Here is a 57,348-nt window from a genome sequence, read left to right as displayed (position 1 = left end):
TCGGATCCGCTGTCGCCCCAGCCCGCATTGTCGAAGCCGCCGCCGTCGGATGCGCCGCCGTCGGACGCCCCGGCATCACCGGATTCAGCACCAGTGTCCTCCGAACCACCGTCACCCGCAGCGTCGGTACCGCCATCGAACGAACCGGGGTCCGGCAGGAACGCGCTCATGATCGCCGAACCGATGACGTAGCCGGCCACGGTCCCGAGGATCGAGGCACCGATCATGCTGCCGAACGACGGACCGCCGCGCTGGCCACCGAAGCGTCCGCCGCCACCGCCGACGCCGCCGAGCGAGCGCTCCATGAAGCCCGGCTGGCGGATCTCGGAGCGGGTCGCCGACTGGGCGAGCGAGCGCGGGTCGTCACCACGGGGCGCCTCACCGGGAGGCGCGGTCCGGGTGAACTCGTCGTAGACCATGCGCCGCTGCTCGTCGGTAAGCTTGGCGAAGGCCTCGGCGTGGACCTCTTCGATGCGCTCCGGCGGTGCGGTGCGGAGCAGGTAGCGGTAGCGCTCGACCGCACGCTCGTCGTCGGTCGTCGCGCCCTGCTGCTGCGTCGGTGCACCGCCCCACTGCGGGACGCCGTACTGGTCGCCTGCGCCCTGCGGTGCGGACGGCGCCGGCTGCTGGTAGGACTGCTGGCCGTACCGGTAGCCCTGCTGCTGCTGCTGCGGCGGCTGCCCCCACTGGTTCTGCTGTGCGTCAGCGGATCGGTCACGCTCCGGACGTCCGAGCAGGCGGTCGAGGAATCCCATGGTCGATGCTCCTTCGGGTGCACGGTGGGCCCGGTCGGACCCGTCGTGGACTGCAACACTACGAACCCCCGGCGTCGGCTGACTGAGCGCCCGCTCAGAGTCGGCCGGGAGGCGCGTGCCGGGCTGGCACCGCGCCCCCGGTCCGCACCGTGCGCACCTGCGCACCCCGTGCGCGGTTCCCAGCCCCGTGCACGCTTTCAGCGCCGCACCCGGCAGCCAACCCCGCACCGTGCGCACCACCCACCGGCCGGGAGGCGCGTGCCGGGCTGGCACCGCGCCTCCAGTCCGCACCGTGCGAATCTGCACACCCCGTGCGCGGTTCGCAGCCCCGTGCGCGCTTGCAGCACCGCACCCGGCAGCCAACCCCGCACCGCATCGCCGACCCCGCACCGTGCCCACAACCCACCGGCCGGGAGGCGCGAGCCGGGCTGGCACCGCGCCTCCAGCCCGCACCGTGCGCACCTGCACACCCCGTGCCCGCTTGCAGCGCCGCACCCGGCAGCCAACCCCGCACCCAGCAGCCAACCCCGCACCGGATCGCCGACCCCGCACCGTGCCTCCGGTCTGCGCCGCGTGGCTCACCCCGCGACGAGCGCCGCCGTCCACACCGCGTGCAGCTCGTCCGCGGCACCCGGGTGCGCCACGAGGAACGGCTCCCCCACGGGCGGGAAGCCCTCGACGGGGCCGGACCGCGTCAGCACGACGCCCCCGGCCTCGTGCACGAGCAGCACCGCGGCGCCGTGGTCGACCGGGTTGAACGCCGAGACGCAGCCGCCGATCCCCCGCCCGGCCGCGACCTGGGCGATCGTCAGCGTGCCTGATCCCTGCACCCGGAGCGTGCACGACCGGTCGGCCAGGGCGTCGAGGAACGCCCCGAACCCCGGCCACGGGCGGTGTCCGTCGAGCTCGGTGCCGACGACGGCACCGGCGAGCGGCCGGGGTGTGTCGTCGAGTCGGAGCTGGCGGTCGCGCAGGGTGGCGCCGCGGCCGCGTCGGGCCTCGAGCACCTCGCCGCGCCAGGGGTCAGCGACGACGCCGACGAGCGGACGGCCGCCACGGGTCAGGCAGAGCGACATCGAGGTCCAGGGCACGCCGTTGGCCAGGTTGGTGGTGCCGTCGACGGGGTCGAGGAACCAGCGGTGCCGGTCGCCGGGGGCCTCGCCGTACTCCTCACCGGTGAACCCGTGCGTCGGGAACACCATCCGCACGCGGGAGCGGACGTGCTGCTCCACCAGGCGGTCGACGTCGGTGACCAGGTCGGCGGGGTTCGCCTTGGTGTGGACCTCGCTGACCGGGTGTTCACGCGTGTAGGCGATGACCTCGTGGGCGATGCGGTGGGCCAGGGCCTGGGCGCGCGAGGCGACCTCGGTCTCGGTGGGCTCGCGGTCGCGCTCGGGCCAGCCGTCGCGCTCGGCCGCCGACAGGGCCGCTCCGATGGAGCCGACGTCGTTGGTGGTGATCGAGTCGACACCGAGCCGGGCTGCCCAGATCGCCGGCTCGACGTCGTCGATGGTCCAGACGGCGACGCGCAGGCCCAGGGCGTGCGCGACCTCGACCGTGCGCGGGGTGAGGAACGCGACGTCGAGGTTGAGCGTCGACGGCTCGAGCGCCTCGAGGTCCGCCGACACGGGCGGGTCGAGCGACTCCCACGCCAGCCAGACGTCGGCGTCGGGCAGCACGGAGCGGACGGCCGCCATCGCGGCCGGTGCTCCGCACCAGGCCACCGCGGTGGAGCCGGTGAAGCCCGCGACGGTGCGGGCCGCGACCAGGGCGTCCTCGGCGTCGGTCAGGTCGACGAGCAGGGTCGACCGGCAGCCGTCGAGGCGTTCGAGCGCGCCGTCGAGCCGCGGGATCCGGTCGAGGCCGTTGCCGAGCCGGGCGACGTCGCACCAGTCGACGTCGGACACCCGGCGGGCGTCGCCCCACATCCGGCCGAGGGTCTCGTCGTGCAGCAGGACGGCGACGCCGTCGGCGGTGCGGCGGACGTCGACCTCGATCACCTCGGCGCCGAGCGCCTCGGCGACCGCGATGGCGGGCAGGGTGTTCTCACGCCGGACGCGCGGCGCACCGCGGTGGGCGACGAGGCGTGGCGGACGCACGCCGGGCCTCCCGTCCGGGCTGGTGGCGACCACACGGTCGACCGCAGCCGCAGCGGAGACCGTCGACGTCGGGACCCCCGCGCTCATCGGGCGACCTCGAGCAGCACGCCGTCGCGGTGGACGAGCACTTCACCCAGGCGCACCCCGGTCTCGGTGCCGACCGCGGGCGGTGGCCCGGTGACGTAGGCGCGGAGCTCCGCGCCGTCGGTGCTGAGCACGACCTCGGCGAAGTGCCCCCGCATGAGCACCCGCGCGACCGTCGCGCGGATGGGCGAGTCGTCGGTGAGCACGACCTGCTCCGGGCGGACCAGCACCGTGTCGGCCGCCGTCGGGCTGACCGAGGTGCCGGCGAGGAACCGTCCGGTGACGACGCTCGTCGACCCGATGAACGACGCCACGAAGCTCGTGGCGGGGCGGGCGTAGAGCTCGGTCGGGGTCGCGATCTGCTCGATGCGGCCGTCGTGCATCACGGCGATCCGGTCGGAGATGCTGAGCGCTTCGTCCTGATCGTGCGTCACGATCACGGTCGTGATGCCGAGGCGCTGCTGGATGCGGCGGATCTCGTCGCGGACGCTCACGCGGAGCTTCGCGTCGAGGTTCGACAACGGTTCGTCGAGGAGCAGGACGTCCGGCTCCTGCACGATGGCGCGGGCCAGGGCCACGCGCTGCTGCTCACCGCCCGAGATCGCGGTCGGCTTCGAGCCGGCGTGGTGGCTCAGGCCGACGAGCTCGAGCGCGTCGCGCACCCGCTCGGCGACCCGCTGCTTCGGCACCCGCCGGGTCCGCAGCGGGAACGCGACGTTCTGCGTCACCGTCATGTGCGGCCAGAGCGCGTAGTTCTGGAACACCATCGCGCTCGGCCGGCGCTCCGGACCGAGCGACGTGACGTCGCGGTCCCCCATGGTCACGACGCCGCCGTCGGCGGGCAGGAACCCCGCCACCATCCGGAGCGTCGTGGTCTTGCCGCAGCCGGACGGCCCCAGGAGCGAGACGAGCTCGCCCTTCGCGACGTCGAGGTCGATGCCGGCGACGACGTCGCGCCCGCCGAGCGTCTTGCGCAGTCCGCGGATGGTGAGGCCGCCGGATCGGGTCCGGTCCGTCGTGCTGCCGTCGGCCTGGAGGCCCGGTGCGCGTTCCGCGACGAGCGTTGCGTCCGTCATCTGGTCGCCTTTCGTGCTGGTGTGGGTCATCGGTGTCGGTCCGGGTGTCTGTCCGGGTGTCGGCCCGGTCGGTCGCGGCCGGGTCATCGGATCTGGAAGCCGTCCGCCAGTCGGCCGCCCATGATGTGCTTCCGGGCGAGCAGCAGCAGGACCACGGACGGGATGCTCAGCGCGATCGCGAACACCGCCGAGACCTGGCGCGGGGAGTTCAGGACGAGCGAGTACATCGCCGTCGGCATCGTCATGTACGTCGGGGCGCCGACCAGGTACGTGCCCTGCGCCTCGTCGAAGGACGCCAGGAACGACATCACCATCGCGACGAGGATCCCGGGCCAGGCGATCGGGAACGTCACCTTCCAGAAGGTGCGCCAGCGGCTGGCCCCGGCGTCGCGGGCGGCTTCCTCGAGGGACCGCGGCACGGCCGAGAAGGCAGCGGCGGGCAGCCACGTCATGAAGACGACGCAGCCCAGGACGTGGACGATCAGGATGCCGGTGACCGTGTTCATGAGGTTCAGCGCGGTGAACATCGCCGACATCGTGACGAAGAGGCCCATCTTCGGGAACGCGTTCGTGGCGAACAGTCCGACGAGCACGAGCCGCCGCCCCGGGAACTCGATGCGGCTGATCGCCCACGCCGCGGGCAGGCAGACCACCGCGGCGATGAGGACCGTGAGCGGGGCGAGGACGAGCGAGTTCTGCACCGCGACGGCCAGGCTGCGGTCCTCGAACACGGTGCCCCACCACTGCAGGGTCCAGCCGTCGGGCAGCAGGTTCGGGTAGGTCCACGTCGTCGCGAAGGCCCGGGCGGCCAGCCAGACGAGCGGCCCGAGGATGAACACGGCCAGCACGATCGCGGTCGCCCAGACGAGGGCGTTGCCGGTCAGACGCTTGATCACTGCTGCTCCTGACGCTTCTTGTCGAGCTCGCCCGCGTTCGAGCGGACCGTCGAGCGGAGGTAGAAGACACTCGCGGCCGCGGCGAACGCGAACACGATGAACGCCATCGCCGTCGACTGCTGCGGACGGTTGTAGGCCTGGAAGTACTTCGAGATGTCGACGCCGAGCATCGTCGGCGCGTTCGGACCGGTGAAGTACGGCACGGTGAACGAACCGAGCACCCCGATCACGGTGAACGTCGTCGCGATGACGAGCGGGGTCGCGGCCATCGGCAGGAGCACCTGCCAGACGACGCGCCAGGTGCTCGCCCCGGCGTCCTTCGCGGCCTCGACCAGGGCGTCCGGAGTGCCCTGCAGCGCCCCGGCGATCATCAGCACCGCGAACGGCAGGCTGGTCCAGACGCTGCCGAACACCACGGCGACGAGGGTGTAGCCCCACACCGGGACGTCGAGGCCGAACTGCGCACCGAGGCTCCGGAGGAACCCCTGCGCGTCGGTGAAGGTCAGGATCGACCAGCTCGCGATGACCACCGGCACGAAGATCGGCACCACGGCCAGGACGCTGAGGGTCTTGCCGAGGAAGCCGCCGCGGAGCCGCAGGATCACCGCGACGACGACGGCGAGCCCCACGGTCAGGCCGGTCGACAGTGCGGTGACCCCGAGCGTCGCGACCAGGTCACGCAGGAACGTGGCGTTGCCGAGCAGGGTCGCGTAGACCGCGAACGAGAAGCCGCGCACGGTGTCGCCGCCGATGTCGGCGAGCGCCTGGTTCAGGCCGCCGGTGAACCCGAGGCTGAACAGCGCGGCGTTCACCACCGGGACGCCGACGAACAGGACGACGACCAGCACCGGGGCGGCGACGAGGACGAGGCCCTGCCAGCGCCGGCGGCGGGCCAGCCGCTCCTGCGCCGTGCGCCCGCTGGCGGGGTGCGCCGGGCCCTGGGCGTGGGGCGGGACGGGCGGGAGGCCCGTGGCGGAGTCGCCACGGGCCTCCCGGCCGGTTGCCGGGCCGTCCTGGACGGTCTGGGTCACTGCGGGACCTTCGCGTCCCACGCCGCGTTCATGTCGGCGGCGAAGTCGCTCTGGAACCCGAGGCGGAGCTGCGAGGGGTTCGCGTCGGCGAACTGCTCGGCGACCGACTTGGGCAGGCTGTCGAGCGGGATCACCGGGTAGCCGGAGACGGCGCTCGCGACGAGCTGCTGCCCCTTCGCGCTGAGCACGAAGTCGGCGAGCTTCTCGGCTGCCGCCTTCTTGGCCTTCGGCTCGGTCTTGGGGATGCCGAGGAAGCTCGCGCTGCCGGTGAACGACGGGTCCTCGATCTGCACGGCCTTGGTGGTCTTCGGGATGATGCCGGTCTTCTGCGAGGTGATGAACTGGTCGCTCCAGACCGGGGCCATCGCGATCTGGCCACTGCCGAGCAGCTGCACGACCTGGTCGTTGCCGTTCGGGTAGACGCCCTTCTGGTACGTCGACGGGCCGAGGTCCTTCAGGGCCGCGAAGCCCTTGTCCCACTTCGACTCGAGCGACTTGTCGTACTTCGTCTGCATCGTCTCCTGCTCGGCGGGCGTCAGGTACTTCGCGAGCACCGTGGCCACGAACGAACCACCCGAACCGCCGGACGACGGGGAGTTGTAGGCGAACTCGCCCGGGTTGGCCTTGATCCACGCGAGCAGGTCGTCGAGGGTCTTCGGCGGGTCCGTGACCTTCCTCGCGTCGTACGCCAGCAGCACGCTCGAGGCGCGGTACGGGATGGCGCTGTCGCCGCCCTGCTGCTTCGTGGCGTCCGGGACGTCCTTCAGGTTCGGGATCGTGCTGTCGCTGACCGGCGCCATCAGCCCGGCCTTGCCGGCGGTGGTGACGAAGCCGGCGTCGACGAGGTCGTACGCGACGGACTTGCCGGCCTTGACCGCGGTGGCGAGGTTCGCCTGGGTCTGGGCGTCGTGCTCGCCGTGCAGGTCGATGCTCGTGCTGACGTGGATCTTCGGGTTCGCCTTCTCGAAGGCGGGGATGAGCGACTTGTCCCAGAGGTCCTTGACGTTGGTGTCGCCGCTGATGAACACGGTGAGGTCGGTGGTGCCGTCGGTGTCGGAGGCGTTCGAGGCGTTGGCGCTCTGGACGCAGCCGGAGAGTGCGACGGTCGCGGCTGCCGCGATGGCGAGGCCGGCGAGGACTCGGGTCTTCACGTGGGTTCTCCCTGTTCCGTGGTGCGTGGGGTGTGCGGGGGTGGGGGCGTGCGGGCGTGCGGGGTTCGTGCGGGCGGGACGTGTGGGAACGTTCCCGCGCCGGGGTCGAGTGTGGCGCTGCCGGGTGAACTCCGGGTGCCTCCGGCGTCGCCGCCGGGTGAACTCCGGGTGCGGTGGGGTGCGGTGCAGGGGCGGCGGGGGCGGGCGCGGTGCTGCGGTGCTGCGCGTCGGATGCGGTGACGGCGCACGGTGCGAGTTCCGCCGACCCGTGCGAGGTTGACGGCTTCGTGCCCGGCTACAACCCTGCACGGAGCGGGCTGCTCGCCCCCGACCGGCGAAGGATGCACCGTGCGCGGCCCCGTTCGCTGCCGACGACCCCGCACCGAGCAGCCAAGTCGACGGTGGGCGACGAACCGCGCACCGTGCGCACCGGCAAGAGGCCGAACAAACTCGCACGGTGCGTGGCTGAAGCCCCTCAGCGCGACATGCGGACTCCGGCCCGGCGGAGCTTCGCGCGGAGGACCCACTCGTTGCGCAGGTCCGACCAGGTGAGCCGCACCACGGTTCGTACCTCGGGGAACGCGCGGAGTCGGTCTTCTCGGATCTTCTCGTCGAACAGCGCTTCCTCCGGCGTCCGTCCCCGCAGGTACGCACTGCTCCGGTACTTCACGGCTCCGTCGAACTCGACCACGACCCCGGCATCCGGGAACCAGAAGTCCACGACGATGTCCGGCTCGCCGGGCGCTCGGAAGCGGTGCTGGAGGACCGGCGGCGGTGTCCCGAACTGGTCGAACCGCGCTCGTGCGTACGACTCCCCCGGTGAGTCCGATGCGGGATCGGCGAACCCGATCGCCCGGAGCGCCCGACGTCGTCCCTTCTGCCCGCGCCGCTCGATCGCCGACCGGACGACTTCGCGCTCGACCTCGCGACGGAGGAGCGCATCGAGGGACACGACTGCGTCGGTGAACGGCAGTGTGAGTGCGAGGTCGGTCGCCAGCCGATCGAGTCCACACAACACCAACCCGTCGGGCGTGGCGACCGGACGCTCGTTCCGTTCGGCGTCGAGGTCGGCGTGCACCACGAAGGTCGCGTTCGTGGTGCGCCGGTCGGCACCGCGTGAGGTCACGTGGATCCGTGTCGGTGGTGGGGTGAGCAGGGGCACACCGAAGACGACGGCGGCCGAGACGTGTGAGATCAGGTCTCCGGGGCGGATCCGGTCGGCGAACGAGCGCAGCCGAACGTGGTGCTGCTCGCTGGGGCGGAGTGCGGCCCATCCCGCAGACTCCGCGTACAGTCCGCGTGCTACCCGTGTGAGCTCCCCCGCAGCGGCCCGACGTCTGATGACATCGGACTCGTCGGGGCGCTGGGCGGACGTTCGGAAGGTGAGGACTTCGGGGACCGGTGCGAGCTTGAGGTTCATCGACATACTCGTGATGCTCCGGATCCTCCGCCTTCGGAGCAGCACCGCATGGGAGTGCTGTGGAGGACCAGCCCCGTCGACCACCTTGTGGAGGAATGAGCGGGCAGCCCGGGGCCTGCGAGAATGAGCGGGTGAACGCACGCACCTGGGGTTGGCTCGCAGCCGTCATCGACGTCGTCCTCATCGTCGTCTTCGCGCTCATCGGGCGCTCGTCGCACGGTGAGGCCAACACGGCGCTGGCGCTCTGGACCACCGCCTACCCGTTCCTGGCCGGTTGGGCGATCGGGTACGTGACGAGCGGTGCCTGGGCTCGACCGCTGCGCTTCTGGCCGACCGGTGTCGTGGTCTGGGTCCTCACGGTCTTCGTCGGTCTGGCCATCCGCGTCGCCACCGGGCAGGGGGACGTCGACGGCAACCCGCTGCCGATCTCGTTCGTCATCGTCGCGACCATCGTGCTCGGGGTGTTCCTGCTCGGCTGGCGCGCGATCGCCCGCGGTGTGCTCCGGTTCACCGCGTCGCGGTCGCGACGGGACGCCGCAGCGTCCGACGCGTGAACGGCAGCCGCGGTTCCCAACCGACGATCCTCGACGTCGCCGCACGTGCGGGGGTCTCGAAGTCGGCGGTGAGCCGCGTACTCTCCGGGACCGGACGGTTCTCGGACGAGACCCGCGAGCGCGTCGAACGAGCGGCAGCCGAGCTCGGGTACGTCGCGAACGCGATGGCTCGCGGGCTGGTCAGCGGGCGGACGAACACGATCGGGATGCTCGTCCGGGATGCATCGTCGATGGTCTACACCGCACTGCACGCCGTGATGGAGCGCCGCGCATCGGAGCTCGGCTACCGCGTCGTCACCACGACGGGCGTCGGTCGGGTCGAGGACGAGAAGTCCGCCCTCGCCGCACTCGTGTCCATGCGCGTCGACGGGCTCGTCGTGTGCAGCGGCCTGATGCCGTCCGCCGACATCGCCGAGTTCGCGCCCCGCATCGCCACCGTCGTCGCGGGTCGGCCCGAGCTGCACCCGGCGCTCTCGAGCGTCTACTGCGACGAGGTCGACGGTGGGGCTTCCATCGCGGACGCCGTCGCCGATGCCGGCCACACCACGGCCGCGGTGTTCACCGTCCCGCTCGACAACGCGATCACGCAGCACGCACGATCGTCGGCGATGCTCGAGCGGCTCCGAGCACGAGGCCTCCGGGTGATCGACATCGACGCGAGCTTCGTGCGGCCACCCGACGACCTCGCCGCCGACCTGGTGGACGCCGTGCAGGAGTCGGGCGTGACCGCGGTGATGTGCCCGACCGACCGGCTCATGCTCGACGTGTGCGAGGCGCTCGCCCGCCGCGGTGTCGAGGTCCCGCGCGACCTCTCCGTCACCGGGTTCGACGGCGTCTACCCGCTGGCGAGCGACTGGATCGGCTTCACGACACTCGAGCAACCAATCGAGCGCATCGGCCGCGAGGCCATCGACCTCGTCATCGGCCGCATCGACGACCCCACGCGCCCGGTCGAGCACCGCTCACTGCGCGGCACCGTGATCCCCGGCCGCACCCTGCTCCCCCGCTGACGCCGATCCCCCGACCCGCCGACCTCGCACGGTGCGCGTCGACTCGACCCGTGCAGGCTCCGGGCCTGGCGCACGGTGCGAGGTCGCTCAAACCGCGCACGGTTCGTGTTGCGGTGCGAGGCTCGAGAAGCACGCACGGTGCGAGGTTCGTCAAGTGGCGCCACCGTGGTGGCTCGGTGCGGCGCTACAAGCGTGCACCGAGCGGACAACCTCGCACGGGCCGACACAGACAGCACCGTGCGGCTTCGACCCACGGCCGCAGCCGCGCCCGCGCACCGCGCACCCGCGCCTAGAACAGCCCGCTGCGCGGCCCGTCCTCGGGCCCGTCGAACCCGCGGAACATGTCCGACACCAGCGCCTCGATCTGCGGCTCCACCAGGCGTTCCACGGCCTCGGCGATCCGCGGCCGGTGGTCGATGAGCGCCAGGCACACCGCGGTGCCGGTCGACCGCGCACACTCGTCGGACAGCGCGATCTCGTGCCGGAGCGCAGCCTTCGCCTCGTCGGACAACGGCTCGCGCGGCGTCTGCTCCCCCGCACCGGTGCCGGCCAGCTCGCCGAGGGTGAACAGGAACGGCGACCCCGGCGACGGCTCGGGGTCCACGTCGAGGCCCTGGAACTCCGGCGACAACCCCTCGGCCGGCTGGTACCCCGCGTGCCGCTTCCGGGCCGCCGCCCGCTCGAGTTCCCGCTGCAGCAGCGGCAGGTTCTTCGCCGTGTAGTCGTCGACGGCGTCCTCGACGATCGTCGAGATCCGGCCGATCAGCGCGTGCTGGACGGCGTGCGGCACGTCGGGTCCGAACCCCGCGGCCGCGGCGATCGGGGACCCGGTGCACTTCCGGCAGATGCGCGTGCGCGGGCGGGCGGTCCCGATCTGCCAGCGCGGCAGCCAGCGCAGCCACAGGTCGACCGCGCCCCGCACGCGACCGTCGATGCCGTCCATCCCTCAACAGTAGGCCTGGAGGCGCGGATCACCCCCGGCACACCGGGCCGGTCGGGCAATCCGCCGGTTCTCAGGCCTGTGGTTCCGTCACGAAGTCGATCAGCTCCTCGACACGGCCGAGCAGCTCCGGCTCGAGGTCGGCGAAGGTGCGCACCTGCCCGAGGATCCGCTGCCATGCCCGAGCGATGTCGGCCTGCTCGGCGTGCGGCCAGCCGAGTGCCTGGCAGATGCCCGCCTTCCACTCGATCGAGCGCGGGATCGTCGGCCACGCCCGCAGCCCGACCCGTGCCGGCTTGACCGACTGCCAGACGTCGACGAACGGGTGCCCGACGACGAGCACGTGCGCGCCCCACTTGCCACGCATCACGGCGTCGGCGAAGCGGGACTCCTTCGATCCGGGCACCAGGTGGTCGACCAGGACCCCGACCCGGCGCTCCCGCGTCGGCTGGAACTCGTCGAGCACGGCGGCCAGGTTGTCGACGCCGGAGAGCTCCTCGACCACGACACCCTCGACGCGCAGGTCGGCACCCCAGACCTTCTCGACGAGTTCCGCGTCGTGCTTGCCCTCGACCATGATGCGGCTCGGCAGCGCAACCCGAGCACGCTGCGACTCCACGGCGAACGATCCGGACGCGGTACGGAGGCGACCACCGTCGGACGCCTGCCGCACGGCGGGCGCGCCCCCGGGCCTCCAGTCCGAATGAACGGAACCCAGCGAACCCGGCGAGCCGGCAGCGGCTGCGGCCGACCGCCCGACCGGCGCCGACGGCCGCCCCAGCGTCACCAGCTCACCCTCGAGCAGGAACTGCCCGGTGAAGGGGAAGGAACGCGTGCGGCCTTTCCAGTCCTCGAGCGCGATGTTGCCGGCCTCGAGTCCCACCACGGCACCGGCCCACCCGGAGTCCGGGTCCTCGAGCACCATGTCCCGTTCGAGCGGCACCTGCCGCACCTTCTTCACCCCGCGCGAGCGCCAGTCCCCCGAGAGCACATCGCCGCCGTACCGGTCGTCGTCCACCCGCACGAGGGTACTGTCGACGACGGCCCGGACGACGTCGACCGCGCCGGTTCCCCATCATCTCGACGGAAGGCCCGCCCGTGCGCGCAGCGATCATCCACGCCCCGAACGACATCCGCGTCGAGGAGCGCGACCGACCCGGGCTCCTGTCCGGCAAGGACGTCGTCGTCAAGGTCCTCGCGGCCTGTGTCTGCGGATCGGACCTCTGGCCCTACCGCGGCGTCACCGAGACGAAGCAGCCCCGACCGATCGGCCACGAGCTCGTCGGCGAGGTCGTCGCCGTCGGTGACGACGTCACCGGCCTGCACGAGGGCGACTTCGTCATCTCCCCCTTCACCATGAACGACGGCACCTGCCAGGCCTGCCGCAACGGCATGACCACCGGCTGCGACCACCTGTCCGGGTTCGGCAGCACGGACGCGTACGGCGACCCCGTCGGTGGCGCACAGGCCGAGTACGTGCGGATCCCGGACGCCGACGCCACGCTCGTCGTGGTTCCCGGCCCGGTCGACCCGGCCCTGGTGCCGTCGCTGCTCACCCTGTCCGACGTCTTCTCGACGGGGCACCACGCCGCCGTGTCGGCAGCGGTCGGCCCCGGCAAGACCGTCGTCGTGGTCGGCGACGGCGCGGTCGGTCTGTCCGCCGTGCTCGCCTCGAAGCGGCTCGGTGCGGACCGCATCATCGCGATGAGCCGGCACGCGGACCGCCAGGCGCTCGCCCGCGAGTTCGGCGCGACCGACATCGTGGCCGCCCGTGGTGCCGAGGGCGTCGACGCCGTCCGGGAGCTCCTGGGCGGCGACCTGGCCGACTGCGCGGTGGAGGCCGTCGGCACCGAGGAGAGCATGGACCAGGCGCTGCACTCCGTCCGCCCCGGCGGCAACGTCGGCTTCGTCGGGGTCCCGCACGGGGTGCCGACCATCGGCACGCGCTACCTGTTCGACACGAACATCGCCATCGCGGGCGGCATGGCCCCGGCCCGGAAGTACATCCCCGAGCTGCTGCCCGACGTGCTGTCCGGCGCGATCGACCCCGGTCGCGTCTTCGACCTCGAGCTGCCGCTCGACGAGGCCGCCGAGGCCTACCGCGCGATGGACGAGCGCCGGGCCATCAAGGTGCTGCTGCGCCCGTAGCGGCGCGCGTCGTGGACGCACCGACGGACGGACGGGAGGCCCGTGGCGGCGTCGCCACGGGCCTCCCGTCCGTCGTCAGGTCGCGTCGGACAACCGGCGGCCCGCCCGCTCACGCGTCGCGGATCGCCAGCACCCGGTGCGGCGCAGCCGCCTCGGCCCGCCATCCGCCGGGCAGCACGTCGCGGAGTTCGGGCACGGTGAAGCTCCGGCGGATCGACCGCAGGCCGTCGACGCGGATGAACGTCCCCGCCGCCACGAGCGGTGACGCCAGCGCGTACGCCCGGTAGGCCGCCGGCGACCGACGGATGTCCGAGTGCAGGCTGCGCCCGCTCGCGAGCAGTTCGGAGTCGGCCAGGAACCCCCGCCGTTCCTCGTCGCCCAGGTGGTGCAGCACGTGGTTCGACACGACGACGTCGAACCGCTCACCCGCCGCGACCAGGTCACCGCTCGACTGCTGCCGGAACGTCACACCGGTCGGGGACGACCGCCGTGCCGCGGCGATGGCACGTTCGTCCGGGTCGACCCCGACGACCTCGAGGTCGAATCCGTCGCTCGCCGCCCACCGCACCAGCGAGCGGGCCAGGTCGCCGCCGCCACAGCCCAGGTCGAGCACCCGGCCGCGGCCGCTGGCGGGCAGGGCCGGCACGACGTGGGACCGCCAGGCCGCGCGCCAGCCGCTCACGAGCGCGTTCACGACGGCGAAGCGCCGGAAGGTGCGCGCGAGCGCACGCGGGTCGCAGTCCGGGTCGTCCATCAGTTCGGTCAGGTCGAGCGCGCGGGTACGCAGGTCGACGGCCGGGAGGCCCGTGGTGCCGCCGCCCTGACGGCTCACGCCGCGCCCGTGGTCGCGACGGGCACGCGGGCGGGTGCGACAGCGGGTTCCGCCGCGGGTTCCGCCACGGGCTCTGCCGCGGGTTCTGCCGCGGGCGACGCCTCGGTCCGCACCGCGGTGAGCCGTGCGCTCTCGACGGTGAGGCCGGGGCCGAAGGCGAGCGCGACGACGGCGCTGCCGTCCTCGAGGCCGGCGTCGACGGCGTCCCGCAGCACGAAGAGCACGGTGGCGCTCGACATGTTGCCGTGTTCCCGCAGCACCCGCCGGCTCGACTCCATGGCGCTGTCGGGCAGGCCGAGCGACTCCTGCGTGCGGTCGAGGATGGCCCGGCCGCCCGGGTGCACCGCCCACACCGGCACGTCCGACGCCGGCCCGCCGTCGAGCAGCGGTTGCACGGCGCTCGGGACGTGCAGGCCGACGAGCTTCGGCACGGCGGTGGACAGGACCATCTCGAAGCCCTCGTCCCCGATGTTCCAGGCCATCTCAAACGCCCCTTCGGGCACCACGGCCGTCGTGAACTCGTCGAAGCGCAGACCGGCTCCGTCCCGGGCGACGACCGCGGCGGCCGCACCGTCGCCGAAGACGCTGTTCGCGACGATCTGGTCGGGGTCGTTCGAGGCGCGGACGTGCAGGGTGCAGAGTTCACCGCAGACGACGAGCACGACGGCGTCCGGGTCCTGGTCGACGAACGCCGCGGCGATCCGGAGCGCGGGGAACGCGGCGCAGCACCCCATGAAGCCGATGTGGTGCCGGAAGACCCCACCGGGGAGCCCGAGCTGCTCGACGACGTCGATGTCGGGCCCGGGCTGCGTGAACCCGGTGCAGGACACGGTCACCAGGTGCGTGACGGACTCCGGCGCGATGCCGGCGCGTGCGACGGCGTCGCGGGCGGCGGCGACGAACAGCGGCGGGGCGAGTTCGCGGTACCGGTCGTTCCGCGAGCCGGTGGACGGCGAGCGCAGGGTGCCGTCGTCGTCACGGAAGGCCCCACCGGCACGCGCGGAGTCGAGTTCCTCGAGGACGGTGTGCCGCTGGTCGACCGCCGACCCGTCGAAGGCGGCGGGGACGAGCCGTTTGCCGAGCCGCCCGAGGTCGGGTTGGGCGGAGAACAGGTCACGCACCCGGGGCTGGTCGAGGGTCGTCTCGGGGACGGCGGTTCCGATGGCGCGGATCGTTGCGGACACGACTCATCCTGTCACCGGATCGCTGACGCGTCCCCAGGATGCACACGGTGACCGGGACGCACGGAGGGCACGGCACCGACCGGTACCGTGCCCTCCGAGGTGGGACTGCCTAGGACTGCTGCGCGCGCTCCAGCACGAGTTCCCGCACGCGTGCGGCGTCGGCCTGGCCCTTCATGGCCTTCATGACCGCGCCGATGATCGCGCCGGCCGCCTGGACCTTGCCGTCCTGGATCTTCGCCAGCACGTCGGGCTGCGCCGCGAGTGCTTCGTCGACCGCGGCCGTCAGGGCGGAGTCGTCCGAGACGACCTTGAGCCCGCGGGCCTCGACGACCTGCGCCGGCGAGCCCTCGCCCGCGATGACGCCCTCGAGCACCTGGCGCGCGAGGCGGTCGGTCAGGTCGCCGGACTCGACGAGCGCGATGACCTCGGCGACGTGCTTCGGCGACACCAGGTCACCGGGGGCGGCGTCCTGCGCGTTGGCGACGCGGCTGATCTCACCGGTCCACCACTTGCGGGCGGCCTGTGGTGCGGCGCCGGCGGCGACGGTGCCCTCGACCTCGTCGAGCAGCCCGCCGTTCACGACGTCCTGGAACTCCAGGTCGGCGAAGCCCCAGTCACCCTTCAGGCGACGGCGACGTGCGACCGGTGCCTCGGGCAGCGAAGCACGGAGCTCCGCGATGACGGCCGGGTCCGGCACGACGGGCAGCAGGTCGGGCTCCGGGAAGTACCGGTAGTCGTCGGCGTCCGACTTCGGACGACCGGCCGAGGTGCGACCGGTGTCCTCGTGCCAGTGGCGGGTCTCCTGCGTGATCGTGCCGCCGGCGGCGAGGATCGCGGCCTGGCGCTGGATCTCGTAGCGGATCGCACGCTCGACGGCGCGGAACGAGTTGACGTTCTTGGTCTCGGTGCGGGTGCCGAGCTTCTCCTGCCCGCGAGGGCGCAGCGAGATGTTCGCGTCGCACCGCAGGTTGCCGCGCTCCATGCGGGCTTCGGAGACACCGAGCGCCCGGACGAGGTCGCGGATGACCTGCACGTAGGCGGCTCCGAGCTCGGGGGCACGGTGCTCAGCGCCGAAGATCGGCTTCGTGACGATCTCGACCAGGGGCACACCGGCGCGGTTGTAGTCGACGAGCGAGTACTCGGCGCCCTGGATGCGGCCGGTGGCACCACCGACGTGCGTCAGCTTGCCGGCGTCCTCTTCCATGTGGGCGCGCTCGATCGGGATGTTGTAGATCGTCCCGTCGGCGAGCTCGACCTCGACCTCGCCCTCGTAGGCGATGGGCTCGTCGTACTGCGAGACCTGGTAGTTCTTCGGGTTGTCCGGGTAGAAGTAGTTCTTCCGGGCGAACCGCGAGGACTCGGCGATCGAGCAGCCGAGCGCGAGCCCGAGCTGGATCGAGTACCGCACGGCCTGTGCGTTCACGACCGGCAGCGACCCGGGCAGCCCGAGGTCGACCGGGGTGACGTTCGTGTTGGGTTCGCCGCCGAAGAAGTTCGGGGCGTCCGAGAACATCTTGGTCTTCGTCGCGAGTTCGACGTGGACCTCGAAGCCGAGCACCGGCTCGTAGCGCTTGAGCGCCTCGTCGAAGTCCATCAGCGCGTCCTTCTGCGCCATCAGATCACACCTTCCTGCGCAGCGGACTGCTGACTCTGGTCGAGGTCCGGGACGGACGCGATGAGCGGCGCGCCCCACTGCTGTTCGAGCAGACGCTCGAGGGCGGCACCGTAGCGGTACAGCCGGGCGTCCTCACGCTGGGGCGCCATCAGCTGCACACCGACGGGCAGGCCGTCCTCGGGCGCGAGGCCGTTCGGGATGCTCATGCCGGGAACGCCGGCGAGGTTCGCCGGGATCGTGGTGAGGTCGTTGAGGTACATCGCCAGCGGGTCGTCGATGCGCTCACCGATCGGGAACGCGGTCGTCGGGGCCGACGGGCTGACGAGCAGGTCGACCTGCTCGAAGGCGGCCTGGAAGTCCCGCTGCACGAGCGTGCGGACCTTCTGCGCCGAGCCGTAGTAGGCGTCGTAGTAGCCGGCGCTCAGGGCGTAGGTGCCGAGGATGATGCGCCGCTTGACCTCGGGCCCGAAGCCGGCTTCGCGCGTGGCGGCCATGACGTCCTCGACGGTGGCACCGTTCTCGGGCGTGACCCGGAGGCCGAAGCGCACCGAGTCGAACTTGGCGAGGTTCGACGACGCCTCGGCCGGGAGGATCAGGTAGTACGCGCTGATCGCGTACGCGAACGACGGGGCGTCGATCTCGACGACGACCGCACCGGCCGACTCGAGCAGCGCGACCGTCTCCTGGAAGCGCTGGGTGACACCGGCCTGGAACCCGTCGCCCCCGGCCAGTTCCTTCACCACGCCGACGCGCAGGCCGCGGAGCGTGTCCGCCTGCAGCCCTTCGCGTGCGGCCGCGGCCATCGAGGGCCAGGCGTCCGGGATGGACGTGGAGTCCTTCGGATCGTGCCCGCCGATGACGTCGTGCAGGAGCGCGGCGTCGAGGACGGTGCGGGACACCGGGCCGATCTGGTCGAGGCTGGACGCCAGGGCGATGGCGCCGTAGCGGCTCACCCCGCCGTAGGTCGGCTTCACACCGACCGTGCCCGTCACGGCACCCGGCTGGCGGATGGAGCCACCCGTGTCCGAACCGAGGGCGAACGGGGCTTCGTGCGCGGCGACCGCAGCGGCCGAGCCACCGCCGGACCCGCCGGGGATCCGGTCGAGGTCCCACGGGTTGCGGGTCGGACCGTAGGCCGAGAACTCGGTGGTCGAGCCCATCGCGAACTCGTCCATGTTGGTCTTGCCGAGCGGCACGAGGCCGGCGGCGCGGAGTTTCGCGACGGGGGTGGCGTCGTACGGCGGCACCCAGCCCTCGAGGATCTTGGACCCGGCGGTCGTGGGCATGTCCTGCGTGCACAGGACGTCCTTGACGGCGATCGGCACACCGGCGAGCGGCCCGAGGTCGTCGCCCGCGGCACGGCGGGAGTCGATCGACTTCGCCACTGCCAGGGCGTTCTGGTTGACGTGCAGGAACGCGTGCACGTCGCCGTCGACGGCGGCGATCCGGTCGAGGTGGGCCTGGGTGGCCTCGACGCTCGAGACGTCGCGCGCCACGAGGGCGTCGGCGAGCGCCGCGGCGCTCAGCTTCGTGATGTCGTCAGTCACTGTTCTTCGCCCTACTGTTCTTCGCCGAGGATGGCGGTCACGCGGAACCGTTCGCCGTCGGAGTCGGGCGCGCCGGAGAGCGCCTGCTCCTGCGTCAGCGTCGTGCCGACCACGTCGGGTCGGGTGACGTTGCCGAGCGGCACGGGGTGGCTCGTCGCCGGGACGTCGTCGGTCGCGACCTCGGCGACCTTGGCGACGCTCTCGACGATGTGCGACAGCTCCCCGGTCAGCTTCTCGATCTCGTCGGGCGTGAGTGCGATACGTGCGAGGTTCGCCAGGTGTGCGACCTGCTCGCTCGTGATGTCAGGCATGGTGCTCCGTCGATCGGTTCGTGGAATGCCCCACAGTCTATTGGCTGCGTCGGGCGCGCAGGCGCGGCTGTGGACAACCCCCTGGAGGCCCGGTGCCGGTCCGCCGGACCGGCACCGGGCCTCCAGGGGGTCGAGGGTCACTTCCCGTTCTGGCCCCTCGCAGCCGGTGCCGCCGGGGCCACCGTCGCGGCGGGCGCCGGCGCAGCCGGGGCAGCGGGTGCGGCCGGAGCGGCAGGCGCAGCCGGAGCAGCCGTCGGCGTCGTCTGGTCGTCCTGCGCCGTCCCCTGCCCCGGCGAGGACCCTGACGAGGACGAAGACGACGACGACGATGACGACGACTTGCTCGCCTGCCCGATCATCGCCTGGCTCGGCGCGGGCAGCGCTCCCCCGCCGACGGTCTGGTCGAGGTACGCCATCATCGACTTCCCGACCCCGAACTTCGCGCTGTACCCGGTGGTGCCCTGCAGGAACGGCCAGTTCGCCAGGCTCACACTCCCCTGCACGTTGCCGACCCAGGTGGCGTTCGTGTACTTCGTCGACGACGCGACCAGCCAGTTCTGCACGTCGCCGTCGGTGGTGCCGGTCTTCGCGAACTTCGCCACGCTGTCCCCGGGGTTCGCGCTCGCGGCCGTCCCCGACCCGGACAGCACGCCCTGCAGCGCGTAGTCGACCGTGCCGGCGACGTCCGCGGAGACGCCCTGCGTGCAGGACGACGGCGTCGGGGTGATCTTCGTGCCGTCCGCCTCGGTCACCGAGTCGATCGCGGTGGGCGTGCACACGATGCCGCCGTTGGCGAAGCCCGCGTAGGCCTCGGCCAGGTCGATCGGCGACAGCTCGTTCACGCCGAGGATCGAGGACGGCGTCTGCGTCAGGTCCCCGCCGTCGGCGCGGTGGATGCCCATCGACTGCGCGAGCTGGGCGATCTTGCACAGGTCGAGCTGCTTGCCCATCTGGGCGTACGCCGTGTTGATCGACTCGACCGTCGCCGCCTCGACCGACATCGACGACGGCACGCTCTCGGCGTTGGCGACGTTCCAGGTGCCACCCGCGACGTTCTGGCAGCTGTTGGTGAACTCGGCGTTCGCGAACTGGTGCTCCGAGGTGGTGACCGAGTCGGACAGGGTGTGCCCGCTGGCGAGCCACTCAGCCAGGGTGAACACCTTGTAGGTCGAGCCGGTCTGGAACCCGCCCGAGTTGCCGTACCCGGAGTCGGCGCTGTAGTTCACCGCCGTGGCCCCGGCGGCGGCGTTGTCCCCCTGCGTGTACGTGGTGTTCTGGACCATCGACATGATCCGGCCGGTGCCGGGCTCCACGGTGACGTTCGAGCCGCCGACGTCGACGCCGGCCATCGTGGCCGGCACGTAGGTGGACAGGGCGGACTGTGCCTGGCCCTGCAGGTCGAGATCGAGCGAGGTGTGGATCTGCAGGCCCTTGGTGTCGAGTGTGGCGATGCGTGCCGCCGCGGTCTTGCCGAACGCGGGGTCCTGCAGCACCTGGTCGCGGACGTAGTCGCAGAAGTACCCGGCGTCGTAGTGCGTCGCGGCGGTCGAGCACCCGTTGGCGGTCTCGGTGATCTTCGGCGTGACCGGCGTCGCGATCGCCTTCGTCATCTGTGCCTTCGTGATCGACCCGTGCGCCTGCATCCGGCGGAGCACGTAGTCGCGGCGCTCCTTCGTCAGCTCGTACCCGTTGGCCTTGCCGTTGTCCTTGTCGCTCGGCACGTCGATGCGCAGGTTCGACGGGTTGTTGAGGATCGCGACGAGCGTGGCCGACTGCACGAGCGACAGGTCCTTCGCGTGCACGCCGAAGTAGTACTCGGCCCCGGCCTCGGCCCCGTAGACCCGCCCGCCGAGCCCGACGATGTTGAGGTACCCGGTCAGGATCTCGTCCTTCGAGTACTTCTTGTTCACCGCGATCGCGTACCGCATCTCCTGCAGCTTGCGCTGCGGCGTGACGCCGGCCGCGTCCTCGTAGCAGGCTTCGACCTTCTTCTCGGTGGCGGCCTGGTCCTTGCCCGTGAGCTCCTCGCACTGCTGCACCAGGACGTTCTTGACGTACTGCTGCGTGATGCTCGAGCCGCCCTGCACGTCCCCGCCGACGACGGTCGCGGCGACCCCGCGGAGCGTCCCGAGCACGTCGATGCCGCCCTCGTCGTAGTAGCGCGGGTCCTCGGTGTCGATCGCCGCCTGCTTGAGCGAGTCCGCCATCTGGTCCGCCGTCACGTTCGTGCGGTTCTCGGCGTAGAACGAGGCGATCTTGACCTGCTTCCCGCCCTGCTCCGCGTACACGGACGACACCTGCTGCGGGGTCTGCACGTCGAGGTAGGTCGGCAGGTCCTCGAAGAACGAGACCGCCCCGGAGGTCCCCTCACCCGCGACGGCGACCGCCGGGGTCACCGCGACGGCGACGAGCATGCCGGCGAGCACGGACATCACCACGAACATCAGGAGAGCACCAGGCCATCGCACCACACGCATGACGGCACCGTAGGCAGCAGGGCTGTACTGGTTCTGCCCTGGAACGAGTGCAGGCTGCGGTCGCGCTCAGGTTGCCACCCAGGCGGTTCCGAGGGCGGGCCGCGAACCGGGCGTACGCGCGGATCCGGCCGGGAGGCCCGGGTCGCCGCCGGCACGTCGGCCGCCGGTCACGATCGGGTCACGCCCACCGCGTCGCCACGACCGGCGGGTCCGCCCGGTCGGTCAGGGCCGGCCGCCCACCGCCCGTCGGCCACGGCCCGTCAGTCACGGGGCTGCAGGTCCTGCGGGCGCACGAGGTACATGTCCGGCGAGGCGCCGACGATGCCGTCACCACCCGACTTGCCGCGTCGGACCTGCTCGCGCACCAGGTCGCCGCGTCCGATGCCGATCAGGGCGACGTCGTGCAGCGATGCCGTGCCCGGCTTGAGGTAGTCGTTGTGGCCCACGGGCCGGCGGAACACGTCACCGTCCGACAGCGCGTCGGCGCCCCCGGCGAGGTCGAGCACGGTCGACCCGAACGACGCCCCGCCCGGATCCGTGCCGAAGTACCCGGAGCCCGCGATGGGATCGCTGTGCGCACCGCCGACGAAGACCTGCCCGGTGGCGACGGCGAGGTCGTCCGCCGTCCGGACGTCGCTGCCCGGCGATCCGAGCACCGTCAGGGTGTCGGCGGTCATCCGCCCCGACGCCAGGGCCGTCATCGCCGTGGTCGACCCGTACGAGTGCGCGACGATGTTCACGCGCGGTTGGTCGCCCGCCCGGATCACGCGAAGCCCTGCGACGGTCCGTTCGAGCCGCTCCGCCCCGGTCCGGGCGAGCCCGAGCGACAGGATGTTGGACAGGTCCGGCGTGCGGTACCCCATCCACGCGACGACGGCGGCTCCCGACCCGTTGCCCGTGGCGGCGAGCGGCGCCAGGGTGGCCTGCTCGCGGGACAGGTCGTTGGCGGTGTTCGTGAAGTCGGTCATCTGCCCGGTGACCGTGAAGAACATGCCCGGCACCACGACGGTGACGTCGGCCGCGGTGTCGAGGTCGCCGATGCTGATCGCCGCACGCCCCGACCCCCGGGTGTCGAGCGCCACCAGGAAGCGCCGCGGGTCGCCGGCTTGCTGCACCAGGGAGTCCCGGACCTGCCCGAGCATCGCGGCCCGGGCTGCACCGAGGTCGGCGTCGGCGAGGCCGGACGTCAGCGTCGCACGGTTCGCCTGGTCACGGACGGCGTACGGCACGCCCTCGAGGTTCCCGACCAGGGCGGGCGCGTGCGCGAGGAGTCGGTCCTGCTCGTCGGCGGGCAGGTGCGACCACCACTGCGCGACGGTCTGCGCGGGCGGCGGGTCGTCCTGCACCGTCGCCACGACATGGCGGTCGGTGGCCGCGCTCCGCAGGTCTGCGGCGCCGAGCGCACCGAGGTCCTCGACGAAGGCTCGTCCGTGCGCGGCGGCGAGGTCGTCCACCCGCACCGCTGTCGTGGACGACGCCCCTGCCGCCACCGGCGTCGCCACGGGAGCCGACACGGATGCCGACGCCGACGCCGACGAGAGCACGTCGTCGACCGGGACGATGCGGGTCGTGGTGGTGCTGGCGACCGTGACCTGGTGCGCCGGGGGCATGCCTGGGGCCTCGATCACTCCGAGCGAGTGCACCGAGGCGGTGAGCAGAGCCGCAGCGATGAGCAGCATTCGGGTCTCCCCCGGGAAGGCCGTCCCGACGTCCCCCTGCAGACGACGGGTGATGCTCGGTCGAGTCTATGGAGATGTCCGCGGATCATCCATGCGCGATGCAACTTGTCCCCCGAACTGGGCGCGTTCGACGGCGCGCCGCGCTCAGCGGATGCGACCGGGCGTGCTGTGCGCCCCGGTCGGTCCTCAGTCCTCGGTCGTGGGCGCTTCCGGTTCGGCGAGCGCCGCGGGCCCCTCGGTCACGAGCAGGTGGAACTGCTCGGCATCGATGATCCGGACGCCCAGCTGCTCGGCCTTCGTGAGCTTCGAACCGGCACCCGGACCGGCCGCCACGAAGTCGGTCTTCTTGCTGACGCTCGAGGCAGCCTTGCCACCGGCGGTGATGATCGCCTCCTGTGCACCTTCGCGCGTGTAGCCCTCGAGTGACCCGGTCGCGACGACGGTGACGCCGCTCAGCACGCCGCCCTCGACGTCGGCGCTGCCCGGGCCGGGGTGGCCCGGGGTGGTGAACTGCACGCCGGCCGTGGTCCAGCGGTCGATGATCTCGCGGTGCCAGTCGACGTCGAACCAGGCGAGCAGGGCGTCGGCGATGATCCCGCCGACCCCGTCGACGGCGGCGAGGTCCTCGCGCGACGCCGACCGGATCGCGTCGAGGGAGCCGAAGTGGTTCGCCAGGGCCCGGGCGGCGACGGGTCCGACGTGGCGGATGCTCAGGCCGACCAGGATCCGCCACAGGGGCTTCGTCTTCGCCGCGTCGATGTTCGCGAGCATCTCGAACGCGTTCTTCGACGGGTAGCGGCTCGGCTCACCGGTGTAGTCGGCGCCGCGTGCCTCGGGGTCGAACGGCGGGTCGGTCTTCTTGCGCGCCCGACTGAACGGCGTGACGCGCTTCGGGGTGCCGTCGTCGTCGACCTTCTCCATGCCGGTCTCGGCGTCGCGGACGATGACCTCGATCGGGACGATGTCCTGCATCGTCAGGTCGAACAGTCCGGCCTCGGTGACGAGCGGCGGGGTCTCGGGGCGGAGCGGCTGCGTGAGCGCCGCGGCCGCGACCTCGCCGAGCCCCTCGATGTCGAGCGACCCGCGCGAGGCGATGTGCTCGACCCGACCGCGCACCTGCGCCGGGCAGCTCTTCGCGTTCGGGCAGCGCAGGTCGATGTCGCCTTCCTTCGCGGGCGCGAGCTCGGTGCCGCACTCCGGGCAGTTCGTCGGCATCACGAACTCGCGCTCGGAGCCGTCACGGAGCTCGACCACCGGGCCGAGCACCTCTGGGATGACGTCGCCGGCCTTCCGCAGCACGACCGTGTCGCCGATCAGCACGCCCTTCGCCTTGACGACCTGCTGGTTGTGCAGCGTGGCCTGGCGGACGACGGACCCGGCGACCTCGGCCGGGGCCATCACCGCGAACGGTGTGGCACGGCCGGTGCGGCCGACGCTGACCACGATGTCGGTGAGCGTCGTGTGCACTTCTTCCGGCGGGTACTTGTACGCGATCGCCCACCGCGGCGCCCGCGAGGTCGACCCGAGTTCCTCGTGCAGGGCGAGGTCGTCGACCTTCACCACGACGCCGTCGATCTGGTGCTCGACCGACGAGCGGCGCTCCCCCGTGGTCCGGACGAAGCCGTTGACCTCGTCGATGGTGTCGAACACCCGGTAGTGGCTGCTCGTCGGCAGGCCCCAGGTCTGCAGCAGCTCGTACACCTCGGACTGGCTGCGGACGTCGGTGCCCTGCTCGAGTTCACGGACGGGCCACGCGCCGATGCCGTGCACGAGCATCCGCAGACGCCGCAGCCGGTCGACCATCAGGGCGCGCTTCGCCTCGGACTTGCCCTCTTCCTTCTGGCGGAGGGACCCGGCGGCGGCGTTGCGCGGGTTGGCGAACACGCGCTCCCCTGCCTCGCGCTGGTTCGCGTTGAGCTCGTCGAACTCGGCGACCGGGAAGAAGATCTCGCCCCGGACCTCGACCAGGGGCGGGTGACCGGTGCCGGACAGGCGGTCCGGGATCGTGCCCATCGTGCGGACGTTGCCGGTGACGTCTTCGCCGACCACGCCGTCACCGCGGGTGGCGGCGGAGACGAGCCGACCGTGCTCGTACCGCAGGTTGATCGCCAGGCCGTCGATCTTCAGCTCGGTCAGGAACCGCACCCGCTCGGCACCGGCGTCCCGCTGCACCTTGAGGGCCCACTCGGTCAGCTCGTCGGGGCTGAACACGTTGTCGAGCGAGAGCATGCGCTCGGCGTGCTCGACCGGCGCGAACTGCGTCGTCTGCGCCTGCCCGCCCACGGTCTGCGTCGGGCTGTCGGGCGTCAGGAGTTCCGGGAACCGCCGTTCGATCGCGTCGAGGCGGTGCACCAGGGCGTCGTAGTCGGCGTCCGACAGGGGCGAGGCGTTGCCCTCGTAGTAGTCGTGGCGCAGCTCGGTGACGCGGGCGCGCAACCGGTCGACCTCGCGCGCGGCCTGGGCGGCGTCGAGCCCGTCGGGGTCGATGGTCTCGAACGTCGCGTCGGTCTCGCTCATGGCATCAGTTCTACCGTGCACCACCGACGCGGCGTGCAGCGAGCGTGTGCCCCGGGAGCGGCGGGGTCAGGCGTCGACGGGGACGGCGCTGACCGTCGTGTCGATCGTGCACTGGCCGAGCACCCGCGTGCCGACGTAGACCACGGCCGTCTGGCCGGGAGCGACCCCGTGCAGCGGCTCGTCGACGTCGATCACGAGCACGCCGTCCTGCACGCGGGCCGTCGCGGGCACCGGGTCGGCGTGCGCGCGGATCTGCACGTCGCAGGCGAACGGCGTCGCCGGGTCGGCCGGGGCCGTGCCCGCCCAGGTGAACCGCGATCCGGACATCGAGGTGACGGCGAGGGCCTCCTTCGGGCCGACGACGACGGTGTTGTCCTTCGGGCGGATCTCGAGCACGAACCGGGGCTTGCCGTCCGGTGCCGGGCGACCGAGGGCCAGGCCGCGGCGCTGTCCGACGGTGTAGCCGGTGGCGCCCTCGTGCGAGCCGACGACCGTGCCGTCACGCTCGACGACCTCGCCGGGGGCGGTGCCGACGCGGTCCGCCAGCCAGCCGCGGGTGTCGCCGTCCGGGATGAAGCAGATGTCGTACGAGTCCGGCTTCTGGGCGACCGTCAGCCCGCGCTCGGCGGCCTCGGCCCGGACCTCGTCCTTCGACGGGGTGGCTCCGAGCGGGAACATCGCGTGCTGCAGCTGCTCGGCGGTCAGGACTCCGAGCACGTACGACTGGTCCTTCGCCCACGCGGCCGACCGGTGCAGCTCGCGGGAGCCGTCCGGACCGGTGACGATCGAGGCGTAGTGCCCGGTCGCGACGGCGTCGAACCCCAGGGCGAGTGCCTTCTCGAGCAGCGCCGCGAACTTGATCCGCTCGTTGCAGCGCATGCAGGGGTTCGGGGTGCGGCCAGCCTGGTACTCGGCCACGAAGTCGTCGACGACGTCCTCCTTGAACCGGGCCGAGAAGTCCCACACGTAGTACGGGATCCCGAGGGCCGACGCGGCGCGCTGGGCGTCCATCGAGTCCTCGATGGTGCAGCACCCGCGGCTGCCGGTGCGCAGGGTGCCGGGCATCCGGCTCAGGGCCAGGTGCACACCCACCACGTCGTGGCCGGCGTCGACCGCCCGGGCTGCGGCCACCGCCGAGTCGACACCACCGCTCATCGCCGCAAGAACACGCATGCGTCCAGGGTAACCCGCCGACGAAGCGGTACCGCTGGCGTACCGTTGGTCGGGCGATGGCCACGACGGGGAACGACTCATTCGACTTCCGGTCCGTCCTGCTGTCCGGGTTCCTGCCCGCTGCGCTCTTCGCGATCGGTGAGGGCGCGATCATCCCGATCATCCCGATCGCGGCCGACTCGCTCGATGCCAGCCTGGCGTTCGCGGGCTTCGTCGCCTCGCTCATCCTGGTCGGGGAGCTCATCGGCGACGTGCCGTCCGGCATCGTCGTCGCCCGCATCGGCGAGCGGAACGCCATGATCGGCGCCGCGCTCGTGTCGGTGGTCGGGCTCGTGGTCGCCACGACGGCCGCGAACGCCTGGGTCCTGGCGCTCGGGGTGTTCCTGGTCGGTGTCTCCACCGCGGTGTTCGCCCTCGCCCGGCACGCCTACATGACCACCGCGATCCCCCTGCGGATCCGGGCCCGGGCACTGTCGAGCCTCGGCGGCGTCTTCCGCTTCGGCTACTTCGTCGGCCCGTTCATCGCCGCCGGCGTCATCCACCTGACCGGCACCACCAGCAGCGCCTTCTGGATCCACGTCGTCTGCTGCCTGGCGGCGGCGACCGTGCTCCTGGTGCTGCGCGACCCCGCGACGGGCACACGCGGTCTGCGGTTGCCGCCACGGGCCTCCCGGCTGTCGGCCGACCACACGACGGACGCGAGGGACCACGCGACCGAACCGCCCGCCGACACGGGCGCGCAGTTCGTCCAGCAGGAGGCGCAGGGCCTCTTCCGCACCATCCGCGCGAACGCGGCGGTCCTGCTGCGGCTCGGCAGCGGCGCCGGCCTGATCGGTGCGATGCGCGCCGGACGGCAGGTGATCCTGCCGCTCTGGGCGGTGAGCGTCGGCCTCGACGACTCGACCGCGGCCCTCGTGATCGGCATCGCCGGAGCCGTCGACTTCGCGCTGTTCTACACGAGCGGGCAGATCATGGACCGGTGGGGACGGCTCGCGAGCGCCCTGCCCTGCATGCTCGGCCTGAGCATCAGCTACTTCCTGCTCGCCTGGAGCGGCCACCTGGACGCCCGGGTCGGCTGGTTCGTCGCGATCGCGATGGGGATGTCCCTGGCGAACGGGGTCGGTTCCGGCATCCTCATGACGCTGGGCGCGGACCTCGCACCGCGCGACGCCCCGGCACCGTTCCTGGGGGCGTGGCGGTTCACCGGCGACTTCGGGTCGGCGGCCGCGCCGCTCCTCATCTCCGGCGTGACCGCCGTCGCGTCCATCGCCGTCGCGAGCGGGGTGATGGGCGTGCTCGGCCTGGTCGGCGCGGGCATCCTGCTCCGGTACGTGCCCCGGTACCTGCCGCGCCCGCTGCGCTGACGCGCTGCCGCGCTGCCGCACCGTGCGCGCTCCTCCGCTCCGTGCGCGGTTGACCGCACCGTGCACGCCCACAGCGCCGCACCCAGCCGCCGAGCTCGCACCGGGTCGCGGACCGCGCACGGTGCGTCCCACGGCCTGGAGGCCCGGCGCACGTCCGCCCCGCACCCCGCGCTCGGTAGACTGCCGCTGCTCGCGGGAGTGGTGGAATCGGTAGACACGCAGGATTTAGGTTCCTGTGCCCCAGGCGTGAGGGTTCGAGTCCCTCCTTCCGCACCGAGTCCCTCCTGGCGCACCGTTGCGGTCATCCGCACGCCTCGTGCAGGTCAACCCTGCGAGGGATGGCCCGGTCACTTCCGGGCGGTACCCTCATCCCGCGGGAGTCCTCCCCGTGACTCCCGCTCCACGACCGGAAGAACCATGCACTCCGTCGCACTCGCCCTGATCCCGTGGCTCGATCCGCAGTACATCCTCGACCACTTCGGGGCCATCGCCGTGCTCGTGGTCTGCGCGATCGTGTTCGCCGAGACCGGTCTGCTCATCGGCTTCATCTTCCCGGGCGACAGCCTGCTGGTCATCACCGGCCTGTTCGCCTTCGACCGCGGTGGCGAGATCGGCGGCATCCCGATCTGGGTCGCGGCGCTGATGATCGGCGCCGCCGCGTTCCTCGGCGGTGAGCTCGGGTACTACATCGGCAAGAAGGCCGGGCCACCGATCTTCGAGCGGAAGGACAGCGGGCTCTTCTCGAAGGCGAACGTCGAGCGCACCAACGCGTTCTTCCACCGCTTCGGCCCGCTCGCCGTGATCCTGGCGCGCTTCGTGCCGGTCGTCCGCACCTTCGCCCCGATCGCCGCGGGCGTCGGCCGGATGGACTACAAGAAGTACTCGCTCTACAACGCGATCGGTGCCGTGGTCTGGGGCGTCGGCGTGACGTTCCTCGGGTACTTCATCGGGCACATCCCGTTCGTGGCGCACATCGTCCGCGAGTACATCGACATCATCCTGCTCGCCGCGGTCGTCGTGACCGTCGTGCCGATGGCGCTGACGTACCTGCGCAACGCACGCAAGGCGAAGCACACGAACGAGGCCGAGGCCACCACGGCCCCGACGGTCGACCCGACGCTCTAGCCGCAGCACCGGCGCACAACCGAAGTCGCCCCGAACCACGTGATCACGTGGTTCGGGGCGACTTCGGTTGTGCGGAACGACGAGAGCGCCGGCGCTCAGACGCCGAAGTGCTCCCGCACGATCGGCGCGATGCCCCGGAACGCCTTGCTGCGGTGCGACAGGGCGTTCTTCTCGTCGCGGGTGAGCTCCGCCGACGAGCGGTCGGCGTCGTCCGGCCGGAACACCGGGTCGTAGCCGTGGCCGCCGTCACCGACGGGCTCGGTCAGCACCTCGCCGTTCCAGACGGCCTCGACGACGTGCTCTTGACCGTCGGGCGTCACGAAGGCTGCAGCGCACACGAACGCCGCGGTCCGCTCGACGACGCCCTGCAGGTTCGTGAGCAGCAGCGCGATGTTGTCGGCGTCCGAGCGGGTACCGGCGTAGCGGGCCGAGTGGATGCCCGGTGCGCCCCCGAGGGCGTCGACGGCGATCCCGGAGTCGTCGGCGAGCGCCGGCAGCCCCGTGTGCGCGACGGCGGCACGCGCCTTGATCAGGGCGTTCGCGGCGTAGCTGTCGCCGTCCTCGACCGGCTCGGGGCCGTCGTAGCCGACGAGTTCGACACCCTCGCCCAGCGCCGACCCGAGGATCTCGCGCAGCTCGACGACCTTGCCCTGGTTGTGGGTGGCCAGCACCACCTCGCGGGACGTCACGCCAGACCCAGGACCGAACGCTGGATCGCTGCGAGCGACTGGTTGCCGGCCAGGCCGAGGTCGAGCAGGACGTTCAGCTCGTCACGGTCGAACGGCGCGTGCTCGGCGGTGCCCTGCACCTCGATGAACTTTCCCGACCCCGTCGTGACGATGTTCATGTCGGTGTCGGCGGCGGAGTCCTCGGTGTAGGCGAGGTCGAGCATCGGCTCCCCCTTGACGATGCCGACCGAGATCGCCTGCACGCTGTCGGTGAGCGGGGTGGCCTTCTTCGCGATGAAGCCCTTGGCGCGGCCCCACTCGATCGCGTCGGCCATCGCCACGTACGCGCCCGTGATCGACGCCGTGCGGGTGCCGCCGTCGGCCTGCAGCACGTCGCAGTCGATGACGAGGGTGTTCTCGCCCAGGGCCTTCGTGTCGACGACGGCGCGGAGCGAACGACCGATGAGGCGGGAGATCTCGTGGGTGCGGCCGCCGACCTTGCCCTTGATGGACTCGCGCTGCATGCGCTCGTTGGTCGACCGCGGCAGCATCGAGTACTCGGCGGTGACCCACCCGGTGCCCTTGCCGGCGAGCCAGCGGGGCACGCCGTTCGTGAACGACGCGGTGCAGAGCACCTTGGTGTTGCCGAAGGAGATGAGCGCGCTGCCCTCGGCCTGCGTGCTCCACCCCCGCTCGATGGTGACGGGACGGTGGTCGGAGGCGGTGCGGCCGTCGACGCGGAGGTTGTCGGTCATGGGGTCCTTTCGGTGCGGGGCAGCGTGATGGCCCCCGTCTGGAGGTGGCCGACGCTCGAGACCTCGGGACCGAGGAAGCGCCGGGCGAGCCGGATGAAGCCGTTCTTGTCGTCGCCCGTCGCCTCGAACGAGTAGGTCGGGGCGGTGGTCGCGGTGCGCTCGAGCCCGTGCTCCACGAGCCGGCGGTAGACGTCGTTCGCGGTCTCCTCGGCGCTGGAGACGAGCGTGACCTCCGGACCCATGACGAACTGGATCGCGGCGGACATGAGCGGGTAGTGGGTGCAGCCGAGCACGAGGGTGTCGACGTCGGCGGCACGGATCGGGTCGAGGTAGCCGGCCGCGATCTCGCGCAGCGACGGCGACGAGGTGTCCCCCGCCTCGACGAACTCGACGAACCGGGGGCACGCGGCGGTGGTCAGCGTGACGTCGGCGGCGACCGCGAAGGCGTCCTCGTAGGCGCGCGACGCGATGGTGCCGACGGTGCCGATGACCCCGACGCGGCCCGTTCGGGTCTGCTTGACGGCGGCGCGGGCCGCGGGCTGGATGACCTCGACCACGGGGATGCCGTAGGCCTGCTCGTACCGTTCGCGGGCGTCGCGGAGCACGGCGGACGAAGCGGTGTTGCACGCGATCACCAGCGCCTTGACGCCCTGCTCGACCAGGTCGTCCATGACCTCGAGCGCGTAGCGGCGGACGTCGGCGATGGGCTTCGGGCCGTAGGGCGAGTGCACGGTGTCGCCGACGTACCGGATGCTCTCGCGCGGGAGCTGGTCGATGATGGCGCGGGCCACGGTGAGGCCGCCGACCCCGCTGTCGAAGACTCCGATCGGTGCATCCGTCACGGCACCAGCGTACCGACGCAGGCCGACGAGCACCGGCGCGACCACGCGCGCCACGCAGGCCGGGCGCACGGGGTGCTCCGGGCCTCCCCACCGTCACGTCACTAGTGTCGGAGACGTGACCAGCGCGCTCCTCACCGACCAGTACGAGCTCACCATGGTGGACGCCGCCCTGAAGGACGGCACCGCCGACCGCCGATGCGTCTTCGAGGTGTTCGCCCGGCGGCTGCCGGACGGCCGTCGCTACGGCGTCGCGGCCGGGCTCGGACGCTTCCTCACCGCCCTCGGGGACTTCCGCTTCGGCGACGAGGAGATCGGGTTCCTGCGCGACCGCGGCGTCATCGACGCCGGCACCGCCTCGTGGCTCGCCGACTACCGGTTCAGCGGCGACGTCCGCGCCTACCGGGAGGGCGAGGTCTACTTCCCGAACTCCCCCATCCTGCAGATCGAGGGCACCTTCGCCGAGGCCGTCGTGCTCGAGACCCTCGCGCTGAGCATCTTCAACGCGGACTCAGCGATCGCTTCGGCCGCGGCCCGGATGGTGTCCGCCGCCGACGGCCGCCCGCTCGCCGAGATGGGCTCCCGCCGCACCGGCGAGTGGAACGCCGTCGCCGCCGCCCGTGCCGCGTACATCGCCGGCTTCGGTGCGACGAGCAACCTCGAGGCCGGGCGCACCTGGGGCATCCCCACGATGGGCACCGCCGCGCACGCCTTCACGCTGCTGCACGACTCCGAGGAGCAGGCGTTCCGGTCGCAGCTCGACGCGCTCGGCAACGGCACGACCCTGCTCGTCGACACCTACGACATCGAGGCCGCGGTCGAGACGGCAGTCCGGCTCACCGACGGCAAGCTCGGCGGCGTCCGGATCGACAGCGGCGACCTGCCGTCCGTCGTCGCCGCCGTGCGTGCGCAGCTCGACCGCCTCGGCGCGACGGGAACGAAGATCACGGTGACGAACGACCTCGACGAGTACACGATCGCCGCGCTCCGAGCCGCCCCGGTCGACTCGTACGGCGTCGGCACCTCGGTCGTCTCCGGCTCCGGGCACCCGGCCGCCGGCATGGTGTTCAAGCTCGTCGCGCACCGGGACGCGGACGGCGGCGACTGGGTCCCCGTCGCCAAGAAGTCGGCCGACAAGGCGTCGATCGGCGGCCGGAAGGAGGCGGGCCGACGACTCCGCAACGGCGTCGCCACCGCCGAGATCGTGCTCACGGGTGCGCAGGTCGGTCCGGACGAGCGGCCGCTGCTGGTCCCCGTGGTCACCGGCGGCGAGGTCGACCCGGCGTTCCTCGGCACGCAGGGCGTCGAGGCCGCACGAGCGCACCACAAGCGCGCGAAGGCGGAGCTGCCCGCCGATGCGTCGCGCATCGGTCGCGGCGACCCCGCCATCCCCACCCTGGTGATCTAGGGCGCACGCACGCGTCGCGTCGCGCGTCACGTCGCGTCCGAATGACGGACGGGAGGCCCGTGGCGGCGTCGCCACGGGCCTCCCGTCCGCCTGCTGGTCGCGGCTACTCGGCCTTCATCTTCTCGTAGATGGCCTTGCAGTCCGGGCAGACCGGGAACTTCTCCGGGTCGCGACCCGGGATCCACTTCTTGCCGCACAGCGCCTTGACCGGCTTGCCGGACAGGGCCGATTGCAGGATCTTGTCCTTCTTGACGTAGTGCGAGAACCGCTCGTGGTCACCGGGTTCGATCGCTTCGTCTTCGAGGAGCTTCTCGAGCTCCCGGTCCATCACGTCGAGGCCGCCGCCTGGTTCCGTCATGCTCATGGGTCCAGGGTACGACGGTCCGCCCTCGGGCGCGCCGCTCGTCCGCGCTGGGCGATCGTCGCGCGGAGTCGCTCGGTGCTCGGAGTTGCTAGTTGCGCTGTGCCGCGGCGAGCAGGTCGGGGCCGCGGCGGTCGAACAGGCGTCCGCCGGCGGAGACACCGATCACGAGCACGACGGCACCGACCCCGATGCCCACCAGGAGCGTCAGCACCGACCAGGGCTCCGGACCCTGCACGACGGCCAGCACCGCGAGGCAGGCTGCGGGGACCGTGCAGAGCACGATGCCGATCACCATGGACGCCTGCGCGACCGTGGCGGTGACGCCGGCGGCCTGGGGCTGCTGGAAGGGGTGGTCGCCCGGGCGCACCGTCGGGTAGGGCATGAGCACGGACAGGACGCTCGACAACCCGAGCCCGGACAACAGCGCGCTCGCACTCACGCCGATGAGCAGCGGGAACGCGGCCCAGTCTCCGAACAGCCGGGCGGACAGCGCGGCCCCGGCGACGATCGCGGGCGCCCCCACGACCAGCACGGGCACGACACGACCGAGCCGGTCGCTCCACCCGGGCGCACCCGAGGCGACGTGCAGCCACACGGCGGTGTTGTCGTACGAGACGTCGTTGTGCGGCAGGAACCCGGCGATCAGGGCCATCAGCGGCAGCGGCACGAGCGCGGTCCACTGCCACGGCACCCCGGCGACACCGAGCGGGATGACCACGATCGGCACGAGCAGGATGATCAGGTACGACGTGCGGTACCGCGGATCACGCACCCAGTAGGTGAGCGCCCGGGCGGCGACGGCCGACACCGGGGCCGAACCGAACCGGTCGAACCAGCCCAGGCCCTGGTAGCGGCGGGTGCGGGCGCGGTCGTCAACGGTCTCGAGCGCACGGCCGACGAGTGCCCACCACGCCCAGGCGAGGAGCGCGACGACGGCGACCGCGACGAGGAGCTTCAGGACACCGGCGCCGACGTGGCCGCTCGCGACCTCGGCGGGCACGGCCCACGCGGCACCCCACGGGGTCCACCCGGCGACGTCCGCCACGCGCTGCATCTCGGCGCCCTGCGGGTCGAGCCAGTCGACGCGCAGCAGCAGCGCCACCGTCGGGATCGAGAGCGCGATGATGACCAGGGCCACCAGCCACCCGGCGTCGCGGGAGCGGTCCGGCCCGATCAGCCGGGAGCCGACGGTGCAGCAGACCCGGATGAGGAGCGCGCACGTGGCGACGCCGAGCAGCCCGCCGAGCACCGCGAGCAGCCCGAGACCGGGGTCGCGAGCCCAGGCGACGACCTGGCCGACCGCGACGACGACCACACCGATCACCGGGATGCCGACGAGGCCGGCGACGACGAGTCCGATCGCCAGGCGACGGCGCTCGATGCCGAACACCGCGAAGCGCCGCGGGTGGAGCTGGTCACTCCGGCCGACGACGAGCGGCACGACCGTGAACCCGAAGGTGATCAGGGTGCCGACGGGCACGATGACGGCACGTGCGACGTCCGGGTCGGCGTCACCGAGGGCGATGGTCTGCGACGCGACGAACACGGCGGCGAGGAGCCCGGCGAGGCTCCCGAGCACGACGGCGACGGACCGGCGGGCGGTGCCGCGGACCTCGCCCGCGAGCAGGTCCGCCCTCAGCCTGAGAAGCTGTGCAACCATTCCATGCTCTCCGCGACGACACGACCGCCGGCGAGTTCGACGAACTTGTCCTCGAGGCTCTTGCGCCCGCGGACCTGGGCCATGGTGCCGGACGCCAGGACCTTGCCGCCGACGATGATGGCGACCGAGTCACAGGTGCGCTGCACGAGCTCCATCGAGTGGCTGGACAGCACGACCGTGCCGCCACCCCGGGTGTACCGGCGCAGGATGTCCGTGATCGTCGCCGCACTCACCGGGTCGACCGACTCGAACGGTTCGTCGAGCACGAGCACCCGCGGCGAGTGGATCAGGGTCGCGGCCAGGGCGATCTTCTTCGCCATGCCGACGGAGTAGTCGGCGACCTGGCGGCCGAGCGCCTCGCCCAGCCCGAAGGCCTCGGCGAGGTCGGCACTGCGCTTCCGGGCGGTGGCACCGTCGAGCCCACGGAGCGTGGCCGAGTAGTAGAGGAGCTGCGCACCGGTCAGCCGGTCGAACAGGCGGAGCCGGTCCGGCAGCACACCGAGACTGCGCTTCGCCGCCGTCGGGTCGGCCCAGACGTCGTGGTCGAGCACCGTCACCGAGCCGGCGTCGGGGCGCAGGAGTCCGGTGATCATGGAGAGGGTCGTCGTCTTGCCGGCGCCGTTCGGGCCGACCACGCCGAAGATGGAGCCCTGCCGGATCTCGAGGTCGACCTCGTCGACGGCCAGGGTCTGCCCGTACCGCTTGACCAGGCCGCTCGCTGCGAGCACGACGGGCTGGAGCGTCTGCGGCTGCTTCGGGGCGGCGGTGCGGGGCGCACGCTTCTTCGCCGCGGGCGCGGCGGTGCTCGCCCGGTCCGCGACGTCCGTCGCGTCGTCCGCGTCGGTCGGGACGGGAGGCGCGGCGTCGGTCCGCGGGGCGGCCTTCGTCGGGCGCTTGGTGCGTCCCTTGCCGTTGCGCGCCTTCGCGGGGCGGGGCGCTGCGGCCGTCGTGTCGTCGGTGCGGTTGTCCGTCGTCGCGTCGTCGGTGCGGGTCTCGGTCGTCGCGTCGGTGCCCGTCGTCGCGTCGGTGCCGGTCGTCGCGTCGTCCGGGTGGGTCGCCGTCGTCGCGTCGGTGCGGACGGCCGTCCCATCGGTCATCGCGTCATCAGTGGCGGCGTCGTCCGCATCAGTGTCCCCCGTGTCGTCGTCGGCTGCGTCGTCCTCAGCAGCCGCGGCGGTGTCCGCGTCGTCGGCGTCCCCCGCCTCGGTCATCCAGGCAGCGTCGGCCGTGGCGTACACGTCCTCGTTCTCTGCTCGCGCTGGCATCGACCCACCGTACCAACGCTCTCCGATCGTCGGGAACCGTCTCGGCCAGGGTCACGAATTGAGTACGAAGCACGCAGACCCGTACCCCGCGAGGGGGTGTTTCCGTATCATTCACCAGGGCACGAAGGAGTGTTCACCACTTGGAAACCTGCTCCAGCAGGCGATCCCGGCAGCCTCCTCGCTGCGACGACCACGTCGACGCGACCGGTTCTCGGGCAACTCGGACGTTGGAAGCGCAGACTCGACGAGGCCCGCCCGTACCCCAGGGTGCGCGGGCGGACACCAGAAGGGACCAGCATGACCACGCAGATCGTGATCCTCGCAGCGGGGATGGGCAGCCGTCTCGGCCGCAGCCTGCCGAAGCCGCTCACGGAGCTCAGTGACGGCCGCACCATCATGCAGCAGCAGTTCGACAACATCCGCGCCGCGTTCGGTTCGAGCGCCCGCGTGACGATCGTCGTCGGCTACAAGTCGGAGCACATCGTCGAAGCGTTCCCCGAAGCGAACTTCGTCTACAACGAGTCCTACGACTCCACCAACACCTCGAAGAGCCTGCTGCGTGCCCTCAAGGCCACCGGCAAGAGCGGTGTCCTCTGGATGAACGGCGACGTGGTCTTCGACCCGATGGCGCTCGTCCGTGCGGCCGACATGATCGACGAGGGCCGTTCCTTCGTCAGCGTCAACACCGACAAGGTCTCCGACGAAGAGGTCAAGTACACCGTCGACGCCGAGGGCTTCATCCACAAGCTCTCCAAGCAGGTCGTCGGGGGTCTCGGCGAAGCCGTCGGCATCAACTACGTCTCCGCCGCCGACAAGCAGGCCCTCATCCGCCAGCTCGGGCGCGTCGACGACCAGGAGTACTTCGAGGGCGGCATCGAGGCTGCCATCGCCGAGGACGGGCTACGCTGGACGCCGATCGACATCTCCGACCTGTACGCGGTCGAGATCGACTTCGCCGAGGACCTCGAGCGCGCGAACAACCTGTTCGCCTGAACCACCGTCAGGACCCCCTCGGCGGTTCCGCCCGGAGGGAAACCGTGACCACAGCGAGTGCGCCGACCGCGCCCGTGGCTCCCGCACCCGCGAAGGCCCGGAGCGCCGGTCGGCGCTATCGTCAGGCCCTGTGGTTGCTGACCGTCCGCGACCTCCGGGTCCGCTACTCGACGTCGGCGCTCGGCTACGTGTGGTCGATCCTCGACCCGCTCGTGATGTCGGGGATCTACTGGTTCGTCTTCACGCAGGTCTTCCACCGCGGCTCGGTCGGTGAGGATCCGTACATCGTGTTCCTGCTGTCCGCGCTGCTGCCGTGGATGTGGTTCACCGGCGGCGTCTCGGACTCCACCCGGGCGTTCATCAAGGAATCGAAGCTCATCCGCTCGACCACCATCCCCCGCACCATCTGGGTGGCACGGATCATCGCGTCGAAGGGCATCGAGTTCCTGCTGAGCCTGCCGGTCCTGGCGGCCTTCGCGATCGCGACGGGTGCCCACCTGCACTGGCAGGTCGTGTTCTTCCCGCTGGCGATCGTGCTGCAGTGCGCGCTGGTCTACGGCCTGGGCCTCATCGTCGCCCCGCTGGTGGTCTTCTTCCGTGACCTCGAGCGCGCCACCAAGCTCGTGCTGCGGTTCCTGTTCTACGCGTCCCCGATCATCTACGGCACGCACGCGCTGCCCTCCGCCCTGCGCGACATCGCCGCGATCAACCCGCTCACCGGCATCTTCGGCATGTACCGCGCGGCGTTCTTCCCCGGCCAGCTCGACTGGCTCGAGGTCGGCGCCTCGGTGGTCGTGACCGGCATCGTCCTGGTGATCGGGTTCGCGGTGTTCCGCCGCAGCGAGCACCGCGTGCTGAAGGAGCTGTGATGACCGCGACCGACCAGACCCGTCGCACCGAGACCGTCGCACCGGTCATCTCGGTGCGCGACGCCGGCATCTGCTTCAAGCGCAACCGTCGCGCGAGCCGGAACTTCAAGGACCTGTTCGCCGGACGCGGGCGCCGCAAGCGTGCCGATGAGTTCTGGGCGCTCCGCAACGTGTCGTTCGACGTCCGCCCGGGCGAGGCGATCGGCGTCGTGGGGCGGAACGGGCAGGGCAAGTCGACCCTGCTGAAGCTCGTGGCCCAGGTCATGCTGCCCGACGAGGGCCGCGTCGACGTGGGTGCCGGCGTCGCCCCGCTCATCGAGATCACCGGTGGCTTCGTCGGGGACCTCACGGTGCGCGACAACGTGTACCTGACGGCGGGTCTGCACGGCATGTCGCGGGCCGAGATCCGCGACGCCTTCGACGAGATCATCGACTTCGCCGAGATCGCCGACTTCGTGGACACCCCCTACAAGCACCTGTCGAGCGGCATGAAGGTCCGTATCGCGTTCGCGGTGATCTCGCGGCTCGACGAACCGGTCATCCTGGTCGACGAGGTGCTGGCGGTGGGCGACAAGGCCTTCCGCGAGAAGTGCTACAAGCGGATCGAGCAGCTCCTGGCCGGCGGCCGGACGCTGTTCTTCGTCTCCCACAGCGACAAGGACCTCCGTCGTTTCTGCGACCGGGGGCTCTACCTCGACAAGGGGCGTCTGCAGCTCGACGGCACCATCGAGGCCGCGCTGGCCCGGTACGCAGCCGACTACGGCTCCTGACCGGCCGGGGTACTCCCCCTGCACCAACACCGGTATCGCTGGCTCCCTCCACAGCCCCGGTCCTCGTGAGCGCCCCCGGGGTCCCGCCGTCGGACCCTCCCCCTAACGTTCCACCCATGCACCACGCACCAACCGCGTACGCCGTCCCGTTCGCCGTCGACCGATCGCACGCACCGCGTCGGTACGACCTCGTCAACACCGGCCACGAGCCGGTCGACGGGCTCTCCCTCACCCATCTGGGCAACGGCTACTGCCCGCCGCTCGCGGTGCGCCGCCTCGATCCGGGCAGGTCGTTGTCGCTGGCGGTGTTCGGCGCCGACCCCGAGGACACGGGGGTCGTCATCGTGCGGTGGCGTCGGCCCGACCGGTCCGAGTACCTCTGGCGGATGTCACTCGTCGGGCCGGGGCTCCAGCCGTGACCCTGCGCCGACCTGCTCCACGGAGCACCCGGGGTGACGACCGGCCGTCAGCGCCCGTCGCGTTCGGCCGCGACGGTCCGCCACCGCTCGAGCAGCCACTCCACGGCCTCGTGGAACCGCTCCGTGGCGGCACCCGGGGTCGTGTCGCCGAAGTACCGCGCGACCCAGTGCTGCAGGCGCGCGAGCTCCTCGGCGTCGCTCGCGGCCGCGTCGACACGGGCGAGCACCGACGGGGCGTCGGCCGCGGTCAGCCAGTTCGCGTCGCTCAGGTAGCCCCGCTCGTCGACGTCGGCCTCGGGCGAGACCGGCCGCGTGACGATGAGCGGCTTGCCGACCGCCAGCCGGTCGTAGATCATCGCGCTGATGTCCGTGATCGCGACGTCAGCGTCCGCCAGCTGCCAGCCGAGGTCACCGCCGTCGTCGTACAGGTGGTGCGCGGCGGGGTCGGCGGCGTTGGCCGCGCTGATCGCCGCCACGATCCGCTCGTGCGCCGCGCGGTACGCCGGGTCGAGCACACCGCTGCGCGGGTGCGGGCGGTAGACCAGACGGTGGCGGGGCGACGCCAGCACCTGCTCGGCGATGACCGTGCCGTGCGACGCGATCGACCCGTACGCTGCGGCACCGCGGTCGCCCTCCCACGTCGGGGCGTAGAGCACGACGGTCCGGTCGTCGTCCGGGTACGGGGCCGCTCCGGCGAAGTGGTCGGCCTGCGGGCGTCCGATCGCGATGGTCCGGGCGTCCAGGTCGTAGTCCCACAGCGCCTCGGCCAGCCGATCGCGTGCTGCATCCCCCGCGATCAGGGCGTAGTCGTACGCCTTGAACTGGTTCGTGGTCATGTACATCTTGTCGCTCTCGCCGTGGTTGACGAAGACGTGCCACATCCGCCCGTACCGCATCATCTGGAAGTTGCGGGCGTTCTGGTTGACGTACAGCACCACCTTCGGCGCCTGGGTGTCGACGAAGTGCTCGAGGTCGACCACCTGCCGGGCGTAGACCGCGGGCACGGGCGACTCGTCGAGCAGGGTCAGCATGGTGCCCGGGCTCCGCGAGACGATCGCCACCGGGTGCGTCTTCGCGAGTTCGGCCAGCGGCGCGTACCACTGGCGCACCTGGTACATGTTGACCGGACCGTCGGCGAAGTACACGGCGATCTCGACCGAACCGGGCATCGGCTTCGGCGCGGACGGCAGTCGCTGTGCGAGCTGCCGCCGGCTCCGGCGCGATGTGAGGAGTCGCTCGACGAGCCGCAGTGCGGTCCGCAGGTCGCTGATGATCGACATGGTCGTTCTCCGGGTCTGCTCGGGCGGTACGGGGCGGGCGGGTCAGACGACCGGCGGCCGCCCTGCGATGGTCATCCGTGCGACTGTGAGCCAGCCCATCGGGCGGACCGGACCGCAGTCGGTCGTCCATCCTTCACGGATCCCACCGAACCAGGTGGCCAGTCGGCGGGGGTGACGCCACCAGCGCGCGATCTGGATCGCGGCCCACGACCCCACGTACAGCGGTCGCAGCACCGTCGGCAGGTTGCGCCGAGCGAGCCACACCCGGTTCCGGGCGTTCAACCGGTAGTACTCGGTGTGCCGCGCCGGGTCGATCGCGGGGTGGTGCGCGACGAGGTCCCCGGCGTACCAGGTCCGACGGCCGGCGTCCCAGACCCGCCAGGCGAGTTCGATGCCCTCGTGAGCGTAGAAGTACTCGGCACCCCAGCCGCCGACGGCCCGGTACACGTCCATCGGCAGCACGACGGCGCCTTCCCAGACCGAGAAGACCGGCGACGAGTGGTCCGGCTCGCCCTTCCGGATCCGCGGCACCCACCGGCGGGGGTTCGCGGCGCCGGTGGGGTCGACGACCCGTGGCTGCACGAGGCCGAGCGACGGATCGTGCTCGAACACCGCGATCGCGTCGCGCAGGAACGTCGGCGACGGCACCGACGCATCGTCGTCGAGGAAGAACACGTAGTCGCCGTCGACGACCTCGGCCCCGGCGTTGCGCCCGGCCGGGATCCCGACGTTCTCGGGCAGGGCCAGCGCCCGAACGCCGTCCGGCAGTCCGGTCGGCGCCCAGCCGTTGCCGACGCAGACGACGTCGAGCTCGACGTCCTGCTGCGCGAGCACGCTGTCCAGCCCGCGGCGCAGGTCGTCCGGCCGGGTGCCCTGCGACAGGCTCACGACGGCGACGCGCGGTCGTCCGCGGTGCACCACCGCGTGGCGGCGCAGCGTTCCGGGCACGGTCGTGTCCTCGGTCACGCCTTGACCCGCTTCGAGGCGATGATCGCCAGGAAGTGCCCGGCCGTCGCGAGCACCGCGAGCGGCAAGAGCGCACCGACCAGGATCCGGCTGGCGAGCGGGTCGCCGATCACCAGGGCGAGCAGGGCGAAGACGAACGCGAGCATGCTCAGCTCGACCGAGTGGTACAGGCGGTGGAACGGCAGGAACTTCGCGAGACGGCGGAGCGAGGCGAGCTTCCGACCCGACGGCGCGGTGGAGGCGTCCCGCCGGTCGACGAGCTTGTCGAGGCCGGCGTTCGCGCGGGCCACGTGCACCATGTCGTTGAGGGCCTTGTTCAGCACGATGACCAGGCCGAGTGCGCAGCCGATCGTGGTCCACATCCAGTCGGCGTCGTGGATCGGCCAGGTGGCTGCCCGGATGCCGAGCGCGACCGGGATCAGGCCCTCGGTCGTGTAGTGCCCCACCTTGTCGAGGAACACCCCGGCGGGCGACTTGGTGCCGCGCCACCGGGCGACCTCGCCGTCGGAGCAGTCGACGAGCATCTGCAGCTGGCCGAGCACGAGCGCCAGCGCGGCGCCCCAGATGCCGGGGATGAGCAGGGCGGCGGCGACGCTCCAGCCCACCAGGATCATCAGACCGGTGACCTGGTTCGCGCTGACGCGGGTCTTCAGGAGCACCCAGGTCAGGTACGGCGAGACGTCGCGCAGGTACAGCGAGGCCGTCCAGTGCTCGGCATTGGCGCGGGCACGGACCTCGTCCGGCTGGGCGACGGCCCGGAGCTCGGCGATCGAGGTCGGCCGTGCGGATCCGCGGCCGGTCGTGGGCTGGTCGGTCATTCGGTCACCGTCCCGTGTGGGTGGTCAGCTCGGACGTGCGGGTCAGGAACCCGATGATGAACCCGAGCCCCCAGCCCACGTGGATGCAGGGCAGCACGACGAGCAGCCAGAGGAGCGTCGGCAGCCCGGAGCGGCGCGCCACGGCGATCGACCCCAGGACGACGAAGAGCAGGTAGACGACGGGCACCACGAACCCGAGCAGCGCCCAGGCGAGCGGGGTGCCGAGCACGGCGCCGACGATGCCGACGAGCCCGGCGACGATGCCCAGCGCCATCGCCGCCACCATGGCCGGCGGCACGAAGTAGCGCAGGCCGTTGTTCGCCGGGAACCGACGGGCGAGCTCGCCGCGCCAGAGCCCGGTGGCGACGAACTGGCGCACCAGGCGCTTCAGGCTCGGCCGCGGGCGGTACGTGACGACGAGTTCGGGCGTGAACCAGACGGTCCCACCGGTCTGGCGCAGCCGCCGGTTGAGTTCCCAGTCCTGTCCGCGCTTGATGCCCTCGTCGAAGAGTCCGACGTCGAACAGCCGCTCGCGTCGGAACACACCGAGGTAGGCGGTCTCGGCCGGGCCCGCGGTGCCGCCGACGTGGTGCGGCGTGCCACCGAGCCCGACACGGCTGCCGTACGCCAGGGCGACGGCCCGCTCGAAGGGGGTCCGGCCCTCTGCGCGCATGATGCCGCCGACGTTGTCCGCTCCGGACTCGAGGAGCGTGTGCACCGCGATCCGCGTGTAGTCGGTCGGCAGGACCGAGTGCGCGTCGACCCGGATGACGACGGGGTGCACGGACGCACGGATCGCGACGTTCAGCCCGGCGGGCGTCGACCCGACGGGGTTGTCGATCGCGCGGATCCGGGGGTCGGCAGCGCTCATCTCGGCGACGAGCTCGTTCGTGCCGTCGATCGACGGCCCGAGCGCGAGGATGACCTCGAACGGGCCCGTGTAGTCCTGGTCGAGCAGGCTGCCGACGGCGGCCCGGACCTCGGTGACCTCGTTGAGCACGGGCATCACGTACGAGACGCCCGGCAGGGGCTGTCCGTCTGACTGCATGCGTACCTCGGGGTGCTGGCTGGCGGCACGGGACGCACCGGGGCGGTGCCGCCCCGCAGAGCGACCATGAGCCTATCAAGAGGCCGAACCGCCCACCTGCGTCGGCGCGGGACGCGCCCCGTGACGGACTGGAGGCCCGGCGCACGTCGTGCCCCGGGCCTCCTGTCCGTCGTGTGGTGGCGTCAGCCCTTGCTGTCGAACGTCCCCAGCTTCACGTCGGCCTGGCGGGTCTGGCCGTCGCGGACGAAGCTGATCGTCGTCGAGGCGCCACCCGCGAAGAAGCGCACCTGCGCGGTCAGGTCGGTGGCGTCGGAGACCGACGCCGAACCGATCTTCGTGACGACGTCGCCCTTCTGCAGACCGGCCTTCGCCGCGGCACCGCCGTTGGACACCGACTTGATGAGGGCGCCGACCTGGGTGGCGCTGGCGTCCTCGGTGGCGTCGCCGACCGTCGCGCCGAGGAGACCGTGGGTCGCCGAGCCGTTGTCCTTGATCTCGTTCGCGACCCGCTTGACCAGGTTGGCCGGGATCGAGAAGCCGACGCCGATGCTGCCGGCGGCCGACTCCGACGACGACGAGCTGCCGGCCGAGGCGATCGCCACGTTGATGCCGATCAGTCGGCCCTTCGAATCGAGCAGCGCACCGCCGGAGTTGCCCGGGTTGATCGATGCGTCGGTCTGGATGACCGGGAGCGAGACGGTGGTGTTCGCGGACGAGCTGCTGCCGTTGTCCCCGTTGCCCCAGAAGTCGAAGGGACCCGAGCCGCCGTTGCCGCCCTCGTTCGAGTCGCCGCCCTCGCTGGGCGCGCTCGAGGTGACCTGGATGCTGCGGTTTAGCGTCGAGACGATGCCGTCGGTGACGGTGTTCGACAGGCCCAGGGGCGCGCCGATCGCGACCGCGGTGTCGCCCACGTTGAGCTTGGACGAGTCCGCGAACTCCATCGGCTTGAGGTCCGTCGCATCGATCTTGATGACCGCGAGGTCGACCGTCGGGTCGGTACCGATCAGCTTGCCCGCGTAGATCTTGCCGTTCGAGGTCGTGACGGTGATCCGGCCGTTCGAGCTGTCGCCGTCGAGGGTGACCACGTGGGTGTTCGTGACGATGTAGCCGTCCTTGCTCATCACCACGCCGGAACCGGTGCCGGCCTCGTTGCTCGCGGACACGTTGATCGTGACGACGGACGGGGTCGCCTGTGCCGCGACGGCCGTGACCACGGTGGCGGAGTCGTAGTCGTTGACGGTCAGGTTGCCGCCCTGCGACGAACCGGAGGACACCACGCTGCCACCGTCGTTGCCCGAGGAGACGGCCCAACCGGCACCGCCGCCGACCAGACCACCGGCGATGACCGCGGCGATGACCGGCAGGAGCAGCTTGCTGCGGCCCGAGCGGTCCTTGGTCGTCGTGGTCGCCGCGGCGCCCGAGGCGTCGTCGCTGAAGTAGTGACCGTTGCGCTGGTTCGCGCCGTCGACGTCACCGAAGCCGCTCGTGGCCGACTGCGGGGCCTGCGCGGACGCGTTCGCGTACTCGGAGGACGAGCTCGGAGCGGTCGAGGACGTCGGCTGGGCGTACTCGCCGTAGCGGGGGCGTTCGCCGCCCGGCTGGCCGTACTGGGACTGCTGGCCGTAGGGGTTCTGGGGCTGCTGGCCGTACTGGCTCTGCTGGCCGTAGGGGTTCTGGGGCTGCTGGCCGTACGGGTTCTGGGCCTGCGGCGTCTGCTGCCCGTACTGCGACTGCTGGCCGTACGGGTTCTGGCTCTGCTGGGGCTGCTGGCCGTACGGGTTCTGGCTCTGCGGCGACTGCTGGCCGTACGGCGACGTCTGCTGGCCGTAGCCGCCCTGCTGCGCACCCGAGGAGTCGCCCGAGACGGCGGGGTACGGCGCGGTGTAGCGGTCGGTCGGGTGGTCCGTCGACGACGGGATCACGTCCGTGTGGTCCGGGGTCGTCTCGTCGTTCTGGTTCTGGTTCTGGTTCTGGTTCGGGCGAGGGGTCTCGTCCGGCTGGTCGGAGTCGTTCGGCATCGACGTGTTCCCTCTCGTGGCCGCTGCTGCGGCGTCCTCACTGGCGGCAGGCGGAGCCGCATCGTCCGGACGGCGGTCGTCGCCCTGCCCGCTGGGCGTGGTGTCGGTCATGCTGGACGTGCTCCTTTCAAGCTCGTGCAGTCTGTCGCAAGCACCTGAGCGGTCCTTCTGGCGAGGCTGCGAGCCACCCCTGGCGATCTTATGCGTGCGCTGTACACGGTGGCCCGGTCCGCCGCGGGACGGACAGCTAGGTTGGGGTCCGTTCAGCGCGACACGTCGTCGCCCGCACGGGAGGGAACCACATGCGCCAGGCAGGACCGTGGCTGCGAGCCGCCGACGGAGCGATGCTGCTGGGACCGGACGGGGTCCCCGCACCGACGGTGTTCGCCGAGATGAGCGCCCTCGCCGCCAGCACCGGCGCGGTCAACCTGGGGCAGGGCTTCCCCGACGAGGACGGGCCGGCCGAGGTGCTCGAGGCCGCGGTGCAGGCGATCCGCGACGGCGTGAACCAGTACCCGCCGGGCCGGGGCACCCCTGACCTGCGGGCGGCGATCGCCGAGCACCAGCAGCGGTGGTACGGGCTCGAGGTGGACCCCGACCGCGAGGTCCTCGTCACCGCCGGTGCCACCGAGGGGCTGGCCGCCACGGTCCTCGCGCTGGTCGAACCCGGTGACGAGGTGATCACCTTCGAGCCGTTCTACGACGCCTACGGCGCGCTCATCCGGCTGGCCGGCGGGGTGCACGTCACAGTCCCGCTCACCGCGCCCGACTTCCTGCCCGACGAGCGCACGCTCCGCGCGGCCTTCACCGACCGCACCCGCGCCGTGCTCGTGAACACCCCGCACAACCCGACCGGCCGGGTCCTGCCCACCGAGGTGCTGCAGACGATCGTCGACCTGGCCACCGAGCGCGACGCGGTGATCATCACGGACGAGGTCTACGAACACCTGACGTTCGACGTCCCGCACACGCCCATCGCGACCCTGCCCGGCGCCGCCGAGCGGACGGTGTCGGTGTCGAGCGCGGGCAAGACCTTCAACACGACCGGGTGGAAGGTCGGCTGGCTCACCGCTCCCCCGGCACTCGTCGACGCGATCACGACGGTGAAGCAGTACCTGACCTTCGTGAACGGCGCGCCCTTCCAACCGGCCGTCGCCGTGGGACTCCGCCTGCCCGACGCGGTCTTCACCGGCATCGCCGCCGACCTGCGCGCGAAGCACGAACTGCTCGCCGACGGACTGACGGCGGCGGGCTTCGACGTGATGCGGCCCGACGGCGGGTACTTCGTGCTCGCCGACGCCGCGCCGCTCGGGTACGACGACGCCCGTGCGTTCTGCCTCGAACTGCCCGCGTTGGCCGGTGTCGCGGGCGTGCCGGTCTCGGCATTCGTCCGCCCGGACCGGGTCGCCGGCTACCGGTCCCTGGTGCGCTTCGCGTTCTGCAAGCGCCGGAGTGTCCTGGAGGACGCCGCCGCACGCCTGGCGACCCTCGGAGCGCGCCCCGGCGCCTGAGACGCGACCGCGTCGGGGACGCGACCGACGCGTCAGGGCTGCCCCGGGCCTCCAGGCAGGGGGCGCAGTGCGACGTCGTACCGCCGCAGCGACAGCGACGGGTTCACCCGCCGGACGGCGTCGGTGACGGTGGTGTCGATCGTGGCGGTGAGCGTGGTCGGCGAAGCGCCGGCCGAGGCGACCGCCACGCCCGACGGGTCGAGGACGACCGAGCCGCCGATCCCGATCGGCGGCGTCTGCCCGACCCCGACGACCCAGACGGTGTTCTCGATCGCGCGGGCGGTGAGGAGCGTGCGCCAGTGGTGCTCCTTGCCGGGGCCGCGCACCCACTCCGCCGGGAGGACGACGACGTCGGCCGCGCCGGTCTCGGGAGCGGCGAGCCGTCGCGTGACCTCGGGGAATCGCAGGTCGTAACAGGTCTCGAGCCCGACACGGACCCCGCCGAGGTCGAAGACCGGCAGCTGCTGCGGGTCGCCGGACTCGATGCGGTCCGACTCCCGCGAGCCGAAGGCGTCGTAGAGGTGGACCTTCCGGTACGTCGCCGCCAGGTCGCCCGACGGGAGCACCGCGACCAGGGTGTTCCGGAAGCGCTCCGGCGTGCCTGCCGACTCGGCGACCCCGACGACCAGGGCGATGCCCGTTTCGCGGGCGATGTCGCGCAGGCCGGAGACGAACGGACCGTCCAGGGGCTGCGCGGCCGCCACGAAGCGATCGTCGATGTCGGCGGTGAAGTACGAGGTGTACTCCGGCGTGATCAGGAGATCCGCGCCACGGGCCGCCGCGTCGACGGCGGCGGTGCGCACGGTGTCGAGGTTGGCGACGGGGTCGTTCACGGGGGCGAACTGCGCCGCCGCGATCGTGAGGGTGGCCATGGGGCGAGCGTACCCGGGGGCCTGCGGCGGGCGGGCCTGCGGCTGGGCGTCCTGCGCCGGGCGTCCTGCGCCGGGCGTCTCGCGTCTCGCGTCTCGCGTCGGGGACACGAAGAAGGCCCCGGTCCTGTTGGACCGGGGCCTTCATGTGACGCTTGGTTGCGGGGGCAGGATTTGAACCTACGACCTCTGGGTTATGAGCCCAGCGAGCTACCGAACTGCTCCACCCCGCGGCACGTTTAGAAGCCTACACGGGGCCGTGGCGGGACACAAATCGAGTGCCCCGCCACGGTGTGTCAGTTGCCGTTCTCGGCTGCCGTGGCGGCCTCGATCGCGTCCTGGAGGCGCTGGTCGGCTTCCGCCGCGGCGACCAGGTCGTTGTCGGCGTAGGCCTCCTGGCGGTCCTGCAGGGCTGCCTTGGCGTCGGCCAGGGCCTCCTGCAGGGCGTCGTTGTCGGTCGAGCCGGAACCCGTCGAGCCAGTCGATCCGGTCGATCCGGAGCCCGAGGAACCCGTGTCGGAACCGGACCCCGTGTCGGAGCCGGACCCGCTGTCGGAACCGGAACCGGAACCGCTGCCGCTCGCGCCGGAGTCGCCGGCCGCCGCGCCGGAGTCGCCGCCGAACAGCGAGTTCAGGGCTTCGTCGAGGGTGTCCTCGAACGCGATCTTGTCGCCGAAGGCCACGAGGACCTTCTGCAGCAGCGGGTACGAACCACTCGAGGTCGACTGGACGTAGACGGGCTGCACGTAGAGGAACCCACCGCCGACCGGGAGCGTGAGCAGGTTGCCCTGCTTCACGGTCGAGTTGCCCCGCTTCAGGATGTTGAGCTCCTGCGACACGGTCGAGTCACCGTTGAAGAGGCTCTGCACCTGTCCGGGGCCCGGGATGTTGTCGGTCTTCGGCATCGTCAACAGCGTGAGTTTGCCGTAACCCGACGCCTTCTCGCCCTTGCCGGCACCACCCGCGTCGGAGTTCACCGCCAGGTAGCCGGTCAGCACGTTGCGGTTGTTCGCCCCGGCCGACTGCTGCGGGATGTAGGTCGTGTACAGCGAGTACGCCGTCCCCTGCCCCGGCACCTTCATCGTCAGGTAGTACGGGTCTTGCAGGTTCGCCCTGTTGGCGGTCGTCGTCGTCTGCGCGCCGAGTGCGTTCGTCGACGTCGCCGCGGTGTCGGCGTCACTGTCCGACGTCGCCGTGCTGGTCGGTTCCTGCGGGGTGTTCCACGCATCGTCGCCCGAGTAGAACGAGTTGGCGTTGGTGACGTGGTACGTCCCGAGGATCGAGCGCTGCACCTTGAACAGGTCCGTCGGGTACCGCACGTGGTCGAGGAGCTCGGCGCTCATGCTCGACACCGGCTTCATCGACGTCGGGAAGATCTTCTGCCACGTCTTCAGGACCGGGTCCTTCGTGTCCCACGTGTACAGCGTCACCTTGCCCGTGTAGGCGTCGACGGTGGCCTTCACCGAGTTCCGGATGTAGTTCACCTGGTCGGTGCGGTACGTCGAGGACTCGGCGCCGGCGATGCTGTCCGACAGGCTCTGGCTCTGCGAGTACGGGTACGCGTCGCTCGTCGTGTAGCCGTCCACCACCCACTGGATGCGGTGGTCGACGATCGCCGGGTAGGCGTCGCTGTCGACGGTCAGGTACGGCGCCGCCTTCTGCACGCGGGTGATCGGGTCGCGGTCGTAGAGGATCTGCGAGTCCTTGTTCACCGCGTTCGAGAGCAGGATCTGCTCCGACTGGAACTTCGCGGCGTAGACGAGCCGGTTGAAGAAGTTGCCGAGGCTCGGACCGCCGTCGCCGGCGTAGGTGGTGGTCGCGTTGCCGCCGTTGTCGTCGTCGGAACCGGACGGGTAGTCGAGCTCCACGTCCTTCGTGCCCTTCGGCGCACCGACGATCGAGTAGGGCGGCGAGGTCTCACCGAAGTACACGCGCTGCTGGAAGTCACCCAGTGCACCGTTCGACGGGATGCCGGACTCGAGGAACACCGGCTTGCCGTCGCTCGCGCGCTGGTTGCCGTAGGCCGCGGTGACGCCGTAGCCGTGGGTGTAGACGAACGCCCGGTTGTACTGCGTGTTCGCGGCCGAGCTGAGCCCGGCGAGGTCGATGTCTCGCACGGCGATGACGGTGTCCTCGGTCTCGCCCTTGACGTCGTAGCGGTCGACGTCCAGCTCCTTCGGGAACTGGTAGTACTGCCGGTACTGCTGCAGCTGGCTGAACGTGTCGGAGACGATCTTCGGGTCGATGAGGCGGATGTTCGCCGTCGTCTGCGCGTCCTTCGCGAGCGCACCCGAGCTCGTCTCGGTCGTGGCGTCGTAGTTCTGTTCCTCGACGCCGGCGACACCGTAGGCGTCTCGCGTGGCCTTGATGTTCCGCTCGATGTAGGCGGACTCGAAGGTGCGCTCCGAGGGCTTCACCTGCAGACGCTGGACGACCCACGGGTAGATGCCGCCGACGACGATCGCGGCGACGAGCAGCAGGCCCGTGCCGACGATCGAGATGCGCCAGCGGCCGATGACCGCCGTGACGATGAAGAGCAGCGCGACGATCGCCGCGATGCCCGCCATGATCTCGCGGCCGGGGATGACCGCGTTGACGTCGGTGTACTGGGCACCGGTGATGAGCGAGTTCGACTTCGTCAGCGCCGCGTACTGGTCGAGCCAGAGGCTGACGGCCTGCAGCGCGATGTAGAGCGCCGCCGTGACCGCCAGCTGGATGCGCGCGGCACGGGAGATCCGGACCTCGCGACCACCGAAGCGGAGCGCACCGTAGAGGTAGCTCGCAGCGAGCGCGGCGAGGCCGGCGATGAGGACGACGGCCGACGAGTAGGCCACGATCGAGCGCCAGAACGGCAGCTCGAACACGTAGAACCCGATGTCCAGTCCGAACTGCGGGTCGGTCTTGCCGAACGGCGTGCGGTTGAAGTACTCGAGGACCATGCTCCAGCGGCCCGCGGTCGAGAGCCCGGCGAAGATGCCGAGGACCACGGGGATGCCGATCATCACGGCGCGCCGCAGCGGCTCGATGACCTGCTGGTAGCGGTCGAGCTGCGAGTTGAGCTTCGCGTAGACCGGCCGGAACCGGAACGCGAGCGCGATGCTCACGAAGACCGGGACCGCCATGCCGAGGAAGCCCGCCAGGAACATCAGGGTCCCGGCGATCCACCGGGTGGTGAGGACCTGCTGGAACCCGAGCTGCGCGAACCACGCGTAGTCGGTGTACAGGCTGGCGAAGATGAAGAAGGCGATCACCAGTGCGGCCAGCACGATGATCGTGACCACGATGGGGACCCGCGGCGAACGCCGCCCCGAGGTGGACGAGGTTGTCGTCACTTGATGTGCTCCAGACGTGTCGGACCGGCGGGCCCGGCTCGCGGCGGGCCGTCAGTGACACTGATCCTATGGGACCGGACCGAGCGTGAACCTGTACGGGGGCTCAGGACCGGGTCAGGACCCGCAGCGAGCGAGCTTCGCGGTGCTCCCGCCGTCGGCGATCGTCTGCAGGTCGGTGACGGCCTGGTCGAGCGTGGAGACGCTGTAGACGTCGAGCCCGTCCGGCACGTGCCCGACGACCTCGTCGCAGTTGTCCGCGGGGGCGAGGAACACCGTGGCGCCCGCGTCCGCGGCACCGTAGAGCTTCTGCCGGATCCCGCCGATGGGGCCGACCTCGCCGGCCGCCGTGATCGTGCCGGTGCCCGCGACGTGCTTGCCGCCGTTCAGCTTGCCCGGCGTGATCTCGTCGATGATCCCGAGCGCGAACATCATGCCGGCGGACGGACCGCCGACGTCCTGCAGGCGGATCGACACCTTGAAGGGGAACTCGTAGCGCTCGGTGACGCCGACCCCGAGCAGCGCCGTGCCCTGCTCGCTGCGCGGCGTCACCCGGACGTCCTTCGTCGCGCCGTCCCGTTCGACGGTGACGGTCGCGGGGCTCGAGGTGCCGTGCTGCGCGACGGCTTCGCGCAGGCTCACTGCGTCGGCGTTGGTCGTGAGCGACTTGCCGTCGAACGCCGTGATGACATCGCCCTTCTCGATCGTGCCGTCGGCCGCTGAGCCCTCCTGCACGGCGCTGACCTCGAGTTCCGTGGGCAGGTCGTTCCCCTGCTGGATGAGCGCGGCGGCGACGGCTGACTGCTGCGACGCCTGCATGTCGGCGGAGTCCTGCTCGTTCACCTGCTCGGTCGTGGTGCCGCTCGGGTAGATCGCCTCGACCGGGATCACCGCCTGCGACCTGGTGAAGATCGCGCGGATCACGCTGGTCCACGACGGGCGGTTCGTGGCGTCGCCCTGGATGCCGACGGTGAGCATGTCGAGGGCGCCGGCCGTCGGGTACGTCTCGTGGCCGGACACCTGGATGAGCTTGACGTCCTTCGCGTCCTTGCCCGTCCCCTGCTCCTGGGTGCCGATCGTGTTGTAGACCGGCCCGGGGACCTCGATGAGGTACGGGCTGGGCAGCAGGCTCGCCAGCAGTCCCAGCACGACCGCGCCGATCAGGAACGCCCAACCGACGGTCCGGGCACGCGAGCGACGACGGGGCGCGGGGGCGAAGAGGGTCACGCGGGGTCCTTCCGAGGTGGGCACCCGCGCCTGGCGGCAGGGTGGTCGCCCGCGTCTCGCGACGGGGCTGTTCGCCCTGGGCGCAGCGCTTCGGGCGTTCCCACGGGGGCATCCCAGGTGCGGCCCCGTGAGCAGCGATTAGCGTAGTCGGCATGCCTGATGAACCACAGCCGGGGCCGGACGACGACTTCCAGGAGATGCTGCGCAAGCTGCTCTCGGGCGAGGGGCAGATCGACCCGTCGCAGCTCGCCGGTGCCGCCGGTCTGCCGAACGACCCGGCCTCCGTGGCGAACCTGATGAGCCAGCTCCAGCGTGCCGCGCAGTCCGGCGGTGACGGCATCGACTTCTCGGCCACCGCGGAACGCGCCAGCGCGATCGCTCGGGACGGCGGCCACCCCGTCGACCCGGCCACCTCGCAGGCGGCCGACCAGGCGTTCCAGGTCGCCGCGCTGTGGCTCGACGAGGTCACGACCGTCGCCGAGCTGACCGCGACCCCGAGTCTCTACACGCGTGAGCAGTGGGCCAAGGCGACCGTCCCGGTGTGGACGCAGATCGCCGAGCCGGTGGCCTTCAGCATCGCCGATGCCCTGACCGAGGCGATCGACCAGCGTGCTCCCGAGCAGCTCAAGGCGATGCTCGGCGACGTCTCGAAGGCGATGCGCGGCATCGGCGGGGCACTGTTCGCGATCCAGCTCGGCCAGGTCGTCGGGCAGCTGTCGAAGGAGGTCGTCTCCGGCGGTGACGTCGGCGTGCCGCTCCTCGACGAGCAGGTCGCAGCGCTCCTGCCCCAGAACGTCGCCGAGTTCGCCGAGGGCCTCGACGTCTCCGAGGACGAGGTCCGCATCTACCTCGCGGTCCGCGAACTCGCCCACGCCCGGCTCTTCCGGTCGGCACGGTGGCTCCGGCTGCACATCATCTCGTCCATCACGGACTACGCGCGGGGCATCCACATCCCCTTCGACCGCGTCGAGGAACTCGCGGCCGACATCGACCCGACCAACCAGGAGCAGCTGCGCGACGCACTCGCCTCGGGTGCCCTCATCCCGCCGCGGACCGCCGAGCAGGACGCCGCGCTCGCCCGACTCGAGACGATGCTCGCCCTGGTCGAGGGCTGGGTGGACACGGTCACCGCCGCGGCCACGGTCCGTCTCCCCAAGGCCGGAGCGATCGCCGAGATGGTGCGCCGTCGCCGTGCGGCCGGCGGCCCGGCCGAGTCGGCGTTCGCGACACTCGTCGGCCTCGAGCTGCGTCCGCGTCGTCTGCGTGAAGCCGCCGCGATGTGGCAGCGGGTGACCGACGAGCTCGGCGCCGAACAGCGTGACGCCCTCTGGTCGCACTTCGACCTGGTGCCGACCTCGGACGACGTCGACGCACCCGATGCCCTCGTCGCACGGCTGCGGAACCCGTCCCAGACCGACGAGGACGACGCGTTCGACAAGGCCCTCGAGGACCTGCTGAACGACTCGACCGGTGCACGTCCGCACGAGGACGAATCCGGCCGCGTGGCCGACGACACCGAGGGTGGAGCGGGCGACGAACCCGGGAACGACACGGGCGACCAGCCCCGCTGAGTTCTCCACAGATCCCTCTTGTGACCCCACGCGAGCCGCACACTCCGGCACCGTGGGGTCATGGGCATCCGCATCGATCCGACGCTCGAGTTCGTCTGGCGTGACCCCGCCACGGTCCAGCTCGGGGTCGATCCTCCACGCGCCGTCGTCGCGGTGCCCACCACGGGGGAAGAACGGTTCCTCAACGGTCTGCGACGCGAGACCGGGCACGACGTGCTGTCCGGGCTCGCGGCAGCGTCGGGGTGTTCCCCGGAACGTGCTGCCGGGGTGCTCGGTGCCGCGTCGCCCGCGGTGGTCGAGGTCCTGCCCGAGCCGCTCGAACGCATCGAGGTGCACGGCGCCGGTGTCCTCGCCGACGCCGTGGCGACGTTCCTGTCCGGCGAAGGCGTGACGGTCAGCCGCACCACCGCGCCCGCCGGAGGGCCGATCGTGCTGCCCGAGCCCGAACCACGCCTGGCCGTGGTGGTGGCCGACCACGTCGTCGACCCGGCGCTCCGCGCCGCGTGGACCCGCCGGGGTGTGCCGCACCTGGCGGTCGTCGTCGGCGACGGACGCGTCCGTCTCGGTCCGTTCGTCGTGCCGGGGGCCGGGCCGTGCCTCCAGTGTGCTGAGTACGCACGCGTCGACGACGACCCGGCCTGGCCGGCCATCGCCGCCCAGGTGTGGGGGCGGCACCCGACACCGCTGTCCCCGTGGCGGGCGGCGGCGGTGGCCGCTGCCACGACGCGGATGCTGCTGGAGCGACTCCCGCTCCGGACGCAACGAGCCGACCCCGACCAGCTCGTCTTCGAGCGCGACGACCTGTCGGTCAGCCGTTCGCCGGTCCGGCCCCATCCGCGGTGCGCGTGCCGAGCGCTGCCAGGAACCGACTCGGAGCCCGGGCTCCCCCACGCGTGGAGCCCTGTTGCGACCACGTGATCGTGACGGAACGGCGGGCGCGCGTCAGCCCGACGTAGAACAGGCGTCGTTCCTCGTCCACCTCGGTGTCGGTCGACGCGTGCGAGATCGGCAGGAGCCCCTCGGCGGCGCCGGCGATGACCACGTGCGGCCACTCCAGACCCTTCGACGAGTGCAGCGTCGCGAGCGTGACGGCGTCGACCTCGGGCTCGTGGTGCGTCGCCGCACGGTCCACCAGGTCCTGGGTGAACTGCTGCATCGTCGTACCCGCGGGGGCGTCCTCGGCCAGGCCCATGATCGCCTGCAGCGCTTCCCACTGCTCGCGGACTGCGCCGGTGCCCTCCGGCGGCGTCTCCGTCCAGCCGCTGACCTGCAGCACCAGCCGGACCCGTCGGGTCAGCTCGTCGTCGGTCTGCCGGATCGCCTCGCCGCGCATGTGGTGGACGGCGAGCTTGACCTCCGGGCGGTTGAAGAACCGGGTCCCGCCCTGCACGCGGTAGGGGATGCCGTTCCGGCCGAGCGCGGACTCGAGCGCAGCGGACTGCGCCCCGACGCGGAAGAGCACGGCGCAGTCCCCGTAGGACGCTCCGGCCCCGACGAGCTCGGCGATGCGCCGGGCGATGGTCTGTGCCTCGTCACCGTCGTGGACGCAGGCCAGCACGACCGGTTCCGGGCCCGGTTCCTGGCTCTGGGCCACCAGGTCGAGCGCGCCGGGCTGGCCGCGCATCAGCGTGTTCGCCGCGGACACGACCTCGCGGGTGGAGCGGTAGTTCCGCTCGAGGCGCAGGACCGACCCGCGCGGGAACTCCGACCCGAACCCGAGCAGGTAGTCGCTCGAGGCGCCGGCGAACGAGTAGATGGTCTGACTGGCGTCGCCGACGACGCACAGGTCGTCACGGCCGCCCAGCCAGGCCCGCAGCAGGTCGTGCTGCACGGGCGAGACGTCCTGGTACTCGTCGACGACGAAGAACCGGTACTGCTGCCGCACGTACGACGCCACGCGGGGCTCGGACTCGACCATGCCGAGGGTCGCCAGCAGGACGTCCTCGAAGTCCAACTGCCGCCGGTCGTCCTTCAGTCGCTCGTACGCCTTCATCAGGTCGATGACCCGGCGCGGCGTGGTGTCGCGCGGCATCACCCGGTCGGCGGCGGCGGCCTCGTACTCGTCGAGCGACAGCATCTGCACCTTGCGCCACTCGACCTCGGCGGCCAGGTCGCGGAGCACCGGGGTGTCGACGTTCATGCCGACCGTGTCCGCGGCGTGGGCGATCATCCGACCCTTGGACTCGACGATCTTGGGGGCGTGCCCGCCGACGGTGTCCGGCCAGAAGTAGCTGAGCTGCGCCATCGCGGCTGCGTGGAAGGTGCGCGCCTGGACCGTCCCGGCCCCCAGCGCGCGCAGGCGCGACCGCAGTTCGCCCGCGGCACGGGTCGTGAACGTCAGCGCGAGGACGTGGTTCGGCGCGTAGGTCCCGGTGGCGACGCCGTAGGCGATCCGGTGCGTGATCGCGCGGGTCTTTCCCGTTCCGGCGCCGGCGAGCACCGCGACCGGACCGAGCAGGGTGCGGGCGACCGTCCGCTGCTCGGCATCGAGCGCGGCGAGCAGTTCGTCGGGCGACGGCGGCCGGGGCTCGACTGCCCCGGCACCCGTTGCACCGCGCGGACCGGTGACGCTCACGGCAGGTCCAGCGGCCCGCCGTACCACTCCTCGATGATGGCGCGGGCGATCGAGGTGCGTCCCGGCAGCAGCAGGGTGTCGCCGGCGCGCTCGCGGATCTCGTCGCGCGAGAACCACCGGACGTCCAGGATCTCCACGCCGTCGGGGCGGGCGGTCGTCGGGTCGCCGCCGGCCGCGCGGGCACGGAAGCCCACCATCAGCGACGCCGGGAACGGCCACGGCTGCGAGCCGAGGTACTCGGGCTCCTCGACACGGACGCCCGACTCTTCCCAGACCTCGCGGCGGACGGCGTCCTCCAACGACTCCCCCGGCTCGACGAACCCGGCCAGCAGCGAGTACCGGTCGGCGTCCCACGCGGCGTTGGAACCGAGCAGGATCCGGTCGTCGGCGTCGACGACCCCGACGATGATCGCCGCGTCCGTGCGCGGGAAGAGGTCGTGCCCCTCGGGGTCGCGGCGGACCCATCCGCCGGTCACGACGGCGGTGGGCGACCCGGTGCGCGGCGAGAAGCCGTGCACGGCGTGCCAGTTGGCCATCGCGACGGCTTCGACCGCCAGGCCCTGGTCACGCGGCGAGAGCTCGGTGCCGAACATCCGGAGGCTCTGCCAGGCGTCGTCGTCGGGTTCGATGGCGGTGGCCGTCGCGCTGTCGATCAGGGCGGCGACGAAGCGGGTACCCGCCGGGGCATCGGCGGCGTCCGACACCGCACGGCCGAGGTACAGGGTCACGGTGTCGACCGGGATCTCCGTCGCGGTCACGAAGCGCAGGGTGCCGTCGGCGTTCCGGAGCATCTCGGCACCGCGCACCGGCAGGTACCGGGTGTGCTCGTCCTCGCGCAGGACACGCTCGACGTCGTCGGTCGTGCGGAACTCGGCGTCGCGGTCGAGTTCGTTGCGGGAGAGCGGGAGCCGGGCGGCGAACTCGACGGTCACGGCGGGAGAGCTCCTCGGATCGGGTGCGGACGTGCAGGAGACGTGCGGTGGGCGTGCGGGCCGCCGAACAGCGTGGCGTGCAGCCGTGCACGCGTCACGCGCCTACCCTGAGGGGCATGGCGGGATCCCAGTTCACTCTAGCCGCGTTGGCGACGACGGCCGTTCCAGGTCTCCTCGTCACGGGCACGCGCACGCTCGGCTCGGCC

48 protein-coding genes and 2 tRNA genes (2 of these 50 only partly in view) are annotated in these 57,348 nt (G+C 71.7%); 15 read left to right on the top strand and 35 right to left on the bottom strand.

The features are described 5' to 3' along the window. From DEJ04_RS04345 to DEJ04_RS04315, 7 genes are all read right to left on the bottom strand, one after another. Window positions 1-755, bottom strand: partial view of a hypothetical protein gene (locus DEJ04_RS04345; RefSeq protein WP_239001461.1) — the 5' portion only. 49 nt of this gene lie to the left of the window's left edge; only the first 755 of its 804 coding nucleotides appear in the window; the start codon lies at window positions 753-755; the stop codon falls past the left edge of the window. A 578-nt stretch (window positions 756-1,333) separates the two neighbouring features. Beyond that, a complete protein-coding gene (locus tag DEJ04_RS04340; protein ID WP_111046344.1) occupies window positions 1,334-2,941 on the bottom strand; it encodes an inositol monophosphatase family protein in 1,608 nt (535 codons plus the stop codon). Continuing rightward, the gene (locus tag DEJ04_RS04335; protein WP_250897457.1) at window positions 2,938-4,014 is read right to left on the bottom strand and encodes an ABC transporter ATP-binding protein; all 1,077 of its coding nucleotides are present in this window, start codon (window positions 4,012-4,014) and stop codon (window positions 2,938-2,940) included. The genes DEJ04_RS04340 and DEJ04_RS04335 overlap by 4 nt, the downstream gene beginning before the upstream one ends. 83 nt (window positions 4,015-4,097) lie before the next feature. Further along, on the bottom strand, window positions 4,098-4,910 hold the full coding sequence (locus DEJ04_RS04330; protein WP_017886992.1) for an ABC transporter permease: 813 nt from the start codon (window positions 4,908-4,910) through the stop codon (window positions 4,098-4,100). Beyond that, a complete protein-coding gene (locus DEJ04_RS04325) occupies window positions 4,907-5,941 on the bottom strand; it encodes an ABC transporter permease (protein ID WP_111046342.1) in 1,035 nt (344 codons plus the stop codon). Before DEJ04_RS04325 ends, DEJ04_RS04330 begins: the two co-directional genes overlap by 4 nt. Then, window positions 5,938-7,092 carry an extracellular solute-binding protein gene (locus DEJ04_RS04320; protein WP_111046341.1) on the bottom strand — a complete coding sequence of 385 codons (1,155 nt, stop codon included), beginning with the start codon at window positions 7,090-7,092 and terminating at the stop codon, window positions 5,938-5,940. The genes DEJ04_RS04325 and DEJ04_RS04320 overlap by 4 nt, the downstream gene beginning before the upstream one ends. A gap of 475 nt (window positions 7,093-7,567) precedes the next feature. After that, window positions 7,568-8,518 (bottom strand): hypothetical protein, encoded by a 951-nt coding sequence (locus DEJ04_RS04315; protein ID WP_111046340.1) that lies wholly within the window; start codon window positions 8,516-8,518, stop codon window positions 7,568-7,570. A 125-nt stretch (window positions 8,519-8,643) separates the two neighbouring features. Here DEJ04_RS04315 and DEJ04_RS04310 point away from each other — a divergent pair, with 125 nt between their 5' ends. Together DEJ04_RS04310 and DEJ04_RS04305 are read left to right on the top strand one after the other, a co-directional pair. Then, window positions 8,644-9,066 (top strand): DUF3054 domain-containing protein, encoded by a 423-nt coding sequence (locus DEJ04_RS04310; protein WP_258367055.1) that lies wholly within the window; start codon window positions 8,644-8,646, stop codon window positions 9,064-9,066. Next, window positions 9,063-10,076 (top strand): LacI family DNA-binding transcriptional regulator, encoded by a 1,014-nt coding sequence (locus DEJ04_RS04305; protein ID WP_111046339.1) that lies wholly within the window; start codon window positions 9,063-9,065, stop codon window positions 10,074-10,076. The genes DEJ04_RS04310 and DEJ04_RS04305 overlap by 4 nt, the downstream gene beginning before the upstream one ends. 289 nt (window positions 10,077-10,365) lie before the next feature. Here the strand turns inward: DEJ04_RS04305 and DEJ04_RS04300 are convergent, their stop codons facing one another. Together DEJ04_RS04300 and DEJ04_RS04295 are read right to left on the bottom strand one after the other, a co-directional pair. Further along, window positions 10,366-11,019: a hypothetical protein gene (locus tag DEJ04_RS04300; protein WP_017886998.1), complete on the bottom strand. Its 654-nt coding sequence runs from the start codon at window positions 11,017-11,019 to the stop codon at window positions 10,366-10,368. A gap of 70 nt (window positions 11,020-11,089) precedes the next feature. After that, the gene (locus DEJ04_RS04295) at window positions 11,090-12,034 is read right to left on the bottom strand and encodes a DUF3097 domain-containing protein (RefSeq protein ID WP_111046338.1); all 945 of its coding nucleotides are present in this window, start codon (window positions 12,032-12,034) and stop codon (window positions 11,090-11,092) included. 80 nt (window positions 12,035-12,114) lie between these two features. Here DEJ04_RS04295 and DEJ04_RS04290 point away from each other — a divergent pair, with 80 nt between their 5' ends. After that, window positions 12,115-13,164, top strand: a complete 1,050-nt coding sequence (locus DEJ04_RS04290) for a zinc-dependent alcohol dehydrogenase family protein (RefSeq protein WP_111046337.1) — start codon at window positions 12,115-12,117, stop codon at window positions 13,162-13,164. A gap of 109 nt (window positions 13,165-13,273) precedes the next feature. On the opposite strand, the gene DEJ04_RS04285 is transcribed toward DEJ04_RS04290, so the two are convergent. The 9 genes from DEJ04_RS04285 to mnmA form a co-directional block, all read right to left on the bottom strand. Further along, window positions 13,274-13,996 (bottom strand): methyltransferase domain-containing protein, encoded by a 723-nt coding sequence (locus DEJ04_RS04285; protein ID WP_111046336.1) that lies wholly within the window; start codon window positions 13,994-13,996, stop codon window positions 13,274-13,276. Beyond that, entirely contained in the window at window positions 13,993-15,180 is a 1,188-nt protein-coding gene (locus DEJ04_RS04280; protein WP_111046335.1) for a type III polyketide synthase, read from the bottom strand. Before DEJ04_RS04280 ends, DEJ04_RS04285 begins: the two co-directional genes overlap by 4 nt. A gap of 109 nt (window positions 15,181-15,289) precedes the next feature. After that, window positions 15,290-16,795, bottom strand: coding sequence for an Asp-tRNA(Asn)/Glu-tRNA(Gln) amidotransferase subunit GatB (gene gatB, locus DEJ04_RS04275; RefSeq protein ID WP_111046334.1), 1,506 nt, complete (start codon window positions 16,793-16,795; stop codon window positions 15,290-15,292). Continuing rightward, complete coding sequence (gene gatA, locus DEJ04_RS04270) at window positions 16,795-18,342, bottom strand: Asp-tRNA(Asn)/Glu-tRNA(Gln) amidotransferase subunit GatA (protein ID WP_111022649.1); 1,548 nt, start codon at window positions 18,340-18,342, stop codon at window positions 16,795-16,797. Before gatA ends, gatB begins: the two co-directional genes overlap by 1 nt. 11 nt (window positions 18,343-18,353) lie before the next feature. After that, window positions 18,354-18,653 carry an Asp-tRNA(Asn)/Glu-tRNA(Gln) amidotransferase subunit GatC gene (gatC, locus tag DEJ04_RS04265; protein ID WP_017887005.1) on the bottom strand — a complete coding sequence of 100 codons (300 nt, stop codon included), beginning with the start codon at window positions 18,651-18,653 and terminating at the stop codon, window positions 18,354-18,356. Window positions 18,654-18,790: 137 nt separating this feature from the next. Further along, window positions 18,791-21,130 carry a transglycosylase domain-containing protein gene (locus DEJ04_RS04260; protein ID WP_111046333.1) on the bottom strand — a complete coding sequence of 780 codons (2,340 nt, stop codon included), beginning with the start codon at window positions 21,128-21,130 and terminating at the stop codon, window positions 18,791-18,793. A 260-nt stretch (window positions 21,131-21,390) separates the two neighbouring features. Beyond that, on the bottom strand, window positions 21,391-22,809 hold the full coding sequence (locus tag DEJ04_RS04255; RefSeq protein ID WP_111046332.1) for an alpha/beta hydrolase: 1,419 nt from the start codon (window positions 22,807-22,809) through the stop codon (window positions 21,391-21,393). A gap of 186 nt (window positions 22,810-22,995) precedes the next feature. After that, a complete protein-coding gene (gene ligA, locus DEJ04_RS04250) occupies window positions 22,996-25,326 on the bottom strand; it encodes an NAD-dependent DNA ligase LigA (RefSeq protein WP_111029530.1) in 2,331 nt (776 codons plus the stop codon). Between the two features lie 66 nt (window positions 25,327-25,392). Further along, complete coding sequence (gene mnmA / locus DEJ04_RS04245; protein ID WP_111038787.1) at window positions 25,393-26,499, bottom strand: tRNA 2-thiouridine(34) synthase MnmA; 1,107 nt, start codon at window positions 26,497-26,499, stop codon at window positions 25,393-25,395. Window positions 26,500-26,555: 56 nt separating this feature from the next. Here mnmA and DEJ04_RS04240 point away from each other — a divergent pair, with 56 nt between their 5' ends. The 3 genes from DEJ04_RS04240 (at window position 26,556) to DEJ04_RS04230 (ending at window position 28,988) form a co-directional block, all read left to right on the top strand. After that, window positions 26,556-27,863, top strand: coding sequence for an MFS transporter (locus DEJ04_RS04240; RefSeq protein ID WP_111046331.1), 1,308 nt, complete (start codon window positions 26,556-26,558; stop codon window positions 27,861-27,863). Between the two features lie 192 nt (window positions 27,864-28,055). Next, window positions 28,056-28,136: transfer RNA gene (locus tag DEJ04_RS04235), tRNA-Leu, on the top strand. A gap of 144 nt (window positions 28,137-28,280) precedes the next feature. Then, entirely contained in the window at window positions 28,281-28,988 is a 708-nt protein-coding gene (locus DEJ04_RS04230) for a DedA family protein (RefSeq protein ID WP_027464603.1), read from the top strand. Between the two features lie 95 nt (window positions 28,989-29,083). Here DEJ04_RS04230 and rdgB read toward each other — a convergent pair whose 3' ends face one another. From rdgB to murI, 3 genes are read right to left on the bottom strand one after another with little or no spacing between them, the layout of a single operon-like run. Further along, complete coding sequence (gene rdgB / locus DEJ04_RS04225; protein WP_027464602.1) at window positions 29,084-29,677, bottom strand: RdgB/HAM1 family non-canonical purine NTP pyrophosphatase; 594 nt, start codon at window positions 29,675-29,677, stop codon at window positions 29,084-29,086. After that, on the bottom strand, window positions 29,674-30,411 hold the full coding sequence (gene rph, locus DEJ04_RS04220) for a ribonuclease PH (RefSeq protein ID WP_111033215.1): 738 nt from the start codon (window positions 30,409-30,411) through the stop codon (window positions 29,674-29,676). Before rph ends, rdgB begins: the two co-directional genes overlap by 4 nt. Then, window positions 30,408-31,253 carry a glutamate racemase gene (murI, locus tag DEJ04_RS04215; protein ID WP_111022679.1) on the bottom strand — a complete coding sequence of 282 codons (846 nt, stop codon included), beginning with the start codon at window positions 31,251-31,253 and terminating at the stop codon, window positions 30,408-30,410. The genes rph and murI overlap by 4 nt, the downstream gene beginning before the upstream one ends. Here murI and DEJ04_RS04210 point away from each other — a divergent pair. After that, the gene (locus tag DEJ04_RS04210; RefSeq protein ID WP_375334722.1) at window positions 31,162-32,658 is read left to right on the top strand and encodes a nicotinate phosphoribosyltransferase; all 1,497 of its coding nucleotides are present in this window, start codon (window positions 31,162-31,164) and stop codon (window positions 32,656-32,658) included. The two genes, murI and DEJ04_RS04210, sit on opposite strands and share 92 nt — an antisense overlap. 103 nt (window positions 32,659-32,761) lie before the next feature. Here DEJ04_RS04210 and DEJ04_RS04205 read toward each other — a convergent pair whose 3' ends face one another. From DEJ04_RS04205 to DEJ04_RS04195, 3 genes are all read right to left on the bottom strand, one after another. Next, on the bottom strand, window positions 32,762-33,022 hold the full coding sequence (locus tag DEJ04_RS04205) for a DUF3039 domain-containing protein (RefSeq protein ID WP_099051947.1): 261 nt from the start codon (window positions 33,020-33,022) through the stop codon (window positions 32,762-32,764). A gap of 88 nt (window positions 33,023-33,110) precedes the next feature. Further along, window positions 33,111-34,682 (bottom strand): ABC transporter permease, encoded by a 1,572-nt coding sequence (locus DEJ04_RS04200; protein WP_110864468.1) that lies wholly within the window; start codon window positions 34,680-34,682, stop codon window positions 33,111-33,113. Next, window positions 34,658-35,947: an ABC transporter ATP-binding protein gene (locus tag DEJ04_RS04195; RefSeq protein ID WP_258371308.1), complete on the bottom strand. Its 1,290-nt coding sequence runs from the start codon at window positions 35,945-35,947 to the stop codon at window positions 34,658-34,660. The genes DEJ04_RS04200 and DEJ04_RS04195 overlap by 25 nt, the downstream gene beginning before the upstream one ends. A 297-nt stretch (window positions 35,948-36,244) precedes the next feature. Here DEJ04_RS04195 and DEJ04_RS04190 point away from each other — a divergent pair, with 297 nt between their 5' ends. From DEJ04_RS04190 to DEJ04_RS04175, 4 genes are all read left to right on the top strand, one after another. Further along, the gene (locus DEJ04_RS04190; RefSeq protein ID WP_017887019.1) at window positions 36,245-36,940 is read left to right on the top strand and encodes an NTP transferase domain-containing protein; all 696 of its coding nucleotides are present in this window, start codon (window positions 36,245-36,247) and stop codon (window positions 36,938-36,940) included. Window positions 36,941-36,984: 44 nt separating this feature from the next. Continuing rightward, window positions 36,985-37,809, top strand: a complete 825-nt coding sequence (locus tag DEJ04_RS04185; protein ID WP_084741093.1) for an ABC transporter permease — start codon at window positions 36,985-36,987, stop codon at window positions 37,807-37,809. Continuing rightward, the gene (locus DEJ04_RS04180) at window positions 37,809-38,579 is read left to right on the top strand and encodes an ABC transporter ATP-binding protein (RefSeq protein WP_071405446.1); all 771 of its coding nucleotides are present in this window, start codon (window positions 37,809-37,811) and stop codon (window positions 38,577-38,579) included. The genes DEJ04_RS04185 and DEJ04_RS04180 overlap by 1 nt, the downstream gene beginning before the upstream one ends. A gap of 116 nt (window positions 38,580-38,695) precedes the next feature. Then, window positions 38,696-38,998: a hypothetical protein gene (locus tag DEJ04_RS04175; protein WP_111046330.1), complete on the top strand. Its 303-nt coding sequence runs from the start codon at window positions 38,696-38,698 to the stop codon at window positions 38,996-38,998. A 47-nt stretch (window positions 38,999-39,045) separates the two neighbouring features. Here DEJ04_RS04175 and DEJ04_RS04170 read toward each other — a convergent pair whose 3' ends face one another. The 5 genes from DEJ04_RS04170 to DEJ04_RS04150 form a co-directional block, all read right to left on the bottom strand. Continuing rightward, window positions 39,046-40,278, bottom strand: a complete 1,233-nt coding sequence (locus tag DEJ04_RS04170) for a CDP-glycerol glycerophosphotransferase family protein (protein WP_111046329.1) — start codon at window positions 40,276-40,278, stop codon at window positions 39,046-39,048. A 42-nt stretch (window positions 40,279-40,320) separates the two neighbouring features. Then, window positions 40,321-41,196 carry a glycosyltransferase family 2 protein gene (locus DEJ04_RS04165; protein ID WP_111029647.1) on the bottom strand — a complete coding sequence of 292 codons (876 nt, stop codon included), beginning with the start codon at window positions 41,194-41,196 and terminating at the stop codon, window positions 40,321-40,323. Between the two features lie 44 nt (window positions 41,197-41,240). Beyond that, window positions 41,241-42,062 (bottom strand): CDP-alcohol phosphatidyltransferase family protein, encoded by an 822-nt coding sequence (locus DEJ04_RS04160; RefSeq protein ID WP_111038793.1) that lies wholly within the window; start codon window positions 42,060-42,062, stop codon window positions 41,241-41,243. Window positions 42,063-42,066: 4 nt separating this feature from the next. Beyond that, window positions 42,067-43,110 carry a glycosyltransferase family 2 protein gene (locus DEJ04_RS04155; RefSeq protein WP_071405450.1) on the bottom strand — a complete coding sequence of 348 codons (1,044 nt, stop codon included), beginning with the start codon at window positions 43,108-43,110 and terminating at the stop codon, window positions 42,067-42,069. A 182-nt stretch (window positions 43,111-43,292) separates the two neighbouring features. After that, window positions 43,293-45,239: a S1C family serine protease gene (locus tag DEJ04_RS04150; protein WP_258371307.1), complete on the bottom strand. Its 1,947-nt coding sequence runs from the start codon at window positions 45,237-45,239 to the stop codon at window positions 43,293-43,295. 191 nt (window positions 45,240-45,430) lie between these two features. Between DEJ04_RS04150 and DEJ04_RS04145 the strand changes: the two genes are divergently transcribed. Beyond that, window positions 45,431-46,639: an aminotransferase class I/II-fold pyridoxal phosphate-dependent enzyme gene (locus DEJ04_RS04145; protein ID WP_111046328.1), complete on the top strand. Its 1,209-nt coding sequence runs from the start codon at window positions 45,431-45,433 to the stop codon at window positions 46,637-46,639. A gap of 32 nt (window positions 46,640-46,671) precedes the next feature. On the opposite strand, the gene DEJ04_RS04140 is transcribed toward DEJ04_RS04145, so the two are convergent. The 4 genes from DEJ04_RS04140 to DEJ04_RS04125 form a co-directional block, all read right to left on the bottom strand. Further along, entirely contained in the window at window positions 46,672-47,511 is an 840-nt protein-coding gene (locus DEJ04_RS04140; RefSeq protein WP_111046327.1) for a carbon-nitrogen hydrolase family protein, read from the bottom strand. A gap of 153 nt (window positions 47,512-47,664) precedes the next feature. Continuing rightward, window positions 47,665-47,741 (bottom strand) — tRNA-Met (locus DEJ04_RS04135). 63 nt (window positions 47,742-47,804) lie between these two features. Then, complete coding sequence (locus tag DEJ04_RS04130; protein WP_181437730.1) at window positions 47,805-50,789, bottom strand: UPF0182 family protein; 2,985 nt, start codon at window positions 50,787-50,789, stop codon at window positions 47,805-47,807. Between the two features lie 165 nt (window positions 50,790-50,954). Beyond that, window positions 50,955-52,064: a PDZ domain-containing protein gene (locus tag DEJ04_RS04125; protein WP_111029540.1), complete on the bottom strand. Its 1,110-nt coding sequence runs from the start codon at window positions 52,062-52,064 to the stop codon at window positions 50,955-50,957. 152 nt (window positions 52,065-52,216) lie between these two features. On the opposite strand from DEJ04_RS04125, the gene DEJ04_RS04120 reads away from it, so the two are divergent. Together DEJ04_RS04120 and DEJ04_RS04115 are read left to right on the top strand one after the other, a co-directional pair. Then, window positions 52,217-53,635, top strand: a complete 1,419-nt coding sequence (locus DEJ04_RS04120) for a zinc-dependent metalloprotease (RefSeq protein WP_084741096.1) — start codon at window positions 52,217-52,219, stop codon at window positions 53,633-53,635. 60 nt (window positions 53,636-53,695) lie between these two features. Beyond that, window positions 53,696-54,553 (top strand): TOMM precursor leader peptide-binding protein, encoded by an 858-nt coding sequence (locus DEJ04_RS04115; RefSeq protein WP_111046326.1) that lies wholly within the window; start codon window positions 53,696-53,698, stop codon window positions 54,551-54,553. On the opposite strand, the gene DEJ04_RS04110 is transcribed toward DEJ04_RS04115, so the two are convergent. Then, window positions 54,444-56,210, bottom strand: a complete 1,767-nt coding sequence (locus tag DEJ04_RS04110; protein WP_181433046.1) for an ATP-dependent helicase — start codon at window positions 56,208-56,210, stop codon at window positions 54,444-54,446. The genes DEJ04_RS04115 and DEJ04_RS04110 overlap by 110 nt on opposite strands. Continuing rightward, the gene (nudC, locus tag DEJ04_RS04105) at window positions 56,207-57,142 is read right to left on the bottom strand and encodes an NAD(+) diphosphatase (protein WP_111046325.1); all 936 of its coding nucleotides are present in this window, start codon (window positions 57,140-57,142) and stop codon (window positions 56,207-56,209) included. Before nudC ends, DEJ04_RS04110 begins: the two co-directional genes overlap by 4 nt. 116 nt (window positions 57,143-57,258) lie before the next feature. Here nudC and DEJ04_RS04100 point away from each other — a divergent pair, with 116 nt between their 5' ends. Further along, a protein-coding gene (locus tag DEJ04_RS04100) for a phosphotransferase (protein WP_111046324.1) crosses the window boundary here: on the top strand, window positions 57,259-57,348 show its 5' end (the start). It continues 909 nt past the right edge of the window; 90 of the gene's 999 nt are visible here — the first part of the coding sequence; its start codon is at window positions 57,259-57,261; its stop codon lies beyond the right edge, outside the window.

Source organism: Curtobacterium sp. MCLR17_044 (assembly GCF_003234435.1).
In the GTDB taxonomy this organism is placed as follows: Bacteria; Actinomycetota; Actinomycetes; order Actinomycetales; family Microbacteriaceae; genus Curtobacterium; species Curtobacterium flaccumfaciens.
Note: the sequence above shows the minus strand (reverse complement) of the source record. Positions and strands in the feature narration are given on the sequence as shown.

Bases quoted from the DNA above. Each gene is read 5' to 3' on its own strand.
- DEJ04_RS04315 (WP_111046340.1), bottom strand. From the start codon at position 8,518: ATGTCGATGAACCTCAAGCTCGCACCGGTCCCCGAAGTCCTCACCTTC.
- DEJ04_RS04340 (WP_111046344.1), bottom strand. From the start codon at position 2,941: ATGAGCGCGGGGGTCCCGACGTCGACGGTCTCCGCTGCGGCTGCGGTC.
- DEJ04_RS04155 (WP_071405450.1), bottom strand. From the start codon at position 43,110: ATGCAGTCAGACGGACAGCCCCTGCCGGGCGTCTCGTACGTGATGCCC.
- DEJ04_RS04145 (WP_111046328.1), top strand. From the start codon at position 45,431: ATGCGCCAGGCAGGACCGTGGCTGCGAGCCGCCGACGGAGCGATGCTG.
- mnmA (WP_111038787.1), bottom strand. From the start codon at position 26,499: ATGCGTGTTCTTGCGGCGATGAGCGGTGGTGTCGACTCGGCGGTGGCC.
- gatB (WP_111046334.1), bottom strand. From the start codon at position 16,795: ATGGCGCAGAAGGACGCGCTGATGGACTTCGACGAGGCGCTCAAGCGC.
- DEJ04_RS04170 (WP_111046329.1), bottom strand. From the start codon at position 40,278: ATGTCGATCATCAGCGACCTGCGGACCGCACTGCGGCTCGTCGAGCGA.
- DEJ04_RS04120 (WP_084741096.1), top strand. From the start codon at position 52,217: ATGCCTGATGAACCACAGCCGGGGCCGGACGACGACTTCCAGGAGATG.
- DEJ04_RS04190 (WP_017887019.1), top strand. From the start codon at position 36,245: ATGACCACGCAGATCGTGATCCTCGCAGCGGGGATGGGCAGCCGTCTC.
- rph (WP_111033215.1), bottom strand. From the start codon at position 30,411: ATGACCGACAACCTCCGCGTCGACGGCCGCACCGCCTCCGACCACCGT.
- DEJ04_RS04300 (WP_017886998.1), bottom strand. From the start codon at position 11,019: ATGGACGGCATCGACGGTCGCGTGCGGGGCGCGGTCGACCTGTGGCTG.
- DEJ04_RS04160 (WP_111038793.1), bottom strand. From the start codon at position 42,062: ATGACCGACCAGCCCACGACCGGCCGCGGATCCGCACGGCCGACCTCG.
- DEJ04_RS04205 (WP_099051947.1), bottom strand. From the start codon at position 33,022: ATGAGCATGACGGAACCAGGCGGCGGCCTCGACGTGATGGACCGGGAG.
- DEJ04_RS04195 (WP_258371308.1), bottom strand. From the start codon at position 35,947: ATGCCAGCGCGAGCAGAGAACGAGGACGTGTACGCCACGGCCGACGCT.
- DEJ04_RS04240 (WP_111046331.1), top strand. From the start codon at position 26,556: ATGGCCACGACGGGGAACGACTCATTCGACTTCCGGTCCGTCCTGCTG.
- DEJ04_RS04140 (WP_111046327.1), bottom strand. From the start codon at position 47,511: ATGGCCACCCTCACGATCGCGGCGGCGCAGTTCGCCCCCGTGAACGAC.
- DEJ04_RS04255 (WP_111046332.1), bottom strand. From the start codon at position 22,809: ATGCTGCTCATCGCTGCGGCTCTGCTCACCGCCTCGGTGCACTCGCTC.
- DEJ04_RS04200 (WP_110864468.1), bottom strand. From the start codon at position 34,682: ATGGTTGCACAGCTTCTCAGGCTGAGGGCGGACCTGCTCGCGGGCGAG.
- gatC (WP_017887005.1), bottom strand. From the start codon at position 18,653: ATGCCTGACATCACGAGCGAGCAGGTCGCACACCTGGCGAACCTCGCA.
- DEJ04_RS04230 (WP_027464603.1), top strand. From the start codon at position 28,281: ATGCACTCCGTCGCACTCGCCCTGATCCCGTGGCTCGATCCGCAGTAC.
- ligA (WP_111029530.1), bottom strand. From the start codon at position 25,326: ATGAGCGAGACCGACGCGACGTTCGAGACCATCGACCCCGACGGGCTC.
- DEJ04_RS04150 (WP_258371307.1), bottom strand. From the start codon at position 45,239: ATGACCGACACCACGCCCAGCGGGCAGGGCGACGACCGCCGTCCGGAC.
- DEJ04_RS04210 (WP_375334722.1), top strand. From the start codon at position 31,162: ATGCTCTCGCGCGGGAGCTGGTCGATGATGGCGCGGGCCACGGTGAGG.
- DEJ04_RS04175 (WP_111046330.1), top strand. From the start codon at position 38,696: ATGCACCACGCACCAACCGCGTACGCCGTCCCGTTCGCCGTCGACCGA.
- DEJ04_RS04260 (WP_111046333.1), bottom strand. From the start codon at position 21,130: ATGCGTGTGGTGCGATGGCCTGGTGCTCTCCTGATGTTCGTGGTGATG.
- DEJ04_RS04115 (WP_111046326.1), top strand. From the start codon at position 53,696: ATGGGCATCCGCATCGATCCGACGCTCGAGTTCGTCTGGCGTGACCCC.
- DEJ04_RS04335 (WP_250897457.1), bottom strand. From the start codon at position 4,014: ATGACGGACGCAACGCTCGTCGCGGAACGCGCACCGGGCCTCCAGGCC.
- DEJ04_RS04180 (WP_071405446.1), top strand. From the start codon at position 37,809: ATGACCGCGACCGACCAGACCCGTCGCACCGAGACCGTCGCACCGGTC.